The organism is Cellulomonas sp. RIT-PI-Y, assembly GCF_025642745.1.
GTDB lineage: Bacteria > Actinomycetota > Actinomycetes > Actinomycetales > Cellulomonadaceae > Cellulomonas.
This window is the reverse complement of sequence record NZ_JANZKP010000023.1, coordinates 1-52,180: the sequence shown is the minus strand read 5'-3', so window position 1 is coordinate 52,180 and position 52,180 is coordinate 1. Positions and strand designations below refer to the sequence as shown.

Below are 52,180 nucleotides of genomic sequence, written 5' to 3'. Positions count from 1 at the left end.
GGGTCGTGGAGCATCTCGATATCGAAGCGGATCCAGCCGCGCGCCGGGTGGCGCATGGTCTTGATCGCCGACCTCCACGAGCCGACCTCGCCGCGTTCCCAGTGGTCGCGGAAGACCGCGCTGCGGGCGACGACCTCGTCGCGGATCGCCCGCGCGTTCGACGACTATGCCGAGTACGCGCTGGACACCGAGGACTACGCCGCGGACTGGATCGACCGGATCAAGCCCGAGCTGCTGGAGTCGACCACCACCACCGACGGCGTGGTCGCCGCGTTGCCGATCCTCACCGCGGGCAGCACGGCTGATCTGATCTGATGGCGGCGGAGGGGGCGTGCGCTCCCGCCGCCGCCATCGCTCTTCCTGGAGGCACATCCCATGCTGCACACCTGGCGCTGGTTCGGTCCCGCCGACCCGATCACCCTGGCCGAGGTCCGGCAGACCGGCGCGACCGGCATCGTCACCGCCCTGCACCACCTGCCCAACGGCGCGGTGTGGACCGTCGAGGAGATCCGCGCCCGTCAGGCCGAGATCGAGGCCGCCGGACTGGTCTGGTCCGTGGTGGAGAGCGTCCCCGTGCACGAGGACATCAAGACCGGTGGGCCGCGTGCCGCCGAGGCGGTCGAGCACTACCAGCAGTCGCTGCGCAATCTGGCGGCCTGCGGACTCGACGTCGTCTGCTACAACTTCATGCCGGTCCTGGACTGGACCCGCACCGACCTGGCGTACCCGATGCCGGACGGCGCCCTGGCCCTGCGGTTCGACGCTACCGCGCTGGCGGCCTTCGACCTGTTCGACCTGGCCCGGCCCGGCGCGGCCGACGACTGGACCCCCGAGCAGACCGCCCGTGCCGCCGGGCTCTGGGACACGCTGGACGCCGACGCCCGCGACCGGCTGCGTGCCACCGTCCTGGCCGGCCTGCCCGGCGCGGAGGAGCACTACGACCTGGACCGGTTCCGTGCCGCGCTCGCGACCTACGACGACGTGCCCGCCGACCGCCTGCGCGGACACCTGGACGACTTCCTGCGCGCGATCGTCCCGGTCGCCGAGCAGGTCGGCGTGCGGATGGCGATCCACCCCGACGACCCGCCCCGGCCGATGTTCGGCCTGCCGCGGGTGGTCTCCACCGCCGACGACGCCCAGCGGGTGCTGGACGCCGCACCGTCCGAGGCCAACGGCCTGACCATGTGCGTCGGCTCGTACGGCTCCCGCGCGGACAACGACGTGGTGGCGATGACCCGCCGGTTCGCCGACCGGATCCACTTCGCCCACCTGCGCAGCGTGCTGCTGGACGACGACGGGGCGTCCTTCACCGAGGCGCCGCACCTGGCCGGGGACGCGGACATGGTCGCCGTGATCGACGCGCTGCTCGCCGAGGAGGACCGGCGCGGCGCGGCGATCCCGATGCGCCCGGACCACGGCCACGTGCTGCTGGACGACGCCTCCCGGGTGACGAACCCCGGGTACTCGCTGTACGGGCGGCTGCGCGGGCTCGCCGAGCTGCGCGGCGTCGAGCTCGCGGTCCGCCGCCTGCGCGGGGCCTGACCGCGCGCGCCTCGCGGCCGGCACCCCTGGTCGAGAGTGCACGAAGGCAGGCCTCCGCGCACCGGAAGCCTGCCTTCGTGCACTCTCACCGGACCCGACGGTCCGGGCGGATGCTCAGTCCGCGTCGAGGTCGCGGGCGAGCATGGCGACCAGCTCGTCCAGCACGGCGTCCGCGCCGTCCGCGTCCGAGCTGAGCTCCACGGTCTCCCCGTGCTTGACGCCCAGGCCCATCACCATCAGCAGGCTCGCGGCGTCCACCGGGGTGCCGCCCTCCTTGGCGATGGTCACCGGGATGCCGTGACCCTGCACCGCACGGGCGAACAGGGACGCGGGGCGGGCGTGCAGCCCCACCGAGGACGCGACGGTGACCTGACGAGTGGCCATGAGGGGATTCCTTCCAGACGGACGAGTGCCAGAGCTCGAGTGTGCCTGATCCGTGTGCGCCGCACCGGGCGCGCCGCACCAGGGCCGCCCGGACGGACCACGCCCGGACCCGACACGCCGGACCCGGGATCCGGATTCCGGGCCTGCACCCGCACGGTCATGGGCCTCAGGGACAAAGGTCCCGACTTACCCCTCATGTTGTGTTGCGAGTCTTGCCCGGACACAACATCTAGTGGCGGTCGCAGGCACCGCGCGAAAGGGATGACCCGGGATGACCGCTATGGAGATCGACCGTCCGCAGGTGGCCGAGGACGCCACGCTGATCGTGCGGAAGCGCGACGGTCGGGCCCTCCCCTACGACGGCTCCCGGATCCAGGCCGCCCTGCGCAAGGCGTTCGTCGAGGTGCACGGTGAGGTCTCCGCCCTGCACGAGCTGATGCTGACCGACCTGGTCGCGCAGGCCCACGCCGAGCTGGCCGCCCGCTTCACCGGCGAGGTGAAGATCTACGAGATCCAGAACGTCGTCGAGCACATCCTGGTGGAGTCGCACGAGTACGAGGTCGCGCAGCGGTACATCGACTACCGGGTGCAGCGCGACCTGGCACGCAGCCGCGCGCTGGACGTGAACCACTCGGTCGGCCAGCTGATCGGCAAGGACCAGACGGTCGTCAACGAGAACGCCAACAAGGACAGCGACGTCTTCAACACCCAGCGCGACCTGACCGCGGGCGCGGTCGGCAAGGCGATCGGGCTGCGGATGCTCCCGCCGCACGTGGCGAACGCGCACGCGAAGGGCGACCTGCACTACCACGACCTGGACTACCACCCCTACGCGCCGATGACGAACTGCTGCCTGATCGACTTCCGCACCATGCTGGCCGACGGCTTCCGGATCGGGAACGCCCAGGTCGACCCGCCGCGCTCGATCCAGACCGCCACCGCGCAGATCTCCCAGATCATCGCGAACGTGTCCTCCAGCCAGTACGGCGGGTGCTCGGTGAACCGGATCGACGAGCTGCTGGCGCCCTACGCCGAGCGGAATTTCGCGAAGCACCTCGCGGACGCCGAGCGCTGGATCACCGGCGACGACCGGCGCGAGGCCTACGCCCGGGAGAAGACCAGCAAGGACATCTACGACGCGATGCAGTCGCTGGAGTACGAGATCAACACCCTGTTCACCTCGAACGGGCAGACCCCGTTCACCTCGGTGGGCTTCGGACTCGGCACCGGCTGGTTCGAGCGGGAGATCCAGCGCGCCATCCTGCAGATCCGGATCCTCGGCCTGGGCAAGGAGCGTCGCACCGCGATCTTCCCGAAGCTGATCTTCACGCTGCGCCGCGGGGTCAACCTGGAGCAGGCCGATCCCAACTACGACCTCAAGCAGCTCGCGGTCGAGTGCGCCACCAAGCGGATGTACCCCGACATCCTCAGCTACGACAAGATCGTGGAGATCACCGGATCGTTCAAGGTGCCGATGGGCTGCCGCTCGTTCCTGCAGGGATGGCAGGACGCGAACGGCGACGACGTCGTCGAGGGCCGGATGAACCTGGGCGTGGTCACGCTCAACATCCCCCGGATCGCGCTGGAGACCCGTGGCGACCAGGACCGGTTCTGGTCCCTGCTGGAGCAGCGGCTGGAGACCGTGCACGACGCCCTGCTGTTCCGGGTCGAGCGGTGCAAGGAGGCCGTGCCCGCCAACGCGCCGATCCTCTACGTGCACGGCGCGTTCGGCCAGCGGCTCGCCCCGGACGACGAGGTCGACTCGCTGTTCCGCGACGGCCGGGCCACCGTGTCGCTCGGGTACATCGGCCTGTACGAGGCGGCCGCGGCGTTCTTCGGCGGCGCATGGGAGTCCGACCCGGAGGCCAAGGAGTTCACGCTCCGGATCCTGCGCACCCTGCACGCCCGCGCCCAGGACTGGACCGCCCGGCACGGCTACCAGTTCAGCGTCTACTCCACCCCGTCCGAGTCGCTGACCGACCGGTTCTGCCGCCTGGACAAGAAGAAGTTCGGCTCGGTGCCCGACATCACCGACAAGGACTACTACACGAACTCCTTCCACTACGACGTCCGCAAGGCGCCGACCCCGTTCGAGAAGCTCGACTTCGAGGCGGACTACCCGGCCTACGCCTCCGGCGGGTTCATCCACTACTGCGAGTACCCAGTGCTGCAGCAGAACCCGAAGGCGTTGGAGGCGGTCTGGGACTACGCCTACGACCGGGTCGGCTACCTCGGCACCAACACCCCGATCGACCACTGCCTGGAGTGCGACTTCTCCGGCGACTTCACCCCGACCGAACGCGGCTTCGCCTGCCCGTCCTGCGGCAATACCGACCCGCGGACCTGTGACGTGGTCAAGCGCACCTGCGGCTACCTGGGCAACCCGCAGCAGCGCCCGATGGTGCACGGCCGCCACGTGGAGATCTCCTCCCGGGTCAAGCACCTGGAGGGCAGCACCGGGTCGGTCCCGAGCGCGTCATGACCCGGGATCCGCGCCCGGACTGGACCGCCGCGCGGCTCAGCGGGCGCCGGGTCGCCGACTACAAGCCGTTCGTGATGGTCGACGGCGAGGGGGTGCGCTGCTCGCTGTACGTGAGCGGCTGCCCCTTCGCCTGCGCCGGCTGCTTCAACGAGGCCGCCTGGTCGTTCCGCTACGGCACGGTCTACGACGAGGCGCTCGCCGACCGGATCGTCACCGACCTGCGGCACTCCGCGGTCCAGGGCCTGTCCCTGCTCGGCGGTGAGCCGTTCCTCAACACCCAGGTCTGCCTGGACGTCGTTCACCGGCTGCGCGCCGAGCACGGCCGGGCCAAGGACGTGTGGTGCTGGACCGGCTACACCCTGGAGGAACTGCTGACCGGGAGCGCGGACAAGCGGGAGCTGCTCGGCGAGCTGGACGTGCTGGTCGACGGGCGATTCGAGCTGGCGCAGCGGGATCTGAGTCTGGCGTTCCGGGGCAGCCGGAACCAACGGGTGCTGGACGTGCCGGCGTCGCTCGCCGCGGGACGGGCGGTCACGTGGACCGGTGGGCTGCGGACCGCGCAGGACGCGGAGCAGGTGGACCGGCGGGCGCTGCTCTAGCGGTCCGGCTCGTCGGCCGTCCGGTCGACGAGCTCGATCGCGGACAGCAGGCCGGCGATCTCGAGGATCACCAGGGCCAGGTCCGGCGGGTTCCGGACGACGAGCGGGGACGCGGTGGGCGGCCGCCGCAGCAGCAGGTTCGCGAGCAGGGCGACCACCGAGGAGTCGATGAACGTCACCTCGGTGAGGTCGACGACGTCCACGGCGTTCAGGTCGTCCGCGGTCAGGGCGTCGCCACCCGCCCTGACCACCGGCAGGTCGACCTCGCCCGCCATCCAGAGGACGTCGGGCGTCAGCGGGTCGATCCAGACCCGGCCGGCACCGGGTGGGCCGACCGGGTCGTGGGCCGCGGAAGAGTGCACCCGCCAGTATCGGCACGTGCGGGGGATCGGCGCGAGCACCCGCCGGGTGTCCCCACCCAGGTGGCGGGGCCACGGCCGGTTCTCACGACCCGATCACCCGTTCGCGCTCGACCCGAATGTGAGCCGCATGACATCGCCAGGAGCGGGTGATCATCGCCGCCGATCCTTGGTCCGGCCGCTGCCGTGCCGATAAGGACCCAATGCTCCCTGGTCCGCGTTCCGCACAGACGAGACGGGGCCGCGTCCTCGCGGCCGCGGTCTCGCTGCTGCTGCTCGTCCTGGTGGCGCTCGCGGGTGGGCTGCCCGCCGCGGCGTGGCTGTCCGGTGCGCTCGTCGCGGCGACGTCCGCGCATCTGCTCCGCAACCGCTCCCGCGACGACGAGTCCCCGGTGTGGCTCTGGTCGAGCCGCGGGGCCTGGTCCGTCGCCGCAGGGCTCGCCGCCGAGGCGGTTCTCCGTGCGGCCGATCCGGCGGGGACCGCTACCGGGCTGCGCGGCTGGGGCGTGACCGTCGCGGCGGTCGCCGCCTGCGCCTGCCTCTACCAGGGCATGGTCCGATGGAACCGGTCCGGGACCGAACTGTCGGACCCCGGTGACTGGCTGAACGGGATCAGCGCGTTCCTGGCGGCCCTGGCGCTCGCGGCCCTGACGCTCGCCTGGACCTCGGGGACGGGCCTGACCGGGCAGGACTTCTCGCACCTGATCCGGTTGTCGGCGGTGACCGTCCTGGCGGGCAGTTGCCTGACGGTGACGGCGATCGCGGATCTGCGCACCGACCCCCGTGCCCTGGTGCTGACCGCGGCCGCGCTGCTCACCGGCGGCGGCGAGGCGGTCGTGCTGGCCCTGACCGCCGAGGCCCCGGCCGGCGGACCGGCGGATCTGATCGTGCTGGGCGTCTGGACGCTGCTGGCGCTCGCCGCGGCACTGGCCGGGCGGATGCCGCGCGGTGAACGCACCGCCGCGTACGCCTCGTCCCGGGCGACGACCGCCGGATCCGTCGTGGTCATCGCGGCGTCGATCGGCATCCTGGCCGCGAACTCCGCGCTGCGCGACGGGTCCGTCCCGGTGAGCGTCCTGGCCGCCGCCGCCGGGCTCTCGGCCTGCGTCCGGGTCCTCCGGCTCGTCCACGACCTGTCGCAGCTGGCGGCCTCGCGGATCGAGGCCCGCACCGACTCGTTGACCGGCGTGCCGAACCGACGGGCGCTCATCGAGCGGCTGGACGCGCTGTCGGAGACCGAGGACGGCGCCGCCCTGCTGGTGATCGACCTGGACCGGTTCAAGGACGTGAACGACCGGTACGGGCACGCGGTCGGTGACGCTCTGATCCAGGACATGGCCGAGCGTCTGGCCGGGACCTTGAACGGACGGGGCCTCCTGGCAAGACTGGGCGGCGACGAGTTCGCCGTCGTCCTGAGCGACCCCGACCCGGACCGCGCCGTGACCATCGCGCGGGAGCTCTGCGAGGCCGCGGCCGTTCCGAGCGAGACCGGCGGCCGGGTCCTGCGGGTCTCGGCGAGCATCGGCGTCGCGAGCACGATGCTGGGCGAGCAGCGCGACGGCGAACTGCTGCGCGGTGCCGACGCCGCGATGTACATCGCCAAACGGTCGGGCAGCGGCGTGTGCGTCTACGACCGGGCCACCGACGCCCAGGCGCGCACCCGGCACGAGCTCGCCGAGGAGCTCCGGGCCATGCTGACCGGCTCCACCGCCGAGCACGGTCACCTCACGGTGCACTTCCAGCCGCAGCTCGACGCCGCGACGGGCCGGGTGCTGGCCGCCGAGGCCCTGGTGCGGTGGGACCACCCCCGTCGCGGGCTGCTCGGACCGTACGCGTTCCTCGACCTGGCCGAGGAGCACGGTCTGATGACGCCGCTGACCTGGCACGTGCTGGACCAGGCGACCGGGCAGGCGGCGCTCTGGCGGGCCGCCGGACTCGATCTCCCGGTGGCGGTCAACCTCTCGACCTCCTGCCTGGAGTACCCGGGCCTGCTCCAGGCGTTGGAGGGTGCCCTGGACCGCGCCGGGCTGCCGCCCAGCCGGCTCGTCGTGGAGATCACCGAGACCACCCTGATGCACGACCCCCGGCTCGCGGTCGAGGTCACCCGGCAGATCGCCGGCCTCGGCATCGCGGTCAGCATCGACGACTACGGGACCGGCTACTCCTCGCTCGCCTACCTCAACGACCTCCCGGCGGAGGAGCTGAAGCTCGATCGGTCGTTCACCGGCAAGCTCACCTCGGACCCGCGCACCCGGGCCATCGTCTCCGGGACCATCGAGCTCGCGCACCACCTCGGGCTCCGCCTGGTCGCGGAGGGGGTCGAGGACGAGGCCACGCTCGACCTCCTGCGGCGCCTGGGCTGCGACCGGACGCAGGGGTTCCTGCACGCCCGGCCGATGCCTGCGCCGGACTTCGCCGAGTGGATGCGGTCCGCACGGACCGTGGTGGCGGACGCCTGACCGGCAGGTTTCACCCGCGGGTCAGGACGTTGGCCCTCTCGGAAAGCACGTCGCCCCACCGTTGGATGGGGTATGGAACGGGATCCCGACCCAGCAGGCCGGATCGACCTCGGCAGCGACGAGCCGTGGGTGCTGCGCGTGACCGGAACGGCCGATGACCGGGTCGTGCGCGCCTTCGCCGGCGCGCTGGCACCCGGGGGCGATCTGCGGGACGCGGTCCGGCACCTCGCACCGGTGCGCACGCTGGACCTGCGGGAGGCCGACGAGCTGGGCGACCTGGCGCTCGACCTGGTCGGCGTCCTGATGTGCCACCTCACGCCCGGCTACTCGCGGCTGACGGTCCTGGGGGCCGTCCCGGCGGTCCGACGGCGACTGGTCGAGCGCGGTCTCGACGCCCTGATCACGTTCTCCGCGGGTCCCGGGACGTAGGGGAGCTCCACCGTCGGGTCGACGCCCGGCCCGCCGGATCGGCCCGGCCGCCACGCCGATCGCCCGCCGCCCGGTTCGCGCGAGGAACCGGGACCCGTCCTCGGGCGTTGTCCGCACATGACCCACCCCGCCCCCGAGGGCCTCGCCGCCGAGCTGGACGCCGCCGAGCGCTCCCCGCTCCTGCGCCGGATGCACGCCCTGCGCGAGCGCCTGCACCGCCGGCGCAGCACCCGCCTGGTCTACCGCGCCCTGGTGACCACCGTGGGCGGCGCGATCGTGGCCACCGGCATCGTGCTGCTGGTGCTCCCCGGCCCGGGGTGGCTGCTGATCTTCCTGGGCCTGGGGGTGCTCGGCACCGAGTTCCCGGCGATCCGCCGGGTGACCGACCGGTTCAAGGCCTGGGTGCTCCGGCTCTGGCACCGGTGGCGCGCACGTCGGTCCCGGTAGCCCCGCTCACCCCGCCAGGGTCAGCGGCCGGTCGATCGTGCGCAGCACCCGGTCCAACTGATCACGGGTGCCGGTGAGCCGGTGCGCCTCGACGCATCCGCCCCGGGCGATGGCGGCGTGCAGGTCCCCGGACACCGTCCGCACGTCGAGCCGACCGGTGCGACCCCAGCGGGCCCGGGCGGTCACCGCGTCGCGCAGTCCGGTCAGGAACGCGCGGTTGCGGGCCGGATGCCCGGCGACCAGGAGGGCGTCGGGGTCGACCAGCCGGCAGAACACCGCGACCGCCTGCCCGAGGTGGCGACCGGCGGCGAGCTGCACGGCGGGGTCGTGCGGGGTGCGACGGGCGATCCCGAGCACGTCGTCCAGACGGTGGCGGCGGGCGACCCCGAGCGTGGTCTCCTGACTGGGCAGCACCAGGGAGCCGATCCCGCCCGCCAGGCCCGCGGCCCCGGTGACGACCCGTCCGTCCAGCAGGGTGGCGGCCCGGACGGTGTCCTCGGCGTCGACGCAGAGCACGGTCCCGGACACCGCCTCGGAACTGAGCGCGAGTTCGGCCCACGGACGCACGTGCACCTGGGCGTGCAGCTCGGCGGCCAGGGCGCCAGCGGCGACCGGATGCTCACCGGTGTCCGAGAGCAGGACGGTCAGCACCGGGGCGCCGGGCAGGAACTCCGCGGCGGCCCGGGTCAGGCCGGGGGCGAGCAGGTCGGCGCGGACGGCGCAGCGACCCCGCACCCGGCCGGTCAGGTCCGCGACGGCGAGTCGGGCGCGCTCGCCGTCGCTCTGCACCACGGCGAGCGCCCCGGCCGCCGCGTTGAGCCGGAACCGGTCACGAGGGCGTCCGGTGACCGCCGGGTCCTTGCCCGCGTCGACGATCAGGCAGTGCCGGCTGAGCAGGTCGAGATGTTTGGTGACCGTGTTCCGGGCCCGGCCGGTGATCCGCTGCAGGTCGGCCCGGGTGTGCGGACGGCCGTCCCAGAAGACCGCCAGGGTCTCGGTGGCGTCGGCGTAGAACGGTGTCATCGGGCGTTCGCGGACCTTCCACTCGTGGTGGCCGGTTCGCACGCCCGTGGGCGAGTCGGCTGCTGCTCCCCGCAGTCAAGACCCCTCCCGACCTGCAGGGACGGGACCTTCGGCCCCGGACACGACCGCACCCCCCGACCTGGTGCGCCGAGGGGTGCGGTCGTGCGGGTGGTTCAGGCGGCGACGGCGACCTGCTGGTCGGCGACGGCCTCCTCGGGCAGCTTGCGGGTGCTCTTGAGCGCCACGACGATCGCCGCCGACACCAGCGTGCCGATCAGGACCGCGAGGATGAACCCGCCGAAGTTGGAGATCAGCGGGAGCACCCAGATGCCGCCGTGCGGTGCCTGCAGCCCGGAGCCGAAGGCCATCACCAGCGCGCCGGTGACCCCGGAGCCGACGACGGAGGACACGATCACGCGCCACGGGTCGGCGGCGGCGAACGGGATGGCCCCCTCGGAGATGAAGCTCAGGCCGAGCAGCACCGCGGCCTTGCCGTTCTCCTGCTCCTGCGGGGTGAACAGGCGCTTGCGGACGAAGGTGGCCGTGGCCAGGGCCAGCGGGGCGACCATCCCGGCGGCCATCACCGCGGCCATGATCCGGTACTGCACCGCGTCCGCTCCCAGGCCGCTGGTGGCCAGGCCGGTGACCGCGAAGGTGTAGGCCACCTTGTTCACCGGCCCGCCCAGGTCGAAGCCCATCATCGCGCCGAGCAGCACGCCCATCAGGATCAGGTTGGAGCCGGAGAGGCCGTTCAGCCAGGAGGTGAGCGCGTCCATCAGCGCGGCGATCGGGCGCCCGATCAGGACGAACATCAGGAAGCCGGTGATCAGCGACGACAGCAGCGGGGTGACCACGACCGGCATCACACCGCGCACGCCCTTGGGCACCCGCCAGTTGCTGATCCACAGCGCGAGGAAGCCGGCGACGAACCCGGTGACCAGACCGCCCAGGAACCCGGCGCCGATCGCGACCGAGATCGAGCCGCCGACGAACCCGGGCACCAGGCCGGGGCGGTTGGCGATGCCGTAGGCGATGAACCCGGAGAGCACCGGCACCAGGAACGCGAACGCCGCGGAGCCGGTCTGGAACAGCAGCGCCGCCCAGTCCTGGCCGGAGGCGATCGAGAAGTTCTGGATCAGGTCCTGCACGGTCACCTGGGTGACCTCGACCGCGCCGGTCTGGCCCCAGGCCGCCTGCGCGACCATGAAGCCGAGCGCGATCAGGATCCCGCCCGCGGCGACGAACGGGATCATGTAGCTGACTCCGGTCATCAGCCACTGCCGGATCCGGGTGCCGACGGAGGCGTTCGGGTCGACCTTGGTGGTGGGACCGGCGGCAGCCGCAGCCGGTGCGGACCCGGTGACCGCACCGGACTCGACCGCGGCGATCGCCTGGCCGAGCACCCCGGGTGCGTCGTGCACGGCCTTCTTCACGCCGACGTCGACGGTGGGCTTCCCGGCGAACCGGTCCCGGTTCTGCACCTCCAGGTCGGCGGCGAAGATGACCCCGTCGGCGGCCGCGATCACGGCCGGGTCGATCGGGGTGGATCCGGCGGCGCCCTGGGTCTCCACGACGACCTCGTGCCCGGCGGCCTTGCCCGCCTGCTCGAGGGCCTCCGCGGCCATGTAGGTGTGCGCGATGCCGGTGGGGCACGAGGTGACGGCGACGAACTTCACGACGGGACGACCTCTCGGGTGATGATCTCGGCCACGGTGGTGGCGTCGGGGGCGTCGAGCAGCGACTGCCGGAACGACGCGTGCACCAGGCGGCGGGCCAGGGCGGCGAGGATCTGCAGGTGGTCCGCGTCGCCACCGGCGGGCGCGGCGATCAGGAACACCAGGCGGGCGGGGCCGTCCTCGGCGCCCCAGTCCACGCCGTCGCGCAGCTTGCCGATGGCCAGGCTGGGCGCGGTGACGTGCTCGGAGCGGGCGTGCGGCAGACCGACGCCGCCCGGCATGCCGGTGGGCATCTGCGCCTCGCGGGCCCGGACGTCGGCGGCGAAGCCCTCGGCGTCGGTGACCCGGCCGGCGGCGTGCAGCACGGCGATCAGCTGGGCGGTCGCGTCCTCGCGGTCGCCGGCGACCAGGTCGGTGAGGACCAGGTCCGGGATGGTGAGCGGCTGGCTCATGTCACAGCTCCTTGAGGGTGGTGGCGGGGTCGGGGTCGACCACGACGGCGACCTCGGACGGGTGGATGTCGGCAGGCCCGGGCACTGCGCTGCCCGGGAGCAGGACCGCGGCGCGGCCCCAGGCGACGGACCGGGCCAGCCGGACCGCGGGATCGGGATCGGCGGCGGCCAGATAGCCCGCGAGGGTGCAGTCCCCGGCGCCGACGGTGGAGAGCGGGACCAGTGCCGGGCCGCCTGCCCACCAGCTGCGGTCGGCGTGCACCAGCAGCGCGCCGTGGCTGCCGAGCGAGACCAGCACCGCGCCGATGCCCCCGGCGATCAGCTCCCGAGCGGCGCCCTGGACGTCTCCCACGGTGCTCAGCTCGGTCCCGACCAGCTCGGCGAGCTCCTCGTCGTTCGGCTTCACCAGGGCGAGACCGCCGTGCGCGACCGCGGTGTCCAGCGGTGCGCCCGAGGTGTCGGCGACCACCGGGACCCCGGCGCGCACCCCCAGGTCGATCGCACGGGTCAGCAGGGAGTCGGCCTGTCCGACCGGCAGCGAGCCGGCGATCACCAGGGCACGGGCGTCCGGCAGCAGCTCGGCCTCCACGGCGGCCAGCAGCGTGTCGACCTCCGCGGCGGACAGCGGCGCTCCCGGGCTGTTGACCTTGGTGGTCCGCCCGTTGGCCTCGGCGAGCGTGAGGTTCGACCGGGTGTCCCCCGCGACCCGGACCGGGTGCGCCGCCACGCCCTGTTCGCCCAGCAGGTCGACGATGCGGGCGCCGTCCGGGCCGCCGACCGGCAGCACCGCACGGGAGGAGACACCGTGGGCGGCCAGCGCCCGGGTGACGTTCAGGCCCTTGCCGCCCGGGTGCAGGTGCTCGGCGGCCGCGCGGTTCACCCCGCCCAGCTCCAGCCGCGGCAGGTCCAGCGCCCGGTCCAGGCTTGGGTTGGGGGTCAGCGTGACGATCATGCCCGCACCACCCGGGTGCCGGCGGACTCGAACTCCTCCGCCAGCTCCGGTGGGACGCCGGTGTCGGTGACGAGCGCGTCGACCGCGGACAGCGGGGCGACGTGCGCGAAGTCCTCGCGGCCGAGCTTGGTGTGGTCGGCCAGCACCACGGTGCGCCGACCGGCGTGCACCAGGGCGGCCTTCACCGCGGCTTCGGCCAGGTCCGGGGTGGTCAGCCCGTGTTCGACGCTGAGTCCGTTGGTGCCGAGGAAGGTGACGTCGACCCGGATCTCGGCCAGCTCGCGCAGTGCCCAGCTGCCCACCGCGGCCAGCGTGCGGCCACGGACGGTGCCGCCGACCAGGTGCAGCGTGATGTGGGACCGGGTGGCCAGCACGGTGGCGACCGGCAGGGCATGGGTGACGACGGTGAGCTCGCGGTCGCTGGGCAGCAGCTCGGCCAGCCGGACCGTGGTGGTCCCGGCGTCCAGCAGCACGGAGCCGCCGTCCGGGAGCTCGTCCAGCGCGGCCTTGGCGATCCGCTCCTTCTCCGCGGAGAGCAGCCCCTCGCGCTGGGCCAGACCGGGCTCGAACCCCAGCCGCTCGACCGGGATCGCGCCGCCGTGCACCCGGCGCACCAGGCCGTGCCGTTCCAGGACGGTCAGGTCGCGCCGGACCGTCTCGGTGGTGACGTCGAGGTCGGCGGCGAGTGAGGTGACGTCCACGCGTCCGTCCCGCCGTGCCACGGCGAGGATCTGCTGCTGGCGCTCCGTTGCGTACACGTCGACTCCATCGTGAGGTGCTGCCGGTCCGTCCCGACCGGACGAGTGTGCGGCGCACGCGGCACAGAAGTCAACCCAAAACAACAAATTCGGGGGCGAAACCACATCGGCCTCCCCGGGCGAGGTGCCCGGGGAGGCCGATCAGCAGACGGGGTCAGCGCAGACCGGCGGCCTTCGCCCACGCCACCGCTTCCGTGCGGCTGGTGGCTCCCACCTTGCGGTAGACCGCCCGCACCTGGGTCTTGACCGTGTTCCGGCTGACGAACAGCCGGCGCGCGATCTCCTCCAGGGTGTCGCCCTTGCTCAGCTCCGCCAGCACGACCCGCTCCCGGGTGCTCAGAGGATCGCCGAACATCGCGGGGCGCCGGGCCGTGTCGGCGTCGAGGGTGGTGGTCATCAGGGGGCTCCTCCGTACGGGTGACCGATCCGCGGCATCCTGCCGCGTCAGGGGTTCGGACCCACCCGGCTCCGGGATGGGTGGCTCACCCGGACGGCCCAACGCCGAGCCCGGCGCCACCACCTCACCTCAGCTGCGCACGGCGTAGACGAACGTCGAGGTCGCGGCCCGCAGCTGCGCGGACATCCGGGCCAGCTCCGCCACCGCGTCACCGATCTGCTGCACGTTCCGGGTGGAGTCCTCCGCCGCACCGGCCACCGCGGTGATCGTGGTCGCGATCTCCCCGGATCCGGTCGCGGCCTCGGCGACCGAGCGGGACATCTCCGTGGTGGTCGCCGTCTGCTCCTCCACCGCGCTCGCGATCGTCAGCTGGTAGTCGTTGATGTCGGAGACGATCCGGGCGATCTCGGCGATGGCGGTGACCGCCGCGGCAGTCTCGGACTGGATCGCCTCCACCCGGCGGGCGATGTCCTCGGTCGCGGTCGCGGTCTCCTGCGCCAGCTCCTTGACCTCACCGGCCACCACCGCGAAGCCCTTGCCCGCCTCCCCCGCACGCGCCGCCTCGATCGTCGCGTTCAATGCCAGCAGGTTGGTCTGCTCCGCGATGCTGGTGATCACCTTCACCACGTTGCCGATCTCCTGGCTGGAGGTGCCCAGGCGGGTGACCTGCTCGTTCGTGGCGCTGGCGACCTCGGTGGCCTGTGCGGCGACCTTGGCGGCCTGCGCGGCGTTCTGCGCGATCTCCCGGATGCTGGCGCCCATCTCCTCGGCGCCGGCCGCCACGGTCTGGATGTTCCGGGAGACCTGCTCCGACGACGACGCCACCACCCCGGCCTGACCGGAGGTGCGCTCGGCGCCCGCCGCCACCTCTCCGCTGGACGCGGTGAGCTGCTCCGCCGACGCCGCCACGGCACCGGCGGTGTCGACGACCGTGGCGATCGTCGCGCGCAGCGCCTCCTGCGCCCGCTCCAACGACCGGGCCATGGTGCCCAGCTCGTCCTGCCCGCGGACGTCCGGCGTGGCGGTGAGGTCACCGCGCTCCAACGCGGACAGCGAGGCGACCATCCCGCGCACGTCCCGGCGCAGGGAGCGGATCACCACGGTGCAGGCGGCGCCGGAGATCACCAGCGCCGTGACCAGCGCGGCCCAGAGCACCAGGATGCTCTGCCGCTGCAGCACCGCACCCTGGCGCTCGGTCTCGTCGGCGACCTGCGCCAGCGCACTGGCCTCCGCCTCCAGCGCGTCGTTGGCGCTGCCGGCCACGTCGCGCAGGTCCCCGCTCACCAGAGCGGTCGCCTGGGCCTCCTCACCGGAGGACACCAGGTCCAGCACCTGCCGCGCGCCGTCCAGGTAGGCGGACAGCTGGTCGTCGATCGCGGCGAACGAGTCGTCGCTGCTGGCGTGGTCCCGGTACCCGTCCAGGTCACCCTGCAGGTCGTCGATCCACTGGTCCAGATCGGCGACCGCGGTCTCCTGATCGGCCGCGGGGGTGCTGGGCAGCGAATTGAGCCGGGCCCGCACGCTGCCGAAGTCCCGCGTGGTGTCCACGAGCTCGACCAGCGGCTCGGCGGCCCGGTCGTACATGTGGCGCTGCTGGTCGGCGAGCAGGCCGAGACGCGCGCTCGCCATCACGCTCAGTCCGACCGCCACCAGGCCCAGGAAGCCCAGGCACGCCGCCACCTTGGTCGCGATCGATTTCTGCAGAAAGCCTCGCACGTTCACATCCCTCGTTCCGGCCCCCTGCGGGGGAACCATCGACCGCAGGGGGCCGGGACGAAGGGATCGGGGTGCGTTTCACCCGGTCAGGAGGTCAGAGCGTCGCGCCGTTCTCCGCGATGACCTGCTGGTACCAGTCGAAGGACGCCTTCGGGGTGCGGCTCAGGGTGCCGTTGCCCTCGTTGTCCTGGTCGACGTAGATCAGCCCGTAGCGCTTGGACATCTGCGAGGTCGAGGCCGCGATGATGTCCAGGCCGCCCCAGGCCGTGTAGCCCAGCACCCGCACGCCGTCGTCGATCGCCTCGCCGATCTGCGCGATGTGGGTGCGCAGGTACTCGATCCGGTACGGGTCGTCGACCCGGCCGTCCGGGCCGACCTCGTCCTGGGCGCCCAGACCGTTCTCCACCACGAACAGCGGGACCTGGTACCGGTCCCACATGTCGCGCAGCGCGATCCGCAACCCGACCGGGTCGTGGTGCACGCCCCAGTCGGTGACCTCCAGGTGCGGATTGCGGATGCTGGAGAAGATGTTGCCGCCGGTGATCCCGTACTGGGACGGGTCCGCCGCCGACACCAAGGACATGTAGTAGCTGAACGACAGGAAGTCGACCGTGCCGGCGGCCAGCTCCTCGGCGTCACCGGGTGCCATGTCGACCGTGATGCCCTGCTCCGCCCACAGCCGGCCGGTGAACGTCGGGTACGCGCCGCGCACCTGGACGTCGGTGTGCAGCAGGTTGAGATCGTTCGCCTCCAGAGCCGCCAGCACGTCACCGGGGGCACTGGTCGCCGGGTAGTGCAGCATCCGGGCCAGCATGCAGCCGACCTGGGCCTGCGGGTCGATGTCCTTGATGATCCGGACCGCCCGGGCGCTGGCCACGTACTGGTGGTGCACCGCCTGCCAGGCCTTCTGGACGGTGTTCTCGCCCTCGCGGGTCACGACGCCACCACCGGTGTACGGCTCCAGCAGGGTGGTGTTGATCTCGTTGAACGTCAGCCAGTAGGTGACCAGCGGGTGCAGCTCGCGCACGACGGTGTCGACGTAGCGGGTGTACAGGTCGATCACCGAGCGATCGGCCCAGCCGTCCCGGCCGTCGGCGACCAGCGCGAGCGGCATCTCGTAGTGCGACAGGGTGACGATCGGCTCGATCCCGCGCTCGCGCAGCCGGGTGAAGAGGTCCCGGTAGAAGTCGAGGCCGGCCTGATTCGGCTCCGCGTCGTCCCCGTTCGGGAAGATCCGGGTCCAGGCGATCGACAGCCGCAACGCGGTGATGCCGAGCTCCGCGAACAGGTCGACGTCCTCGCGGTACCGGTGGTAGAAGTCCACGCCGTAACGCTTCGGGTAGCCGGAACCGCCCTCGACCGTGCGGGCGGTGGCGATCTCCTCGTCCGAGGCCCGCATCAGGGCCTCGAGCGCGGTGTAGTTCCGGGCGTTCGGGTCCCGGAACGGCACCACGTCGGCGGTGGACAGGCCCTTGCCGTCGGCGTCGAACCCGCCCTCGACCTGGTTCGCCGCGAAGGCGACGCCCCAGAGGAAGCCGTCGGGAAAACTCATCGGGTGGCCTCCAGGGCGTGCTCGAGGGACTCGATCGCCAGGAGGCGGTCACCGGCGCGGACGGTGCCGCTCACGACCGGCTCCACCCCGGCGAACGCGGGGGTGTTGGTCACCACGATCACGGTGGTGACGTCGTGGGTGGCCGAGACGGCGGGCAGGTCGACGGTCAGCATCGGGTCGCCGGTGCGCACCCGGTCGCCGTCCTTGACGTGCGCGGTGAAGCCCTTGCCGCCGAGCTCCACGGTGTCGATGCCGACGTGCACCAGCAGTTCGATGCCGTCGTCGCTGATCAGACCGACCACGTGCTTGGTCGGGAACACGGTCACCACCGTGCCGGTGAACGGCGCGACGATCTCACCGTCGGAGGGCCGCACCGCGATGCCCTTGCCCAGGGTGGCGCCGGAGAACGCCGGATCGTTCACCCGGTCCAACGGGACCACGGTGCCGTTGGCCGGGGACTTCACCGTCGCCAGGTCGTCCTCGGCCGCGCGGGCGGTCCCGGTGCTCGCCGGCTCCACGACACCGCCGGTCAGCGGCGACTCGTCGAAGCCGATGACGCAGACCGCGATCAGGGAGCCCACGAACGCCGCGCCCATCGCCAGCGCGGACCAGCCGAAGGTGGCACCGGCCAGACCGGGCAGACCCGGCAGGCCACTGTTGCCGACCAGGGCGTAGGCCTGCGCGTTGAAGCCGAGCGAGATCGCGCCGCCGATGGCACCACCGACCATGCTGCCCAGGAACACCTTGCGCATCGGGACCAGCAGACCGAACAGACCCGGCTCGGTGACACCCATCAGCGCGGTCAGTCCGGTGGACAGCGACAGCGCGCGGACCTTGCCGGACCGGGCGCGGATCGCGACGCCGAACAGCGCACCGGCGACCGACATCACCTGGACGTAGGTCAGCGGCAGGAACGGGTCGCTGCCCAGGGTGGCCAGGTTGCCGAGGATGAACGGCACCAGGGCCGCGTGCATCCCGGTCATGATGATCAGGGACAGCAGCGCACCGAGCAGGATCCCGGAGAACACGCCGCCGTGGGTCAGCAGCCAGTTCAGGCCGCCGGAGATCTGCTCGCCGATGATCGAGCCGAGCGGGCCGAGGGCGACCAGGGTCACGGGGCCGACCACCAGCAGGCTGAGCAGCGGGACCACGCTCAGGTGCAGGGCCTGCGGCATGATCCGCTTCAGCCCGCGCTCCACCCAGGACAGCGCCCACACCGCCAGCAGCGACGGGATCACGGTGTACGAGTAGGTGGTCGCGGTGACCGGCACGCCGAGGAAGTGCACCGGGTCGCCCGCGCTCAGCAGGGTCACCAGACCCGGGTAGACCAGCGCGGCGGACAGCGCACCGGCGACGAAGACGTTGGTCTTGAACGTCCGGGCCGCGGAGATCGCCAGCAGGATCGGCAGGAAGTAGAAGAAGCCGTCACCCAGGGCGTACAGCAGCTGGTAGTTCTGGGTCTCGGTGGACATCCAGCCCAGCCAGACCGCGAGCGCCAGCAGCCCCTTGATCAGACCGGCGCCGGCGATCGCGGGGACCAGCGGCGGGAAGGTCTGGGACAGGAAGCCGAAGAACCGGTCGACGACGTTGCCGCCCTGCTTCACGGGCGCGTCGTCGCTGTCGGCGCCGTCGGCCGTCACGACCTTGCGGTTCAGCCCCGGGTGGCCGGTGGTGACCGCGTCGAAGACCTTGGGCACGTCGTTGCCGATGATCACCTGGAACTGCTCGCCGCTCTGGTTGATCGCCTGGACGGCGGGCACCGCGCGCACGGCGGCCTCGTCGACCTGCGACCGGTCGGCCAGGGTGAACCGCAGTCGGGTGATGCAGTGGTAGAGCGAGGTGATGTTCTCCTCGCCACCGACCGCCGCGACGATCGCGGCAGCGTCCTTCTCGTACGTCACAGGATGCTCCTGAAGGTCCCGGCGTGTGCCGGGTGGGAGGGATCAGAGCAGGTTGGACAGGTGCAGACCCAGATACGTCTGCTCCTGCAGCGTCATCACGTGACCGTGACGTTCCTCCACGACCCGGGCGACCACGTCGACACAGGCGAACGCCCTCGGCTGCTGCTCCCGCAGGAACGCGTGCAGCTTCGGGTCACCGCCGTCGGCCACCTGGCCCTCGACCACCCGCTGTGCCAGGAAGCGCAGGTGGGTCGCGAACCGCAGATAGGCGTGCCGCTCGTCGTCGTCCGCGATCCCCAGCTCACGGCGCACCACGCTCAGGACGTCCTTCATGAACGCCATCAGCCGGTCGGTCTTCTCCGACGGCCCGCCCACGGTCGCGTTCACGAAGTGCAACGCGATGTTGACGGCCTCGTCGTCGGTGAACTCGACCCCCAACTGCTTGTTGAGGATCATCACCGCCGACCGCGCGAAGAGGTACTCGTCGCGGTGGATCGTCCGTACCTCCACGGCGAGCGGGTTGGCGAGGGAGATCCCCTCCCGCACCCGCTGCACCGCGTAGACCAGGTGATCGGCCAGCGCGGGGAAGATGCCGTCCCCGAACTCGTGGCCGAGCGACCTGCGGGCGACCGTGACGATGTCCGCCGTGACCTGGATGATCTCCGGTGGGATCGTCGCCATGATGGAGGCGAAGTGCTGCCCGGCAGCGTCGTCGCGGAGCCGGAACACCGACTCCACCCGGGTCTCGTCGATGACGTCCCCCGGCTTCCCACGGAAGCCGATGGCCTTGCCGACGACGATGACCTCGCGGCCCGCGGCATCCACCGCGCCCACGACGTTGTTGTTGAGGATGCGACGCACTCTCACGGGACACTCCGTTGCAGACCTGCTCTACCGGGGCCCTCGTTGGCCTCGGCGGTGGTGTTGCCTGCTCGGAGCAGTGACAAGCCGAGGGGAAGGTAACACCGGGTTCGCGGGGGCGGCAAACATCTTCACCCGGTGGGCGGGAGGCCGGTCACCGCCACGCGCACACCCACCCCACCCCTCACTCCGCGCCCCGCATCCCCTCATCACGCCCGCCGCATCACCCAGTCCCGTCGGCCAGGAGCACTCAAGACGGGTCGGGTCCCACTCAGGCGCACCCCACCGCCGTACAGACTCACCGCTGCGAGAAGGCCGGCACGTGGACGTGGCATGCCCTCGTCGCGATCGCCGTCACGCGCGTCCGCCCCCAGGAGTCCGTCATGTCTGCCCCAGCCCGCCTCGGCGCGCGGTCGATCACCGCGTTCCTCGCCCTCCTCGCCCTGATCGGGCTCTCGATCCGGCCTGCCGCCGCGGACGACGTGGTCTCGTTCACCGACCCGGACCTCCAGACCTGTGTGAACACGACGCTCGGGGTGGGCGACGGGTCGGCGGCGATCACCACGACGCAGGCCACCAGAGTCACCACGCTGGTCTGCGCCTCGGTGGGCGACCTGGGCGGAGCCGAGGCGCTGACCGGTCTGCGCAAGCTCACCCTCACGCAGGCACAGGAGCTGTCCTCGGTCGCCCCGCTGGCCGGGCTGCCCCGGCTCGAGAACCTGACGATCGTCAACGGCGCTGTCACCGACCTCACGCCTCTCCAGGAGCTGCCGGCGCTGACCTCCCTCACCCTCAACACCCCGGACGCGAAGCTCGCCGATCTGTCCGTGGTCGGCACGCTCACCGGCCTCACCTCGCTCGCGCTGCACGCCGCCGGGGACTTCAGCGGGAACGCGCTCGCACCGCTGTCGGCGCTCACGTCGCTGCAGGATCTGTATCTGACCAGCAATTCGATCGACGACGTCGAGCCGCTGCGGGCCCTGACCGCGCTGAAGCACCTCGAGTTGCCGAGCAACAAGATCGCCGACGTCGAGCCGCTGTCCGGGCTCCCGGTGCTGGAGTACCTCAGTCTGAGCACCAACGCGGTGAGCGACCCCAACCCGCTCGGCTCGCTCAGCACGCTGCTCCAGCTCCAGCTGGACCACAACACCATCGAGGACGCCTCCGGACTGGCCGCGCTCCCCGGCCTGACCTACCTCCAGATCAGCTACAACAAGCTGGCCGACCTGGAGTTCGTCCGCGACTGGGACTCGCTCGTCACCCTCACCGCCGTGGTCAACGAGGTCTCCGACCTCAGCCCGCTGCTCGGCCTGCCCTCGCTGACCTACGCCGGGCTCTCCAGCAACCGGATCGTCGACGCGAGCGCGCTCGAGGGGACGCCGGAGGCCGCCTACATCTGGGTCAGCAACCAGCAGGTCACGCTGGACGACATCGCGGTCGGCGCCCGGCAGGCCAACCCGCTGATCGGCATCGACGGCGAGGTCGTCCTGCCGACCTCGACCACCGCGACGATCGATGCGGCCGACAACAGCTGGACCTTCGCCACCGCGCAGCGCAACACGCTGACCTGGAACGTGCCGATCGGCACCACCGGTCGGGCGTTCAGCGGCACGCTCACCCAGGTGTCGGTGGAGCAGGTGGAGGACGTGGCGCTCACCCTGACCGGGAGCGCCGTGCTGGCGGCGGGCGCCACCGGCGTCGCGGGTGACGACGTCGAGTACACCTTCCTCCTCACCAACACCGGCGACGTCACGCTCTCGGACGTCACCCTCGGCACGACCCTGGTCGACCTCGGCGGCCTGACCTTCGACTGGCCGGGCGCGGAGGGTGTGCTCGCGCCCGGTGAGCGGGTGACGGTCACCGCGCGCCACCCGCTCACCGCCGACGAGGTCACGGCCGGGTCGGTGGTGAACACCGCCTCGGCGACCGGGACCTCGCCGCTGGGCGCCGAGGCGACCGCCGACGCCGTCGTGACCCTGGCGCTGCCGGAGATCGCGCCGGATCCGGATCCGGACCCGACACCGGACCCCGAGCCCGCGCCGGACCCCGATCCGATCCCGGACCCGACTCCGAACCCCGAGCCCACTCCTGAGCCGACGCCGACCGCACCCGTGACGCCTTCCGCCGACCCGACCCCGGGGCCGACAGCCGCCGCGACCGCCACGAAGGCCGCGGGTACTCCGACGGCGACCGGCGTGCTGGCCCGGACCGGGCTCACCACGCTCCCCGCCGCCCTGCTGAGCGTCGTCCTGCTGGGCGCCGGTGCCGTCGCCCTGTGGAGCGCCCGGCGCGCACGTCAGCGCCGCTGACCGGCCATCGCGGGTGCGGCGGCACCGGGCACCGCCGACCGCACCCGCCATCGACGGCCCGCCGGGACCCCGCCGCATCCGCGGTCCCGGCGGGTCCCGGACCCGCGCCAGGTCGCGTCGGGCCCCGGACCCCTCTCCCCCGCGCGGAGTACCCTCCTCCCGGCAGGGGCATCGGCGCGAGGACGGGAGGCACCCGGCGATGGCTGGCTCCCAGACCGCGCTGCGCGAGGCCAACCGCGCCACGGTCGTGGACACGATCCGGCGCTACGGCGGCCTGACGCAGGTCGAGCTCGCCTCGGCCACCGGCCTGTCCGCCGCGACCGTCTCGAACATCGTCCGCGAGCTGCAGGCGGCGGGCGACGTGGACGTGAAGGCCACCGTCTACAACGGCCGCCGGGCGATGCTGGTCACGATGGTGCACCGCACCGGGGTGGCCGCCGGCATCCACATCGGCATCCGGCACATGACGATCTCGCTGGCCGACTCCGGGCACCAGGTGCTGGTCGAGCAGGCGCTGCCGCTGCCGCACGAGCACCGCTCGGACACCAGCCTGGACCGCGCCGCCCTCCTGGTCGTGGAACTGCTGGAACGCGTCGGCTCCTCGCTGGACGAGCTGCTCGGGATCGGGATCGGCGTGCCCGCCCCGGTGGACGCGGCGACCGGCACGGTGTCGGTGCCCGGCATCCTGCGCGGCTGGGACGACGCCCCGGTGGCGCAGGTGATGTCCAAGCGCCTGGGCGTGCCGGTGTTCGTCGACAACGACGCGAACCTGGGCGCGCTGGCGGAGAGCCGGCTGGGCGCCTCCCGGCCCTACCAGGACTCGGTCTACGTCCGGGTGTCGCACGGCACCGGAGCCGGGGTGTCCCTGGCGGGCCGGCTGCACCGCGGCTTCGCCGGGACCGCGGGCGAGATCGGCCACGTGCAGGTCGACGCGGGCGGCATGGTCTGCCTGTGCGGCAGTCGCGGCTGCCTGAACACCGTGGTCGGCGCCCCGGCGTTGATCGAGGTGCTGCGGGCCAGCCGTGGGGCGCTGACCCTGCGGGACATCGTGTCCCTGGCGGTCGACGGCGACCCGGGCTGCCGCCAGGTGGTCGAGGACGCGGGCGCGACCATCGGCGCCGTGGTGGCCGGACTCGCCATCGCGGTGAACCCGCAGTGCGTGGTGGTCGGCGGCGAGCTGGCGGAGACCGGCGAGCTGCTGATCGGCCCGATGCGCGAGGCGATCCGACGGCGGGTGCCGTTGAACCACCTCGCTCCGCTGGAGGTGATGGGCGCCGAGCTCGGTCCCCGGGCCGAGGTGATGGGGGCGGTCCTGCTCGCCCTGGAGAACACCCGCGCGACGACGCGCTGGATCAGCCGTTCGGACGGAGACTGAACCCGTGGCACTCGACGTGGAGACGATGATGACTCCCGACCCGAAGGCAGCGGCCGACCGGTCGCCGGTGCTCGCCATGCACCGGGTCACCAAGCGGTTCGGCGCGGTCGAGGCGCTGACCGAGGTCGACCTGGAGCTGCGCCCGCACGAGGTGGTGGCCCTGGTCGGGGACAACGGCGCGGGCAAGTCGACGCTGGCCAAGATCATCTCCGGGGTGCTGCAGCCGGACACCGGGGTGGTGGAGATCGGCGGCGAGCAGGTCGCGATCCCGAACCCGGCCGCAGGGCACGCGCTCGGCATCTCCACCGTGTTCCAGGACCTGGCGCTGTGCGAGAACCTCAGCGTGGCGGCGAACATCTTCCTCGGCCGGGAGATCCGGGCGTCCAAGCACAGCCCGATGGACATCGACGGCATGGAGCTGATCGCCACCCAGATCCTGCGCGACCTGACCATCACCGTGCCCTCGGTGCGCGTGCCGGTGCGCGAGCTGTCCGGCGGTCAGCGCCAGGCGGTCGCCATCGCCCGGACCCTGACCACCCGCCCGCGGATCCTGGTGCTGGACGAGCCGACCGCGGCGCTGTCGGTGGTGCAGACCGCTGAGGTGCTGACCCTGATCGAGCGGTTGCGGTCGATGGGGCTGGCGGTGCTGATCATCAGCCACAACCTGGCGGACCTGCGCGCGGTGGCGGACCGGATCGAGGTGCTGCGGCACGGCCGGAACAACGGCTCCTTCGATGCCGGCACCGCCGCTCCCGAGGAGATCATCGGGGCGATCGCCGGGGCGCGACTCCCCTCCCGCCCGCGCTGGGCCTGAGGTTGCCTTCACTAGTTGTCGGCAAATTCCCGGCCTTGCAGGTTGCGAAACGATCACAACGGCCTGATTTTGCCTTCAGAGGTTGACGCGTAGCTCTCCGCGTCCCTACTGTCCTGCCGTTCGACGACGAACGAGCCGGTCGCGCGATGAGGCGCAGAGAGCAGGAACGATGACGGACACCCCCGTCGTCCTCGACATGAGGTCGATCACCAAGGTCTTCCCCGGAGTGCGGGCGCTGGACCAGGTGCGCATGACCGTCCGCGCGGGCGAGATCCACGCCATCTGCGGCGAGAACGGCGCCGGCAAGTCGACGCTGATGAAGATCCTGTCCGGCGTCTACCCGCACGGCAGCTACGAGGGCGAGATCGTCTACCAGGGCGAGGAGGTCCGGTTCAAGGACATCAAGTCCAGCGAACGGGCCGGCATCGTGATCATCCACCAGGAACTCGCGCTGATCCCCGAGCTGTCCATCGCGGAGAACATCTTCCTCGGCAACGAGACCACCGGCCCGTTCGGCATCGACTGGGACACCACCCGGGAGCGCGCGGTCGAGCTGCTGGCCCGGGTCGGCCTGCGCACCGACCCGAACGAGCAGGTCAAGAACATCGGCGTCGGCCAGCAGCAGCTGGTCGAGATCGCCCGGGCTCTGTCCAAGGACGTGAAGCTGCTCATCCTGGACGAGCCGACCTCGGCGCTGAACGAGGAGGACTCCGAGCACCTGCTCGACCTGCTGCGCGGCCTGCGGGCCAAGGGGCTGACCAGCATCATGATCAGCCACAAGCTCAACGAGATCGCCGCCATCGCCGACTCGATCACCATCATCCGGGACGGTCGCACGGTCGAGACCCTGGACGCCTCCGCGGGCGAGGTCGACGAGGACCGGATCATCCGCGGCATGGTCGGCCGGTCGCTGGACAACCGGTTCCCGGACCACACCCCGCAGATCGGCGAGACGTTCTTCGAGGTCACGGACTGGACGGTCGAGCACCCGCAGGTCGCCGGCCGGATGGTCTGCAAAGGCTCCACCTTCCACGTCCGGCGCGGGGAGATCGTCGGCTTCGCCGGGATCATGGGCGCCGGGCGCACTGAGCTGGCCCGGTCGCTGTTCGGCCGCTCCTACGGGCGGTTCCGCGGCGGTCAGATCCTGATCGACGGCAAGCCGGTGCAGCTGACCACCGTGCAGCAGGCGATCGACCACAAGATCGCCTACGTCCCGGAGGACCGGAAGATCCAGGGCCTCAACCTGCTGGACAGCATCCTGGACACCATCGTGTCGGCCGACCTGCGCCGGATCACCAAGCACCGGGTGCTGGACACCGACACCGCGTTCCTGGCCTCCGAGCACTACCGCAAGTCGCTGAACATCAAGGCCCCGTCGGTCCGGGTGGGGGTGGCCAAGCTGTCCGGCGGCAACCAGCAGAAGGCGCTGCTGGGCAAGTGGATGTTCCCGGAGCCGGACCTGCTGATCCTGGACGAGCCGACCCGCGGCGTCGACGTCGGCGCCAAGTACGAGATCTACGGCCTGGTGCAACGGCTCGCCGACGCGGGCAAGGGCGTGGTCGTCATCTCCTCCGAGCTGCCGGAGCTGCTCGGACTCTGCGACCGGATCTACACCATCTTCGAGGGCCGGATCACCGGCGAACTCGACCGTTCCCAGGCGAACCAGGAAGACCTGATGCGCCTGATGACCGGCACCAGCCCGGCCATCACCCACTGAGAAGGACGACCCAGACGATGACGTCACTCAAGCAGTTGTTCGGCGGCGGGGCCCGTCAGTTCGGCATGGTATTCGCGCTGATCGCGCTCGTGCTCATCTTCCAGTTCGCCACCGGCGGCAAGGTGCTCACCTCGACCAACGCGCAGAACATCATCAACGGCAATTCCTACGTGCTGATCCTGGCGATCGGCATGGTGCTGGTGATCATCGCCGGACACATCGACCTGTCCGTCGGGTCGGTGGCCGCGGTGGTCGGCATCATCGTCGCGCTGGCGATCCGGGACTGGGGCATCCCCTGGTGGCTCGGCATCGTGCTCGGGCTGGCGGTCGGAGCGCTGATCGGCGCCTGGCAGGGATTCTGGGTGGCCTACATCGGCATCCCGGGCTTCATCACCACCCTGGCCGGGATGATGTTCTTCCGCGGGGCGAACCAGTACATCGGCAAGTCCAACACCGTCCCGGTGCCCAAGGAGATCCAGTTCCTCGGCGCCGGCTACCTGCCCGAGTGGGGCCCGAACACCGGGCTGAACAACTCCACCCTGCTGCTCGGCATCCTGGCGATCGCCGCCCTGGTCTACGGGGAGCTGCGCCGCCGCCGCTCCGCCCGCCGGTTGGGCGCTGCACCCATCCCGACCTGGGTCTCCGTGGTCCGGATGGTCGCGATCGGCGCCGTGATCGCCGGGGCGACCTACCTGTTCGGCAGCGGCCGCTACGGCACGTCCTTCCCGATCTCCGGCGTGATCCTGGTCGTGCTGGTGCTGCTCTACGGCTTCATCTCCAACCGCACCATCACCGGCCGGCACGTGTACGCGGTCGGCGGCAACCGGATCGCCGCGTCGCTGTCCGGCGTCAACATCCGCCGCACCAACTTCTTCGTGATGATGAACATGTCGATGCTGGCCGCGCTGGCCGGGATCATCTTCATCGGCCGCTCCACCGCCTCGGGGCCCTTCGACGGCACCAACTGGGAGCTGGACGCGATCGCCGCGGTGTTCATCGGCGGTGCGGCGGTCTCCGGCGGCGTCGGCACCGTGGTCGGGTCGCTGATCGGTGGCCTGGTGATGGCCGTGCTGAACAACGGCCTGCAGCTGATGGGCGTCGGCTCGGACAGCACCCAGATGATCAAGGGCCTGGTGCTGCTCGCCGCGGTCGCCTTCGACGTCTACAACAAGATCCAGGGCCGCCCCTCGATCGTCGGACTGTTGCTCAAGGGGGTCCGGCGCGGACCGGTGAATCCCGAGGGCGACGACAGCGGCGCCGGCACCGGCGCGAATCCCGTGTCCCAGGCCGAGACGCTCGCCCGCAACTGACTCCCGACTCCCGTACCGGACTCCCGGCACGGCGCTCGACCGCATCCAACGACGGGTGCCCAACCAGGAAGAGTGACACCACCCATGAAAAAGCTGACTGCGGCGTTGATCGCCGCCGGGGCCGCCGGGGCGCTCCTGCTCTCCGGCTGTTCCTCCTCCGACCGCGGCGAGTCCAGCGGTGGGTCCTCCGGCTCCGCGACCGAGGCCAGCGGGTTCGCCGCGGACGCCACCATCGGCGTGGCCCTGCCGCAGAAGACCTCGGAGAACTGGGTGCTCGCGGAGCAGCTGTTCAACGACGGACTGAAGGAGGCCGGGTTCAACCCGATCGTCCAGTTCGCCAACAGCGGCGTGACCGAGCAGCAGAACCAGATCCAGGCCATGACCGAGCAGGGCGCCAGCGTGATCGTGGTCGGCGCCATCGACGGTTCGCAGCTGGGCTCGCAGCTGGAGGACGCCGAGGAGAACGGCGCCCACGTCATCGCCTACGACCGCCTGGTCAAGAACACCGACGCCGTCGACATGTACGTGGCCTTCGACAACTACCAGGTCGGTGTCCTGCAGGGTCAGTCCCTGCTGGAGGGCCTGGCCGCCCGCAAGGGTGACGGCCCCTACAACATCGAGCTGATCGCCGGTTCCCCCGACGACGCCAACTCCACCCCGTTCTTCGAGGGCGCGATGAGCGTCCTGCAGCCGAAGATCGACGACGGCACCCTGGTCGTCGTCTCGGGTCAGACCTCCTTCGAGCAGGTCGCCACCCAGGGCTGGAAGGCCGAGAACGCGCAGAAGCGGATGGACACCATCCTGGCCGGCTCCTACGCCGACACCGAGCTCGACGGCATCCTGTCGCCGAACGACACCCTCGGCCGCGCCGCGCTGACCTCGGTCGCCCAGGCCGGCAAGGACACCCCGGTGGTCACCGGCCAGGACTCCGAGGTCGAGTCCGTGAAGTCGATCATGGCCGGGGAGCAGTACTCCACCATCTACAAGGACACCCGCGAGCTGGTCGCCCAGACCATCAAGGAGATCCAGCTCCTGCAGAAGGGTGAGGACCCGGAGATCAACGACACCGACTCCTACGACAACGGGGTCAAGGTCGTCCCGTCCTACCTGCTCACGCCGGTGATCGTGACCAAGGAGAACGCGGCCGAGGTCTACGCGAACGACAGCACGCTGGCGCCGCTGACCAAGTGAGGTGAGAGTGCGACGGGGCCCCCGTCCGGCAGCGGCCGGGCGGGGGCCCGGTCGTCGGTCACACCGCCCGCACCACGTTCACCGACCCCGCCGCCAGCCGCAGGGTGTGCGTGCGGGCCGCGGCGCCGTCCAGCATCGTCGCGACCCGCCGGACCGCGTCCGGCTGCTCCGCGGTGTTGTGCCGGGTCGGCTCGTCCGAGGCCAGGGTCTCGATCCGCTCCAGCCGCATCGGCGTGACGAACTCCAGCTCCACCTCCACCGGCTCGGTCATCGACGGGTTGGTCAGGTTCACCAGGACGGCACCGTCCTCCGCCACGGAGGCGAAGACGTGCGCGCCGCTGGCCGGGTCGACCCGTTCGGTGGCCAGCGCGGTCGCCCCCCGGTGCGCCTTGTACATCAGGAAGACGTCGTAGTTCGGGGTCAGGATCGTGGCGTCGCCGTCGGTGAGGATCAGCGAGTTGAGCACGTTCACGGTCTGGGCGTTGCAGGCGATGCTGACCTTGTCCGCGTGCCGCTGCAGGATGTCCAGGCTCAGCGCGGTGGTGATCGCGTCGCGCATGGTCACCTGCTGACGCAGCGCGGGCCGGACGAAGAACGCGTCCCGGTGCCAGTTGCCCCACTCGCCGACGATCAGGTCGAGGTGCTCCAGCCGGGTGTCCAGACTGGACTCGGGCTGCGGGACGTTCGCCAGCCCCTCCTGGATCAGCCCCCACTGCTCGACGATGACCTCCTCCAGCTCCAGGCTGCTCGCGATCACCCGGTCCCAGCCCGCCTGGTCGAACCGGGTCGGGGTGTCGTCCTCGTGGTCGATGTTCCAGTTGTAGAAGTGCAGGTCGTATCCGGCGATCGGCGGCTGGCGGAAGGAGGTCAGCGAGCGCAGGAACTCCCGGGTCCACGCCACCCGCTCGCGCGGCTTGTTGCCGTCGGGGCCGCTGGCGATCGGGTAGGCCGCCGGGGTCTCGAACACGCTGCCGGTGAACCGGGGCATCGCGCTGGCGAACGCCCGGTAGGCGTCGGTGTAGCTCGCCGGGGTCATGGTGCCGCCGCCTCCCCAGGGCTCGTTGCCGATCCCCCAGAACCGGACGCCGTAGGGCGCGGGGTGCCCGTTGGCCGCGCGCTGCTCGGCCAGGTCGGTGCCGGAGTCGCGGTTCACGTACTCCATCCAGTCCCGGGCCTCGGCGGGGGTGCCGGTCATCATGTTGACGTTGATCCACGGCTCGGCGCCGATCGCCTCGCACAGCCGCAGGTACTCGTCGGTGCCGAAGGCGTGGTCGTCCAGCTCGTAGGTGCCGAAGTTCTCGTTGAAGGTGGTCGGCCGGGTGGCCCGGTCACCGATGCCGTCCCGCCAGTGGTAGGTGTCGGCGTAGCAGCCGCCGGGCCAGCGCAGCACCGGCGGGGCGAGCTCGATCAACGCGTCGAGCACGCCCTGCCGGATGCCGCCGGTGTGCGGCACGTCCGCGTCCGGGCCGACCCAGATCCCGCCGTCGATGCACTCCCCCAGGTACTCGATGAACTGACCGTGCAGAGCCGGGTTGATCCGGCCGATGGTCGCGGTCGGGTCGATGCGCAGGGGCATGGCGGGCCTTTCGTGGGGAACAGGGCGGGTCAGCGGACCGAGCGGATCCGCAGGATGAAGAAGCAGGCGACGACGACCAGCGCGATGGCCAGCGGGAACACCACGCCGTAGGAGCCGGTGACGGTGACCACCACCGAGGTGACGATCGGGCCGACCATCTGACCGAGGGTGGTCGCCATGTTGAGGATGCCGAGGTCCTTGCCGGCCTCCTCGGCGTTCGGCAGCACGTCGACGTTGAGCGCCTGGTCCACCGAGCCGTACATCCCGTAGCCGAAGCCGCCGATCGCGGCGAACAGCACCATCCCCCACGCGCTGTGCGTGATCCAGGGCAGGGCGTAGCCGATCGCCAGCAGGGCGCTGGCGGCCACCACCGGCAGCTTGCGACGACCGATCCTGTCCGAGATCGGCCCCGCGGCCAGCGACGCCACCACGGAGACCACCAGCAGGACGATCGACATGGTCGCGATGGTCCGGGCAGAGTCCTCGACCGACTGTCCGATGTAGTCCTGCAGGATGTACAGCTGGTAGTTCAGGATCATGTAGTAGCTGAAGATCAGCAGCGACCGGCCGACGAACGCGTGCCAGAAGTCCGGGGCGTTGCGCGGCGGCCGGAACGAGGCCAGCACCGAGCGCAGGCTGGTGTCGAGCACCGGGAGATCCCTCGCGGAGGGCTCCTTCGGCCAGAGCACCACCATCGCGATGCCCGCGAGCGCCATCACCACACCCGACACCACGAAGCCGGGCAGCTGCATGGTGATGAACTGCGCGCCGACCAGGGTGCCGATCGCGTTGCCGCCCAGGGTGCCCGCGGACAGGAACGCCGACATGGTGCCGCGCATCCCCTCCGGCAGCCGGTCGGCCAGCGAGGCGATCGCCGGGGCGATCATCATGTTCAGGCCCACCATGGCCAGGCAGTACGCGACGCCGATCAGCCAGGCGTTCGGCAGCACGCCGATCAGGAACAGGCTCACGCCGCCGAGCACACCGCCGGAGGCGATCCACGGGGTGCGGCGGCCGAAGACCGACCGGGTGCGGTCGGACAGGTTGCCCACGATCAGGTTGGAGACCAGCGACACCAGCGCGGTCGCCGAGTTCAGCAGACCGGAGATCGCGACCTTGTCGTCCGGGGCGATCTCGGTCAGCCGTTGCGGGAGCAGCACCGCGGCGATCACCGACAGCGCGAGCATCCAGCAGAACGAGAACAGGAAGAACGCCGCTGAGAAGCGGATCGTCTGCACGCGAGGCAGCCCGGGCGGTGCCGGCGTCGCCACCTGCTGGGACATGGGCGGATCTCCTTCGATCGTGAGGCCTGCGCGACGGCGCGCTACCTGTTACCTGAGAGGTATAAGGTAAAGCTCGTCCCGGCGTCAAGCGCCACAATGTCCCGGTGACCTCCACCCCGATCAACGCGCGCACCCGGATGGCCGTCGAGGACCGCCGCCGCCAGATCGCCGAGAAGGGCGCCGAACTGGTCGCCCGCTACGGCTCCTACGGGGTGTCCATGCAGACCGTCGCCGACGCGGTCGGCCTCACCCTCCCCGGCCTGAACCACCACGTGAAGAGCCGGGACGAGCTGCTCTCCCTGATCATCGAGACCTTCTACGACGACTTCACCGACCAGGAGTCGATGACCGACCAGCTGCGCGGGCTCGCGGACGCCGGACCCGACGGCCGCTTGAGCCTGCCCGACTGCCTGCGGCACATCGTCGAGGCCAACGCGGGCCGCCCCGAGCTGGTCGGGCTGTTCATCCGACTGGCCGTCGAGGCACACGACCCCGCGCACCCGGCCCACCCGTACTACCGCGACCGGCACCAGCGCCTGCTGTCGGTGATGCGCGCGCTGCCCTGGCGCCTGCCCGCGCGGTTCGACGACCCCGCCGCCTTCGAGGACCTGCTGCGCACCGCATTCTGCGCGATGGACGGCACCGAGGTGCAGGGACTCACCGACCCGGCCGAGTCGATGGCGGACCTGTGGGCGCGGGCGGAGCGGACCCTGTTCGGCGGGCCGGAGTGGGACGGGCTGCGCTGACCCGTCAGCCCCAGACCGCCACCGTCCGGCGCACCGGGACCCCCGGGTCGCCGGTGGCGAACAGCTCGGGACGTGAGCGCCGGACCGCCTCGATGTCGGCGAACACCGCGCGCAGGTGGTCGCGGAGCAGGTCCACCGCCTGATCGATCCGGCCGGCCACGACCGCGTCCAGGATCGCCGCGTGCTGCTCGCGGAACGGCTCGGCCGTCGTCTGCTCGCGGAGGCCCAGTCGTCGGGCGCGATCCAGATGCCCCTTGGCCGAGACCACGGTCGGCCACACCCGGTCGTGCCCGGCGAGCCGCATCAGGCCCAGGTGGAACTCCTCGTCCAGGCGGAAGAACTCCTCCAGATCGGTGAGCGCGTCCTCCTGCCGGCGCAGGTTGTCCCGCAGCTCGGCGACCAGGACGGGGTCGGGGTCGGTCGGCACGTCCCGGAGCGACCCGAGCTCGACCGACTCCCGCAGGAACTGGGCGTCACGGACCCGGTCGATCTCCACCCGGGCCACGAACGAGCCGACCTTGGGGAACACGTGCACCAGGCCTTCGCGGGCCAGCAGGATCAGCCCCTCGCGGACCGGGGTGCGCGAGACGCCGAGCTCCGCGGCGAGCTCGTTCTCGGACAACGGCGCCCCGGGGGCGAGCTCGAGGGTCAGGACGCGGGAGCGGATCGAGGCGTACACCGCCTCACGACTGCTCCGGACCGATGCCACGACTGCATGGTACTGGCCCGGCGCCCGTCCCCGGCCCGGTCGGCGTTGACACCCGACGAGGGTCGATGCTTCCATACAAGCTATGCATACAAGGTGTGCAGACAACGACGTCGACCGAACGGGGCAGCCATGACCACGATCGAACGGGCCGAGGTGTTCGTCGCCGGGCCGGGACGGAACTTCGTCACCCTGCGGATCACCACCTCGGACGGGGTCACCGGCCTGGGCGACGCCACCCTGAACGGGCGCGAGCTGGCGGTGGCCTCCTACCTGCGCGACCACGTGGTGCCGCTGCTGATCGGCCGGGACCCGGCGCGGATCGAGGACCTGTGGCAGTACCTCTACCGGGGTGTCTACTGGCGCCGCGGGCCGGTCACCATGACGGCGATCGCCGCGGTCGACACCGCCCTGTGGGACATCAAGGGCAAGGTCGCCGGACTCCCGGTCCACCAGCTGCTCGGCGGCCGCTCCCGGGACGGGGTCACGGTGTACTGCCACGCCAGCGGCACGGACATCCCGTCGCTGCTGGACGACGTGGCCCGGTTCCGGGAGGCCGGCTACCGCGCGGTCCGCGCCCAGGCCGCGGTGCCCGACGTCGGGGGCACCTACGGGGTCCGCAAGGGCACCGGGATCTACGAGCCCGCGAACGCCGCACTGCCGGAGGAGCAGCTCTGGGACACCGAGGCGTACCTGCGCTTCGCCCCGACCTACCTGACCGCCGTGCGCGAGGAGTTCGGCTTCGACTTCCACCTGCTGCACGACGTGCACCACCGGCTGACCCCGATCGAGGCGGCCCGGTTCGGCAAGAGCGTCGAGGACGCCCAGCTGTTCTGGATGGAGGACCCGACCCCCGCCGAGAACCAGGAGGCGTTCCGCCTGATCCGTCAGCACACCACCACCCCGATCGCGGTCGGTGAGGTGCTGACGAGCATCTGGGACGTCCAGCACCTGATCACCGAGCAGCTGATCGACTACGTCCGGACCACCGTGGTGCACGCCGGGGGGATCACCCACCTGCGCCGGATCTTCGACCTGGCCGCGCTCTACCAGGTCCGGACCGGCTCGCACGGCGCGACCGACCTGTCCCCGATCACCCTGGCCGCGGCGGTGCAGGTGGACCTCACGGTGCCCAACTTCGGCATCCAGGAGTACATGGAGCACGCCGAGGTCACCCGGGAGGTGTTCCCCTCCGGGGTCACGCTCAGCGACGGGCTCCTGGACGTCGACGACACCCCCGGTCTGGGCGTGGAGTACGACGAGAAGGCGGCCGCCCGGTACCCGTACGACCCCAAGTACCTGCCGGTCGCCCGGCGCCGCGACGGCTCGGTCCACGACTGGTGAGCCCGGAACCCGGATCGGAGCCGACCATGACCACCGCCCTGCCCCGCCTGGGCCGCGCCACCCTCGACCGACTCGACCCGGCGCAGCGTCCGCTCGTGGACCCGCGATCGCTGCGGCCCCGTCTGGTCCACCTCGGGCTCGGCGCGTTCCACCGCGCGCACCAGGCGGTCTACACCGAGCGGGCCGCCGCCTCCACCGGCGAGCCGTGGGGCATCGCGGCCGTGGAGCCGTTCGCCGACTCCGCGGTGACGGCGATGCGCGACCAGGACTGCCTGTACTCGGTCACCGACCGCGCCCCCGGTGCCCTGACCACCCGGGTGGTCGGCTCGATCGTCGAGGCGCTGGCCCTGCGTCCGGACGCGGCGCGGGTCGACGCCCTGATCGCCGATCCCGGGGTCGGCGTGGTGACGCTCACCGTCACCGAGAAGGGCTACCACCGGCGGGCGGGCACCGGCGGGCTCGACACCGCTGCGCTCCCGGTCGCCGAGGACCTGCGCGCCACCGGCGCCGACGGACCGCTCGGCACCGCGCTGGGCCGGCTCGCCGCGGGCATCCGGACCCGGTTCCACGGTGAGGGTGCGCCCCTGACCGTCGTGTCCTGCGACAACATGGCCGGGAACGGTCCCGCACTGGCCCGGGTGGTCCGTGAGTTCGTCGCCGCCTCGGGCTGGCCGGACCGGGACGCGCTGCTGTCCTGGATCGACGGATCGGTGTCCTTCCCGGCCACCATCGTCGACCGGATCGTGCCCGCCACCACCCCGGAGGACCGTGAGCTCGCCTCGCACGCCCTCGGGCTGCGGGACGACATGCCGGTGCTGGGCGAGCCCTACCGGCAGTGGGTCCTGGAGGACTCCTTCGTGTCGGAGCGGCCGCACTGGGAGGCGGGCGGCGCGCTGTTCGTCCCCGACGTCGCGCCGTACCAGCTGATGAAGCTGCGCCTGCTGAACGGGTCGCACTCGGCGATGGCCTACCTCGGCCTCGCCGCCGGGTGCCGCACGGTCGCGGACGTCCTGGCGACGCCGTGGGGCGAGGGCCTGGTGCGCGCGTTCGGCGCCGAGGTCACCCCGGCGCTGCCGGAGGCCGGCCTGGACGCCGCCGCCTACGTGGACGACCTGGTGGAACGCTTCCGGAACCCCGCCATGCACCATCTGCTGCGCCAGATCGGCTCCGACGGCTCGCTCAAGATCCCCGAGCGCTGGCTCGGCGCGCTGCGTGAGCTGCGGGCGGCCGGACGGCCGACCCCGGTCCTGGAGACCGCGCTCGCCGGGTGGGTCGTGGCGACCCGGCCCGGCGCCGACGGCACACCGCTGTACGGCACCACCGATCCGATCGGCGCCGGCCTGGCGGACTGCTGGACCGGAGCCGACGACCGGAACCCGCCGGTCGCCGCCCTGCTGCGACGGGTCGGTGCGGACGACCTCGCCGAGACCGCCGACCTGACCACCGCCGTCGCCGACCGTGTTCCCGCGGTCCTCGCGGGCGGTGCCGCCTTCGCCTGACCCGGGTGCGCCACCGCGCCCCGTCCGGCCCGTGGACGACCTCGTCGTCCCGGCCCCCGGGCGAGAATTCCCTCCGATCGGCACGCAAAGGAGCACCGATGACATCGAGCGAGGCACGCACCGAACCGGGCAAGGCCCGGCGGTCCACCTCCGACCTGACCCGGGCGGCCGTCTCCGGCTGGCTCGGGACCGCACTGGAGTTCCTGGACTTCCAGCTCTACTCCCTGGCGGCGGCCCTGGTGTTCACGCCGCTGTTCTTCCCCGACACCGCCCCCGGCATCGGGATCATCCTGGCGATGGCGACCTACGGCGTCGGCTACGGCGCCCGCCTGCTCGGCGCCTTCGTCTTCGGGCGGATCGGCGACCGGGTCGGCCGCAAGGGGGTGCTGTTCTTCACCATCGCCCTGATGGGCGTCGCCACCACGCTGATCGGCGCGCTGCCCACCTATGCGCAGGTCGGCGTCCTCGCCCCGATCCTCCTGGTCACGCTGCGGCTGATCCAGGGTTTCGGTGCCGGTGCCGAGATCGCCGGCGCGACCACCATGCTGGCCGAGTACGCACCGCGGACCCGGCGCGGCCTGATCGGCTCGCTGGTGGCGCTCGGCACGAACTCGGCGACCCTGGTCGCCACCGGTCTGTGGGCGCTGCTGGTGGCGCTGCTCAGCGAGGACCAGCTGCTGAGCTGGGGCTGGCGCATCCCGTTCCTCGCCTCGTTCCTGGTGCTGTTCCTGGCGCTGTGGATCCGGTCCCACCTCAAGGAGTCCCCGGTCTTCGAGGACCGGCCGGACGTGGTCGACGGCAAGGCCCTGACCGCCGACGAGCTCAAGGCCCGTGCCGCACAGAACGACGACGCCGCGCAGGCGCTGCTCGGTCAGCGCAAGGGGCGCGCGTTCTTCGTCGCCCTGATGCTCCGCTTCGGCCAGGCCGGGAACTCGGGGCTCATCCAGACCTTCCTGGTCGCCTACCTGGTGACCGAGCTCGGCCGGTCCAAGACCGTCCCGACCAACGCGATCCTGATCTCCTCGGCGGTCGGCTTCCTGACCGTCCCGCTGGTCGGCTGGCTCTCCGACAGGTACGGGCGCCGTCCGCTGTACCTGGCGTTCCTGGCGGCGTCCGCGCTGCTGGCCATCCCGGGCATGGCCCTGATCGGCGCGCCGGCCTCGGTCGGGATCATCCTGGGCATCATCGTGCTGCACAACGTCAGCGTGCTGGCCCTGTTCTCCCTGGAGTCGGTCACGATGGCGGAGCTGTTCGGCGCGCGCACCCGGTTCACCCAGCTCGCGGTCGCCAAGGAGGTGGGCGGCATCCTGTCCACCGCGATCGGGCCGATCATCGCGGCCTCGCTCACCGCGCTGTTCCACTCCTGGTGGCCGCTGGCGATCATGCTGGTGGTCTACTCGGGCATCGGCCTGGTCGGCGCCTTCCTGATGCCCGAGGTCCGCGGTCGCGACCTGACCCGGCTGGAGGACGCGCTGTGAGGGCCGTCGTCGTCCACGGTGCCGACGACCTCCGGGTCGACGAGCTGCCCGACCCCACCGCCGGCCCCGGCGAGGTGCTGGTCGCGATGGAGTGGGGCGGGATCTGCGGCTCCGACCTCGCCTACTGGCGGCACGGCCGCTCCGGCACCGCGGTGCTGCGGCAGCCGATGGTGCTCGGTCACGAGGTGGCGGGCCGGATCACCGCGCTCGGCGCAGGGGTCACGGGACTGGAGATCGGCACGGCGGTCACCTTCCAGCCCGCCCAGCTGGTCGGCGACGGCCGGATGCCGGAGCGGCTGGCGGGACGCACCAACCTCTACCCCCGGGTCCGGTACTTCGGTTCCGCCGCCTTCGACCCGCACACCGACGGCGGGTTCAGCGAACTGCGCGCGGTGCCGGCCGGCCAGGTGCGGGTTCTGCCGGACGGTGTCGACACCCGCCGCGCCGCACTCGCCGAGCCGCTGGCCGTGGCGATCCACGCGGTGGGCCGGGTGCCCGACCTCCAGGGCCGCGCCGTGCTGGTGAACGGCGCCGGGCCGATCGGCTCCCTGGTGGTCGCCGCCGCCCGGCGGGCCGGAGCGTCCGAGGTGATCGCCGCCGACGTCTCCCCCGCGGCCCTGGCCGTGGCACGCGCGATGGGCGCCGACCGCACGGTCGACCTCCGGACCGAGGCGCTGCCGGAGGACGTCACGGTGGTGGTCGAGGCATCCGGCGTCCCGGCCGCGCTGGGCGCCGTGCTGCACGCCACCGCGAAGGGCGGCACGGTGGTCCAGGTCGGCAACCTGCCCGGCACCGAGATCACCGCCGTGCTGGGCGACCTCATCACCCGCGAGCTGACCTGGATCGGCTCCTACCGGTTCGCGGAGGAGGTGGACGAGGCACTCACCGCGCTGGCCGACGGCCTGGACGTCGACCCGCTGATGACCCACGTCTTCGACCTGGCGGACGCCGAGACCGCGATGCGCACCGCGGCCGACCGGTCCACCGGCAGCAGCAAGGTGATGCTCCGGCTGTCCGGCACCGCCTGACCCCGGAGCACGACGACGGCCCGGCTCCCCCGAGGGGCGCCGGGCCGTCGTCGTCCGCGCTCAGCCCAGCGTCGCGGTGTCGATGACGAACCGGTACCGCACGTCCGAGCGCAGCACGCGCTCGTAGGCGTCATTGATCCCGGCCGCGTCGATCAGCTCGATCTCGGTCGCGATGCCGTGCTCGGCGCAGAAGTCGAGCATCTCCTGGGTCTCCGCGATCGACCCGATGCTGGACCCGGCGAAGGTCCGCCGGTTGCCGAACAGCGTGAACACCTGGATCGGCAGCGGCTCCGGCGGGGCGCCCACGTTCACCATGGTCCCGTCCAGTCGCAGCAGCCGCAGGTAGGCGCCCAGGTCGAGCGGCGCGCTCACAGTGTTCACGATCAGGTCGAAGGTGTTCGCCAGCGCCTCGAAGGTCGCCGGGTCACTGGTCGCGTAGTAGCCGGACGCCCCGAACCGGCGGCCGTCGGCCTCCTTGGACAGCGACTGGGACAGCACGGTGACCTCGGCGCCCATCGCGACCGCGAGCTTGACCGCCAGGTGCCCGAGGCCGCCCATCCCGACCACTGCGACCCGCTTGCCCGGCCCGGCGTTCCAGTGCGCCAGCGGCGAGTACGTGGTGATCCCGGCGCACAGCAGCGGCGCGGCCGCCTCGTAGGGGATCGCCTCCGGCACCCGGAGCACGAAGTCCTGGTCGACGACCACGTGGGTGGAGTACCCGCCCTGGGTCACGGTGCCGTCCCGGTCGACCGAGGCGTAGGTCTGCGTGTTGCCGCGCAGGCAGTAGTTCTCCATCCCGGCCCGGCAGTTCTCGCACTCGCGGCAGGAGTTGACCATGCAGCCGACGCCGACCCGGTCGCCGACCGCGTGCCGGGAGACCTCGGCGCCGACCTCGACCACCTCGCCGACGATCTCGTGGCCGACCACCTGCGGGTACGCGATCGGGCCCCAGTCGCCGCGGACGGTGTGGATGTCGGAGTGGCAGATCCCGGCGTAGCGGATGGCGATCAGCACGTCGGTCGGTCCGACGTCGCGGCGCTGGATCGTGGTGGGGACCAGCGGGTCGGTCGGGGACGTCGCGGCATAGGCGTTGACGGTGAGCACAGGGCCTCCAGAGAAGTGGGTTGCACGGTCACGGTAAGCAGATCGACCCCGGGGAGGGAGGGTGTGGCGGAACCCCCCAGCCGACGCCCTAGTGCCGCGGCCGGTCCCGCCGCGACTCCCGCAACCGGCGGCCGCGACGCACGTCCTCCTCGCGCTTGGCCTGCTTCTTGTCACTGGCCCGGGTGTCCCGGGGCGGGAGCTGGATCGTGCGCTCGGCCTCGATCCCGCCCTGCAGCTCGCGCCCGCGCTCGACCTCCGCGTCCAGCTCCGCGCCGAACAGCAGAGCGAGATTCGTGATCCACAGCCACAGCAGCAGGATGATCACGCCCGCCAGCGACCCGTAGGTGCTGCCGTACGACCCGAAGTTCGCGACGTAGAGCCCGAAGCCGACCGAGGCCACGATCCACACCACCACGGCGAGCAGGGCGCCGACGCTCATCCAGCGGAACTTCGGCTGCCGCACGTTCGGGGTGAAGTAGTAGAGGATCGCGACGGCCAGCACCACCAGCGCCAGCACCACCGGCCACTTGGCGATGTCCCAGACCGTCACCGCGACCGCGCTGAGCCCGATCGCCTCACCCACCTGCTCGGCGATGTCCCCCGACAGCACCACGGCGACCACGATCACCACCGCGAACAGCACCAGCACCAGGGTCACCACCAGGAGCACCGGGCGCAGCTTCCAGATCGGCCGTCCCTCGTCGATCTCGTACACCCGGTTGATCCCGCGGCTGAACGCGGTCACGTAACCGGAGGCGGACCACAGCGCGACCACCAGCGAGACGACGAAGGTCAGCCCGGCGCCGGGCGAGTTGGAGATGTTGTCCAGGATCGGCTTCAGGGTGTCCTGCGCGGTGTCCTGCCCCACGATCCCGGCCGCCGTCGACACCAGGTCCTCGACCAGCTGCTGCCCGTCCCCCACCAGTCCGAGGATCGACACCACCGCCAGCAGGCCCGGCGCGATCGCCAGCACCGCGTAGTACGTCAGCGCGGCGGCGAGGTCCGTGCACTGGTCGTGGCCGAACTCCCGCACCGTGGTGCGCAGCACGTAGCCCCAGGAGCGCTTGGTCAGGTCGCCGGGGGAATCCGGCTTGCGCGGGTCATCCGGTTCCGGGGCGTCGGCCCGGGCGGTGCTGGTCTCGTCGTCGTCGGTCACAGGGACTCCTCTGCCGTGCGGAGTGGGCTGCCGCCAGGGTCGCCCGGACCCGACGGCAGCGCCACACGAGCCCGCGTCATGCCGGCAGCACCACGACCTTCCCCGGGATCCGTCCCGCCGCGGCCTCCGCGTGCAGCGCCGGCAGCTCGTCCAGCGTGATCCGCCGGGTCACCTCGACCCGCAGCGCGCCCTGGTCCACCAGCGACACCAGCTCCGCCAGCCGCTCCCGGTTCGGCAGCACGAACACCGTCGCCGCCCGCACTCCCCGCTCGGCGTCGTCCGGCGTCGTCATCCAGGCCGTGGTGCTGACCACCGCTCCGCCGTCCCGCACCAGCGTCACCAGCCCGGCGAACTCCGCGGGGTCGATCGGCGCGAGGTTGAGCAGCACGTCGACCTGCTCGTCGACCGCGTCCAGCACCTCGGTCGTGGTGCGGTCGATGATCCGGTCGGCACCGGCCGCCCGGACCGCATCCGCGCTCCGCGGGCTCGCGGTCGCGATCACCTGCGCCCCGGCACGCTTGGCCAGGGCGATCGCGTACTTCCCGACCACCCCGCCCGCGCCGACGATCAGCACCCGCTGACCGGACCGCAGCCCGCCGTCGTCCACCAGCGCCTGCCACGCGGTCAGCGCCACCGACGGCAGCGCGGCCGCGTCGGCCAGCGGGATCGTCGTGGGGGCCGGGACGACCGCGTCCGCCGGGGCGATCACGTACTCCGCGGCGCCGCCGTCCGCCTCCATCGGCAGGAACCCGATCACCGCGGTCCCGACCGGCAGCCCCTCGACGCCGTCGCCCACCGCGTCGACCACCCCCGACACGTCGTAGCCCGGCACGTGCGGGAGCTGGACCGGGATCGGCAGGAAGCCGGCCCGCATCCCGTCGTCCGCCGCGCTGAACGCCGACGCGGCCACCCGCAGCCGCACCTGCCCGGCATCCGGCTCGGGCCGCTCGACCTCGACGATCTCCAGCACCTCGGGACCGCCGAACTTCTGGAACCTGACTGCTCGCATCGTTCTGCTCCTCACTAGTTGCTTCGGATTCGAAGCGAATACCGAGAAGCTAGCACCGCTACGAATTCGAAGCAAGGGGGTAGTCTGAGGACATGGACGAGGCACACCCGCGGCTCACATCGACCCAGCTCGAGGCGTACTTCGCCCTCACCGAGGTCAGCAGCCTGCTGCGCCACGCGGTCGAGAAGCAGCTCCGCGACGTCGGCGGGCTCAGCTACGTGCAGTTCCAGCTGCTCGCCCGGCTCGGCGACGCCCCCGGCGGGCAGCAGCGGATGACCGACCTGGCGGACGGCGTGGTCTACAGCCGCAGCGGGCTGACCTATCAGGCGCAGGTGCTCGAGGACCGCGGACTGGTCACCCGGGCACCCTCACCGGAGGACGAGCGCAGCGTCGTGGTCAGCCTCACCGACGCGGGGCGTGACGTGCTGGCGGCGGTGTTCCCGGGACACGTCGCGGCCGTGCGGGAGCTGTTGTTCGCGGGGCTGTCGGACGGGGACGTCGACCAGCTGGCCCGGGTGCTGGGTCTTGCGCGGGACCATCTGCGGGAGGCGCCGCCGCGGTCGGCGCGGGCGCGGCGGCGGGGTGGTGCGCGGAACTCCTGAGAGCCGTCCCGCCGGGGCCGCTCAGCCCACCGCGCTCCGGCAGCCGAGCAGAGGGTTGACTCCCCCCGCCGAGTCGATCGCGTAGACGCACACCTGATGACGACCGGCGGACACCGTCGCGGTCCCGGAGTACCCGTGCGCGGCACCCTTGCCGTACACCCGATCCACATCCGGCCGCGACCCGCTCGCGGTCAGGGCGGTCACGGCCTTTCCGTCCACGTAGACGTGCACCGCGATCGGGTCCCGGGTGTCCGGGTCCAGCGCCCAGCCGGACACGGTGAGCCTCGTCCCCGACACCGACGCCGCGTCGACGCTCCCGATCGGCAACGCATTCGTCACCACCACTCTCCGGCACCCCAGCGACGGGTTCGGCCCGCCGGCCGAGTCGATCGCGTACACGCACACCGTGTGATCGCCGACCGCCAGCGTCGACGACCAGCTGTACCCGTGGGCGGCACCCTTGCCGTACACCCGATCCACATCCGGCCGCGACCCGCTCGCGCTCAGGGCGGTCACGGCCTTGCCGTCCACGTAGACGTGCACCTGGATCGACGCGGTCGTGTCCGGGTCCAACGCCCACCCCGACACCGACAGCCTCGTCCCCGACACCGACACACCATCAACAGCCCCGATCGGCAACGCATTCGTCACGGACACCGTCCGGCAACCCAACGAGGGGTTCGGGCCGCCCGCGGAATCGATCCCGTAGACGCACACGGTGTGCGAGCCGTAGGCCACCGTCGACGACCAGCTGTACCCGTGCGCGGCGCCCTTGCCGTACGCCCGGTCCACATCCGGCCGCGACCCGTTCGCCGTCACCGCGCTCGCGAGTTTGCCGTCGACATACACATGCACCTGGATCGACGCGGTCGTGTCCGGGTCCAGCGCCCAGCCCGTCACGGTCAGCTTCGTCCCTGTCGCCGACAGCGAATCGATGCTCCCGATCGGCAACGCGTTCGGCGGCACGACGGTGTAGGAGATCGTCACCGCGTTCGAGGTCGAGTACCCCGAGCGCGCGGTCAGGGTGTAGCGCACCGTCCCCGTCCTGGTCCCCACCGGGAACGACCAGGTCCCGGCCGACGTCACGGCGACCTCGAACGACTCACCGGCGGACGATCGCACCACCAGCGCGGTCCCCGCCGGGGCGGTACCGGTCACCAGTGACCCCGACGCCACGGTGGCGTTCGCGGCCGGACTCGTCACCACCGGCTCCGGCACGTTCACCGCCACGGTGTACCCACCGGTGCGGGCCAGTGCGGTCTGCAGGTCCGCCGCCCACATGATCGGTTGCCCACCGGAGGTGGTGCCGCCCGACACCAGGCCGACCGCTGTGCCGCCCTGCAGCACCGCACCGCCGGAGTCGCCCTGGATGGCCCGGGCATTGGTCTGGAACCCATACACCAGATGACCGTCCACATTGGCCCACCCGAACGAGGCGACAATGCCCTCGGTCAGCCCGGTCGTCCGGCCCGACTTGACCACCTGAGCTCCGACCAGGGCCGTGCCCACCCCGTTCACCGGGCGACTCGACGCCGAGAGATCCGACGGCGTGCGCCAGTTCGTCACGACCGGCGGCAGCACCAGGTCGGTGTTCGTGACGTCGATGACCGACACGTCCGTCGAATACCGGTCCGTGGTGCCGTAGCTGTTGCCCACCCCGCCGAACTGCGAGAACCCGAAGGTCCCCAGCGGCGCCTGCACCTGCGCGTTGCTGCCACCGCCCGCCGTGTCACCGGCCGGAACCGTCAGCATCGTCTGGCTCAGCGACCCACCGTCGGTGCAGTGCCCCGCCGAGATGACCGCGGGGCGCCCCGCGGGCGAGAACCCGTTGAACCCGACCGAGCACAGGAACCCCGTCCCGTCACCGGCCAGCGCCACATACCCCGCGCCGCCGACCAGGTTCGTCGACGCCAGCGCATCGAACGGGGCGTCCAGCACTCGGACCTCGACGTTGTCGTGCTCCGCGACGAACTCCTCCGCCGGTTCCGCCAGCTCCTCGACCGGCCCGGTGACCGCGAGCACCACAGTGCCCGTGTCGTCCGCCGTCACGGCCTGGACGCCGTCGAGCTCGAGCAGTTCGACGGCCTGGGCGTCGAACGCACTGCCCGACGCCGGTGCGAGCGACCCGTCGTCGTCCGCGTAGGCAGCGGGTCCGCCCAGACCGCCCAGCAAGGCGAGGACCATCGACGTCGCGGTCGCGGCCGCCACCCGGCGCCTGGAACTGACGGGGAAGTTCGCGTACGCGCGGAGGACAGCAGACAGCACTTCAGGGCACCACCCGGGATCGGGAGCCGACAGGTCGAGGTTGCGGCAGCGGCTATGACGCGAACTGATGCGCATCATGCCATCACGGCGGCGGTCCCCGGCGGGGGCGACACGGGCCGATCACCCGGCGCCACGAACGCAGACAACCCCCGCCCGGAGGCCCGGACGGGGGTTGCTGTACTGGTCCTGCTCTGTGCGCCTGGAGGGACTCGAACCCCCAACCTTCTGATCCGTAGTCAGATGCTCTATCCATTGAGCTACAGGCGCGCCACCCCGGAGGGCCGCGGATGAGACTACAGGTTCAGGCCCTCCAACCCAAACTCGATGTCACGTCGCGCGGGTCACAACGACTACCTGCCCACCCGGCACCAGACCCGCCGACCGCCGGTCGGCGGCCACTCGATGCCCCACTCGCCGCCCAGTCGTGCGGCGAGCTCGGTGCGGTGGCTGACCTGCCGCATCCGACTCGGATCACGGACCCCGACCAGCGCGCCCTCCGCGCGCAGGTCGAGCTCCAGCAGCAGACGCTCGTCGGTGTGGGTACAGGTGACGGCCTCGCGGATCAGCTCGGTCGCCACCAGTCGGATCCGGGGTCGCTGCTGTGCCGGGACGCCCTCCAACGCCAGACAACGGTCGACCCACTGGCGTCCGGACGCGGCGGCACGAGGGCCGGCGGCGATCTCGATCGCACGGCGCGGGTGGCGGACGGTGGCCCGCTCGGTGGCGGGCAGCAGCGGGACGACGACGGCAGCAGCGGACATCAGATCGGTCCGATCAGGCGGCAGCCTGGCGGTCACGCCAGAGCGTGCGGGCCACGACGACGACCAGTCCGGTCACCGCGACGGCGGTCACGAGCTTCACCATGTTGCGCTCCGATTCCTCCGGTGACGCCCGGGTGGCGTCGACGGGATCGAGTCTTCCGGGATCGGGGAGCGGACGGATCAGCCTGGAGGATCGTTCTGGGGTCGTCCTTCAGGAGTACGTGACGGGCGACCGGCTGCACCGGACGGCGGATACGCCTCACCCCGCCGCACCAGAGCGGTCCCGGGAAGCGCCGAGGTCAAGCGGCCTCCACCGGCCGTCCACGGCGGGCGAACGCCCACCAGGCCAGGACGACGGCCGTGACGTGCACGGCGGGTGAGTCGGCCCCGCGGACGGCCCAGCGCACCGGGGAGCTCTGGTCGTCGGCGAAGGGATCGAGCTGCCCGGACGGGCCGGTGGCCAGCAGCACCACGACCAGGACCGTGCCCGCGACGACGGCGGGCTGCAGCACCCGGCGATCGGCGAGCGCCACCACGGCGCCGGCCACCAGCGCGATCAGCAGGTAGGCCAGCCACGGGACCGCCGGGTCCTGGACGTGGGAGGGCGCGTTGCCCAGGTCGAGGGCCAGGCCGCCCCGGCTCATCGAGGCGCGGATGGTGAGGTAGCCGATCAGCACCAGGAACAGCGCGGCGACGACGACGGACAGCACGGTGCGCAGGATCGTGTGGATGATTCCCCCTGAATCGGTCGTCCACCCCACCTGCCAGCCGCCCGTGCGGCAGTCAACGACCGTACGGGCTGACCGCCCCCGCCCGTGCCGCGGTGTCCAGCACCCGGTGCGCGCCGGAGCCTTCCGGCACCACCAGCTCGACCTCCGCCGCCCCAGCCCGCAGGCCCGCGACCACCACCCCGGCGAACCGCGGGTGCGCGTCCACCCGGATCGCGTCGATCGCCTCGAAGGGCACGATCAGCCGCCCCGAGGAGTGCACCGGCTGCCGCCCGCCGATCAGCCAGGTGTGCCGGCCGATCACCTCCAGCACGCCCTCGTCCTCGGCCAGCACGGCGGCATGCAGGGTGAGGGGCGACAGACCGCCGCGGACCCGGCGACGGGAGTGTCCGACCCAGGGCCGGAACGCGGTGCGGTGCCGGGCCAGGTCCCGGACGTCGCCGAGCAGCCCCTGGTCCTCCCGCCCGAGGTCGAGGCTCCGCGGGTCCGCCCCTGCCCGTCCGGCGGCGACGAGTGCCGCACCCGCTCTGCTGGGTCCCGCACCGGCCACCCCGGCCGGCAGGGCGTCGATCAGGCGCTCCACCCGCTCCCGGCCGGAGCCGTTGTACCGGAGGGTCACGGCGACGGCGTCCCGGGTGGTGACGGTCAGGCTGCCGTCCAGCAGGTTCACGGCGTCCCGGACCGACGCGATCCGGTCCAGCGGCAGCTCCCGGGCGGTGAATCCCGCCGGCTCCTCACGGGACAGCACCAGGAGCCGGCGGTCGTCCAGCACCAGCAGGTGGTCGTAGAGATCCATGTCGGGGGTGGCGTCCCGGCGCGGGATGTCCCGCGGGACCTTGAGCACCAGGCGGGCGGCACCCGGGTCGAGCGGATAGGCGCGGAACAACCGGGGCACGTCCTCGGCGGACGTGACCCGGTCGATCCAGGGACCGAAGCGGTCGAACTCGGACGTCGTCGTCACGGCGCCAGGGTACGGCCCGGTCAGTGCGGGTCGCGGGCGTTCAGCGTCGCCACCACCTGGTCGTACTCGCCCCGCACCTCGGCGTACCGCAGGAACTTGACCCGCTCGACCTGGATCTCCCGCGCGTCCGGGTCCGCCTCGATCAGGGCCATCACCTCGGCGATGAACTCGTCCAGCGGCTGGGCGTTCGGGTCGTCCTGGTGACCGGGCATCAGGTCGGTCGCGACCGACGGCGGCTCCAGCTCCAGCACCCGCACCGAGGTGTCGGCCAGCTGCAGCCGGATCGACTCGCTGAGCATGTGGATCGCGGCCTTGGTGGCGTTGTAGGTCGGCGTGACGCGCAGCGGGGTGAACGCCAGACCGGAGGACACCGTGACGATGGTGGCGTCCGGGCGGGTCAGCAGGTGCTCGATGAACGCCCCGATCAGCCGGATCGGGCCGAGCACGTTGGTGGTGACGGTCTGCTCGGCGGTGTCGAGGAAGCCGGACGGACGGGTCCAGTCCTCGGCCCGCATGATCCCGGCCATCGGGATCAGCACGTTGAGGTCGGGGTGCTCGGCGATCACCCGGGCAGCGGCCTGCTCGATGGACGCCGGGTCGGCGGTGTCGACCGCGACCGCGTGCACACCGGGGTGCTCGGCCACGATCCGGTCCAGCAGCTCGGTGCGGCGACCGCCGACGATGACGGTGTTGCCCCGTTCGTGCAGGGCGACGGCGAACGCGAGGCCGATGCCGCTGGTCGCGCCGGGGATGAAGATGGTGTTTCCGGTGATCTGCATGCCCACCACCCTGCGCCTCGATCGCGGGGCCCACCAGAGAGCGGTTGTCGGGGGATCGGCGATCCCTGGCTGAGCGCGCGGTCGACTGCCGATACTGCGGGGGTGGACCGCGACGCACTGGCCGATTTCCTGCTCCGGCACCGGGAGACGCTCCGCCCCGGCGACGTGGGGCTGAGCCCGGGTGCCCGCCGCCGCACGCCCGGGCTGCGCCGCGAGGAGGTCGCCCAGCTCGCGGTGATGTCCACCGACTACTACACCCGGCTGGAGCAACGCCGCGGCCCACAGCCGAGCACGGTCATGCTGGCCTCGATCGCTCGCGCGCTGCGGCTGACCGCGGAGGAGCGCGACTACCTGTTCCGGGTCGCCGGGCACAGCGCCCCGGACCGGGCGATCAGCACCGATTACGTGGCCCCGGCGCTGCTGCGAGTGTTGGACCGGCTGGCGGACACCCCGGCGTTCATCGTCGACGGGCTGGGGCGGCACCTGGTGCAGAACGGCCCGGCCCGGGCGCTGTTCGGCGACGTGGACCACCTGACCGGATGGGAGCAGAGCGCCACCTATCGCTGGTTCGTGCATCCGGAACAGGAGCGCTGGCGCTACCCGGCCGACGACCAGGACCGGCAGGGCCGTGCGCTGGTCGCCTCGCTGCGGGCCGCGCACGGTGCCGACGGCGCGCACTCCCCCGCCGGTGAGCTGGTCCGCGAGCTGTCGATCCGCAGCGAGGAGTTCGCCGGACTGTGGGCGGAGCACGAGGTGGGTCGCCGGTTCGAGGACCACAAGGTGCTGAACCACGCCGAGCTCGGGGCGATCGAGGTCGACTGCCAGGCGTTGTTCACCGAGGACGGGTCGCAGGCCCTGGTGGTGCTGACCGCGCCGCCGCGCAGTGCGGCGGAGGGGAAGCTGCAGCTGCTCGCGGTGCTGGGCACGCAGGAGCTGGCGGACCGCTGACCATGCCCTGACACGGAATCACCCCGCCCCAGGATCCCGGGACGGGGTGTTCAGAGCGGAGACGGTGGGATTTGAACCCACGGAAGGGTTGCCCCTTCACGACCTTAGCAGGGTCGCGCACTAGACCTGGCTATGCGACGTCTCCAAGACGGCCCAGCGTACCTGGCACCCCCGCCCACCGGCAAAGTGCTGCCGATCAGCGCTCGAACGCCCACTCCCGGTCGCTGATCATCCGGGCCACCGCGAGCCCGATGCACAGCGAGATCACCACCAGCCCGGCCTGCACGCCGTAGGCCAGCGCCTGAGTGGTGTCGCCGTTCGACAGCTGGAAGATCGCCCGGTAGGCCGCGGCGCCGGGGACCATGATCACCACGGCGGGCACCGACACCGTGATCCGGGGGATGCCCATCCGGGGCGCCACGATCGCGGCCAGCACACCGACCAGCAGGGCGGCGACGGCGGCCGCCGCCTGGGCCGGCATGTCCGCGTCGACCAGCAGCAGGCGCACCGTGTTGGCGATCATCCCGACCCCGGCGGCGGCCACCGCCATCCGCCCGGGGCTGTTGAACATCAGCGCGAAGCCGAGCACGCCGAGGAAGCTCGCCGCCAGCCGGAGCACGGTCAGCAGCACCGGGTCGAAGGCGGGCGGCACGGCGGGGTCCGGCGACAGCCCGGCCACCATGGACACGCCCCACACCGCGAGCGCCGCCGAGGTCAGCACCACCAGGGCGTAGGACAGGCGGGCCACCCCGGCGGAGAAGTCGAGCTTGGCCAGGTCCAGTCCGCCGGTGACCAGGGGGAAGCCGGGGATCAGGAACAGCACCGCGGAGATGTACCCGGTCGCGTGCCGGGCCTCGGTCGCGCCGAGCTCGTGCACCACGGAGACCACCCCGAGGTAGGCCAGGCAGGCGAGGGCCGCGGCGACCATCGTGATGCCGAACTGGTTCAGCCCGCGGTGCAGCAGCAGGCGCCGGGTCAGCTGTCCCAGCCAGGCGCCGACGAACACCGCCCCCATCTCCACCGGCCCGCCGTTGTTCAGGAAGGCGAACGCGGCGCAGGCGATCGCGGCCCACAGCGCGTTGACCGCCGGGCGGTAGAGCAGCGGCTTGCCCTCGATCCGGTCCAGCTCGGCGGAGACCTCGTCCACGGTGACCCGGCGGCCGGACTGCGCCAGCGATCCGGCCAGTCGCTCCAGCTCGGACAGCCGGTCCGCGTTGATGCCGACGCTGCGCACCTCGGTGACCTCGGTCCGGAACGAGTGGCCCCGGTGCGAGGTGGTGGTGATCTCGGTCAGGGTGACGTGCGCGTGGTGCCGGTCGATGCCGAGCGCACGCGCCACCCGGGCCATCGACGACTTCACCCGGTAGGACCCGGTCCCGGCGGACAGGCTGAGTCGTCCGACGCGCAGGGCGACGCCGGACTGACGGATCAGCTCGAACTCGTCATCGGTGGGCTGGGTCGGCACCGCACCATGATGGCGGACCCGATCCGGGACCTGCCCGAATTGAACGTTTGATCCGATTTCCTGGGCAGTTCACTGCCCGGTCACAGCAACCCGATGGGGTGAGCGCGAGCGGGTGAACCGCCCGCCCCCTTCGACCGGGAAGAAGCCATGACTCGACGTACGCCCTGGTTCGTCACGACCGGGATCAGCACGCTCGCCATCGCCATGACCTCCGCCGCCCCGTCCTTCGCGGACGAGACCCCCGCCGACGGCCCGAAGAACGTCATCGTCCTGATCGGCGACGGCATGGGCTACAACCACATGGACGCCGCCAGCCTCTACCAGTACGGCAGCACCTACGCCCAGGTCGCGGTCGATCCGGCGTCCGGCACGATCCGCCACCTGCCGAGCACCGCCTCGCAGGTGTTCCAGGACTTCCCGGTGCAGGTCGGCATGTCGACCTACTCCGCCTCCGGCCGCGCGGGCTACGACCCCCAGGCCGCCTGGGGCGACTTCGAGTGGATCGCCACCGGCGCCACCGACTCCGCCGCCGCCTCCACGGCGATGGCCACCGGCGTGAAGACCGACAACGGTGTGCTGGGGATCGACCCCGCGGGCACCAGCGTGAAGAACGTCGCCGAGCGCGCCGCCGAGCTCGGCAAGTCCACCGGCGTGGTCACCTCGGTACAGTTCTCGCACGCCACCCCGGCCGGCTTCGGCGCGCACAACGCCAGCCGCAACGACCTGCACGGGATCTCGGACGAGATGATCTCCGGCCCGCTGGACGTCATCATCGGCGCCGGTCACCCGCTGTACGACGACGACCACCAGCCGCTGGCCACCCCGCGCTACGACTACCTGTCGGAGGGGTCGTTCCAGAAGCTGCAGGACGGGCAGACCCCGTTCGCCCTGGTCGAGGACACCGCCGACTTCCAGGCGCTGGCCGCCGGCGAGGACGTCCCGGAGCAGGTCTTCGGCCTGGTCCAGGTCGGCTCCACCCTGCAGCAGGCCCGCTCCGGCGACGTCGAGGGCGCGCTGCCGTTCGAGGTCGCTCCGAACGACGTGCCGGACCTCACCACCCTGACCCAGGGCGCGCTGAACGTGCTGGAGCAGAACGACGAGGGCCTGTTCCTCATGGTCGAGGGCGGCGCGATCGACTGGACCGGTCACGCCAACCAGACCACCCGGAACGTCGAGGAGACCGTCGACTTCAACCGGGCGGTCGAGTCCGTCGTCGACTGGGTCGAGACCGAGTCCTCCTGGGACGAGACGCTCGTGATCGTCACCGCCGACCACGAGACCGGCTACCTGGACGGGTCCGAGTCCGACCCGACCTGGACCCCGATCACCGGCGCCCAGGGCCAGCTGCCCACCGAAGGCTGGTTCTCCGGCAACCACACCAACCAGCTGGTCCCGCTGTTCGCGAAGGGCGCCGGCGCCGAGGCCTACACCGCCGCGGCCACCGGCACCGACCCGGTGCGCGGGTCCTACCTGGACAACACCGACATCGCCAACGTGCTGTTCGACGCCTGGGGTCGCGAGGACGCCCCGGAGGCCGGTGAGATCCCGCTGACCGCCACCGTCCCGCAGGCCGGCGAGGTCGAGGGCTCGCTCACCCTGTCGGTCGCGGACTTCGGCGAGGGCGTGGCCCTGGGCGGTGGCGCGAACCTGGGCGACCGGCTGCGGTTCACCGGCACCCTGCCGACCGTCTCGGTCACCGACTCCCGGTCCAACGCCCAGGCCGGTACGGGCGGCTGGACCGTCTCCGGTCAGGCCGCGGACCTGTCGACCGGGTCGCAGATCCTGCGCGCCCGTCACCTGGGCTGGACCCCGGGCCTGCTCACCACCAAGCCGGGTGTCACCCCGGGCTCCGCGGTGCAGGCCGCGCTCGGTGGCGGCGAGGGCCTCGGCTCCCCCGCCACCCTGGCGACCGCGACCTCCGACGGTCGCCTCGGCACCACCGACCTGACCGCCGACCTCTCCCTGGAGGTCCCGGTCGACACCCGCGCCGGCGAGTACGCCGGCCACCTGACGGTGTCGCTCTTCCCGGTCGACTGA

The 52,180-nt window shown here is 71.9% G+C and carries 45 protein-coding genes and 2 tRNA genes; 21 read left to right on the top strand and 26 right to left on the bottom strand.

Translation table 11 applies throughout. The annotated features are described in order from the left end of the window. Both OGL89_RS09270 and uxuA read left to right on the top strand, forming a co-directional pair. On the top strand, positions 1-315 hold a 315-nt coding region (locus OGL89_RS09270; RefSeq protein ID WP_263119713.1), incomplete at its 5' end, for a hypothetical protein. A gap of 60 nt (positions 316-375) precedes the next feature. After that, positions 376-1,542 (top strand): mannonate dehydratase, encoded by a 1,167-nt coding sequence (gene uxuA / locus OGL89_RS09265; protein ID WP_263119712.1) that lies wholly within the window; start codon positions 376-378, stop codon positions 1,540-1,542. Between the two features lie 114 nt (positions 1,543-1,656). Here uxuA and OGL89_RS09260 read toward each other — a convergent pair whose 3' ends face one another. Then, the gene (locus tag OGL89_RS09260) at positions 1,657-1,926 is read right to left on the bottom strand and encodes an HPr family phosphocarrier protein (RefSeq protein ID WP_263119710.1); all 270 of its coding nucleotides are present in this window, start codon (positions 1,924-1,926) and stop codon (positions 1,657-1,659) included. A gap of 271 nt (positions 1,927-2,197) precedes the next feature. On the opposite strand from OGL89_RS09260, the gene nrdD reads away from it, so the two are divergent. Together nrdD and nrdG are read left to right on the top strand one after the other, a co-directional pair. Beyond that, on the top strand, positions 2,198-4,408 hold the full coding sequence (gene nrdD, locus OGL89_RS09255; protein ID WP_263119709.1) for an anaerobic ribonucleoside-triphosphate reductase: 2,211 nt from the start codon (positions 2,198-2,200) through the stop codon (positions 4,406-4,408). Further along, entirely contained in the window at positions 4,405-5,007 is a 603-nt protein-coding gene (nrdG, locus tag OGL89_RS09250; RefSeq protein ID WP_263119708.1) for an anaerobic ribonucleoside-triphosphate reductase activating protein, read from the top strand. The genes nrdD and nrdG overlap by 4 nt, the downstream gene beginning before the upstream one ends. Here nrdG and OGL89_RS09245 read toward each other — a convergent pair. After that, positions 5,004-5,369, bottom strand: a complete 366-nt coding sequence (locus OGL89_RS09245) for an STAS domain-containing protein (RefSeq protein WP_263119706.1) — start codon at positions 5,367-5,369, stop codon at positions 5,004-5,006. The two genes, nrdG and OGL89_RS09245, sit on opposite strands and share 4 nt — an antisense overlap. A gap of 200 nt (positions 5,370-5,569) precedes the next feature. Here OGL89_RS09245 and OGL89_RS09240 point away from each other — a divergent pair, with 200 nt between their 5' ends. The 3 genes from OGL89_RS09240 to OGL89_RS09230 all read left to right on the top strand — a co-directional run bounded on the left by OGL89_RS09240 (position 5,570) and on the right by OGL89_RS09230 (position 8,701). Next, complete coding sequence (locus OGL89_RS09240) at positions 5,570-7,825, top strand: EAL domain-containing protein (protein ID WP_263119705.1); 2,256 nt, start codon at positions 5,570-5,572, stop codon at positions 7,823-7,825. A gap of 72 nt (positions 7,826-7,897) precedes the next feature. After that, a complete protein-coding gene (locus OGL89_RS09235; RefSeq protein WP_263119704.1) occupies positions 7,898-8,254 on the top strand; it encodes a hypothetical protein in 357 nt (118 codons plus the stop codon). A 117-nt stretch (positions 8,255-8,371) separates the two neighbouring features. After that, complete coding sequence (locus OGL89_RS09230) at positions 8,372-8,701, top strand: PGPGW domain-containing protein (protein WP_263119703.1); 330 nt, start codon at positions 8,372-8,374, stop codon at positions 8,699-8,701. A gap of 6 nt (positions 8,702-8,707) precedes the next feature. Here the strand turns inward: OGL89_RS09230 and OGL89_RS09225 are convergent, their stop codons facing one another. From OGL89_RS09225 to OGL89_RS17180, 10 genes are all read right to left on the bottom strand, one after another. Further along, complete coding sequence (locus OGL89_RS09225; protein WP_263119702.1) at positions 8,708-9,724, bottom strand: hypothetical protein; 1,017 nt, start codon at positions 9,722-9,724, stop codon at positions 8,708-8,710. Between the two features lie 173 nt (positions 9,725-9,897). Beyond that, positions 9,898-11,400, bottom strand: a complete 1,503-nt coding sequence (locus tag OGL89_RS09220; RefSeq protein ID WP_263119701.1) for a fructose-specific PTS transporter subunit EIIC — start codon at positions 11,398-11,400, stop codon at positions 9,898-9,900. Further along, complete coding sequence (locus OGL89_RS09215; RefSeq protein WP_263119700.1) at positions 11,397-11,852, bottom strand: PTS sugar transporter subunit IIA; 456 nt, start codon at positions 11,850-11,852, stop codon at positions 11,397-11,399. The genes OGL89_RS09220 and OGL89_RS09215 overlap by 4 nt, the downstream gene beginning before the upstream one ends. Position 11,853: 1 nt before the next feature. Next, positions 11,854-12,804 carry a 1-phosphofructokinase family hexose kinase gene (locus OGL89_RS09210; RefSeq protein ID WP_263119699.1) on the bottom strand — a complete coding sequence of 317 codons (951 nt, stop codon included), beginning with the start codon at positions 12,802-12,804 and terminating at the stop codon, positions 11,854-11,856. After that, entirely contained in the window at positions 12,801-13,562 is a 762-nt protein-coding gene (locus OGL89_RS09205; protein ID WP_263119698.1) for a DeoR/GlpR family DNA-binding transcription regulator, read from the bottom strand. Before OGL89_RS09205 ends, OGL89_RS09210 begins: the two co-directional genes overlap by 4 nt. 154 nt (positions 13,563-13,716) lie before the next feature. After that, positions 13,717-13,959 (bottom strand): LuxR C-terminal-related transcriptional regulator, encoded by a 243-nt coding sequence (locus tag OGL89_RS09200; RefSeq protein ID WP_263119697.1) that lies wholly within the window; start codon positions 13,957-13,959, stop codon positions 13,717-13,719. 129 nt (positions 13,960-14,088) lie between these two features. After that, positions 14,089-15,675 carry a methyl-accepting chemotaxis protein gene (locus OGL89_RS09195; RefSeq protein ID WP_263119696.1) on the bottom strand — a complete coding sequence of 529 codons (1,587 nt, stop codon included), beginning with the start codon at positions 15,673-15,675 and terminating at the stop codon, positions 14,089-14,091. A gap of 94 nt (positions 15,676-15,769) precedes the next feature. Continuing rightward, complete coding sequence (locus OGL89_RS09190; protein WP_263119695.1) at positions 15,770-17,227, bottom strand: family 1 glycosylhydrolase; 1,458 nt, start codon at positions 17,225-17,227, stop codon at positions 15,770-15,772. Continuing rightward, positions 17,224-19,128 (bottom strand): beta-glucoside-specific PTS transporter subunit IIABC, encoded by a 1,905-nt coding sequence (locus OGL89_RS09185; RefSeq protein ID WP_263119693.1) that lies wholly within the window; start codon positions 19,126-19,128, stop codon positions 17,224-17,226. The genes OGL89_RS09190 and OGL89_RS09185 overlap by 4 nt, the downstream gene beginning before the upstream one ends. 42 nt (positions 19,129-19,170) lie before the next feature. Next, positions 19,171-19,995 carry a PRD domain-containing protein gene (locus tag OGL89_RS17180; RefSeq protein ID WP_263119692.1) on the bottom strand — a complete coding sequence of 275 codons (825 nt, stop codon included), beginning with the start codon at positions 19,993-19,995 and terminating at the stop codon, positions 19,171-19,173. A gap of 377 nt (positions 19,996-20,372) precedes the next feature. On the opposite strand from OGL89_RS17180, the gene OGL89_RS09175 reads away from it, so the two are divergent. The 6 genes from OGL89_RS09175 (at position 20,373) to OGL89_RS09150 (ending at position 28,705) form a co-directional block, all read left to right on the top strand. Next, positions 20,373-22,298: a leucine-rich repeat domain-containing protein gene (locus tag OGL89_RS09175; RefSeq protein ID WP_263119691.1), complete on the top strand. Its 1,926-nt coding sequence runs from the start codon at positions 20,373-20,375 to the stop codon at positions 22,296-22,298. Between the two features lie 199 nt (positions 22,299-22,497). Beyond that, entirely contained in the window at positions 22,498-23,673 is a 1,176-nt protein-coding gene (locus OGL89_RS09170; protein WP_263119690.1) for an ROK family transcriptional regulator, read from the top strand. A 28-nt stretch (positions 23,674-23,701) separates the two neighbouring features. After that, positions 23,702-24,487, top strand: coding sequence for an ATP-binding cassette domain-containing protein (locus OGL89_RS09165; protein WP_263119714.1), 786 nt, complete (start codon positions 23,702-23,704; stop codon positions 24,485-24,487). 169 nt (positions 24,488-24,656) lie between these two features. Beyond that, the gene (gene mmsA / locus OGL89_RS09160) at positions 24,657-26,204 is read left to right on the top strand and encodes a multiple monosaccharide ABC transporter ATP-binding protein (RefSeq protein WP_263119689.1); all 1,548 of its coding nucleotides are present in this window, start codon (positions 24,657-24,659) and stop codon (positions 26,202-26,204) included. 17 nt (positions 26,205-26,221) lie between these two features. Further along, positions 26,222-27,514, top strand: coding sequence for a multiple monosaccharide ABC transporter permease (mmsB, locus tag OGL89_RS09155; protein ID WP_263119688.1), 1,293 nt, complete (start codon positions 26,222-26,224; stop codon positions 27,512-27,514). An 84-nt stretch (positions 27,515-27,598) separates the two neighbouring features. Beyond that, a complete protein-coding gene (locus OGL89_RS09150; RefSeq protein ID WP_263119687.1) occupies positions 27,599-28,705 on the top strand; it encodes a sugar-binding protein in 1,107 nt (368 codons plus the stop codon). Positions 28,706-28,763: 58 nt separating this feature from the next. Here OGL89_RS09150 and OGL89_RS09145 read toward each other — a convergent pair whose 3' ends face one another. After that, positions 28,764-30,281 carry an alpha-L-arabinofuranosidase C-terminal domain-containing protein gene (locus OGL89_RS09145; RefSeq protein WP_263119685.1) on the bottom strand — a complete coding sequence of 506 codons (1,518 nt, stop codon included), beginning with the start codon at positions 30,279-30,281 and terminating at the stop codon, positions 28,764-28,766. A gap of 29 nt (positions 30,282-30,310) precedes the next feature. Further along, positions 30,311-31,564 carry an MFS transporter gene (locus tag OGL89_RS09140; RefSeq protein WP_263119684.1) on the bottom strand — a complete coding sequence of 418 codons (1,254 nt, stop codon included), beginning with the start codon at positions 31,562-31,564 and terminating at the stop codon, positions 30,311-30,313. 104 nt (positions 31,565-31,668) lie between these two features. Here OGL89_RS09140 and OGL89_RS09135 point away from each other — a divergent pair, with 104 nt between their 5' ends. Next, entirely contained in the window at positions 31,669-32,310 is a 642-nt protein-coding gene (locus tag OGL89_RS09135; RefSeq protein WP_263119683.1) for a TetR/AcrR family transcriptional regulator, read from the top strand. 4 nt (positions 32,311-32,314) lie between these two features. Here the strand turns inward: OGL89_RS09135 and OGL89_RS09130 are convergent, their stop codons facing one another. After that, positions 32,315-33,019 carry a GntR family transcriptional regulator gene (locus tag OGL89_RS09130; RefSeq protein ID WP_263119682.1) on the bottom strand — a complete coding sequence of 235 codons (705 nt, stop codon included), beginning with the start codon at positions 33,017-33,019 and terminating at the stop codon, positions 32,315-32,317. Positions 33,020-33,025: 6 nt separating this feature from the next. Between OGL89_RS09130 and manD the strand changes: the two genes are divergently transcribed. The 4 genes from manD to OGL89_RS09110 all read left to right on the top strand — a co-directional run bounded on the left by manD (position 33,026) and on the right by OGL89_RS09110 (position 38,365). Next, positions 33,026-34,360 carry a D-mannonate dehydratase ManD gene (manD, locus tag OGL89_RS09125; RefSeq protein WP_263119681.1) on the top strand — a complete coding sequence of 445 codons (1,335 nt, stop codon included), beginning with the start codon at positions 33,026-33,028 and terminating at the stop codon, positions 34,358-34,360. Positions 34,361-34,386: 26 nt separating this feature from the next. Further along, a complete protein-coding gene (locus tag OGL89_RS09120) occupies positions 34,387-35,859 on the top strand; it encodes a mannitol dehydrogenase family protein (protein ID WP_263119680.1) in 1,473 nt (490 codons plus the stop codon). 98 nt (positions 35,860-35,957) lie between these two features. After that, complete coding sequence (locus OGL89_RS09115; RefSeq protein WP_263119679.1) at positions 35,958-37,337, top strand: MFS transporter; 1,380 nt, start codon at positions 35,958-35,960, stop codon at positions 37,335-37,337. Then, positions 37,334-38,365: an L-idonate 5-dehydrogenase gene (locus tag OGL89_RS09110; protein ID WP_263119678.1), complete on the top strand. Its 1,032-nt coding sequence runs from the start codon at positions 37,334-37,336 to the stop codon at positions 38,363-38,365. Before OGL89_RS09115 ends, OGL89_RS09110 begins: the two co-directional genes overlap by 4 nt. 60 nt (positions 38,366-38,425) lie before the next feature. On the opposite strand, the gene OGL89_RS09105 is transcribed toward OGL89_RS09110, so the two are convergent. From OGL89_RS09105 to OGL89_RS09095, 3 genes are all read right to left on the bottom strand, one after another. Beyond that, entirely contained in the window at positions 38,426-39,469 is a 1,044-nt protein-coding gene (locus OGL89_RS09105) for an NAD(P)-dependent alcohol dehydrogenase (RefSeq protein ID WP_263119677.1), read from the bottom strand. Between the two features lie 88 nt (positions 39,470-39,557). Next, the gene (locus OGL89_RS09100; RefSeq protein ID WP_263119676.1) at positions 39,558-40,625 is read right to left on the bottom strand and encodes a YihY/virulence factor BrkB family protein; all 1,068 of its coding nucleotides are present in this window, start codon (positions 40,623-40,625) and stop codon (positions 39,558-39,560) included. Positions 40,626-40,701: 76 nt separating this feature from the next. Next, the gene (locus OGL89_RS09095) at positions 40,702-41,634 is read right to left on the bottom strand and encodes an NADP-dependent oxidoreductase (RefSeq protein ID WP_263119675.1); all 933 of its coding nucleotides are present in this window, start codon (positions 41,632-41,634) and stop codon (positions 40,702-40,704) included. A 92-nt stretch (positions 41,635-41,726) separates the two neighbouring features. Here OGL89_RS09095 and OGL89_RS09090 point away from each other — a divergent pair, with 92 nt between their 5' ends. After that, complete coding sequence (locus OGL89_RS09090) at positions 41,727-42,236, top strand: MarR family transcriptional regulator (protein WP_263119674.1); 510 nt, start codon at positions 41,727-41,729, stop codon at positions 42,234-42,236. Between the two features lie 21 nt (positions 42,237-42,257). On the opposite strand, the gene OGL89_RS09085 is transcribed toward OGL89_RS09090, so the two are convergent. From OGL89_RS09085 to OGL89_RS09060, 6 genes are all read right to left on the bottom strand, one after another. Continuing rightward, positions 42,258-44,420, bottom strand: a complete 2,163-nt coding sequence (locus OGL89_RS09085) for a hypothetical protein (protein ID WP_263119673.1) — start codon at positions 44,418-44,420, stop codon at positions 42,258-42,260. Between the two features lie 275 nt (positions 44,421-44,695). Next, positions 44,696-44,768 (bottom strand) — tRNA-Arg (locus OGL89_RS09080). A gap of 83 nt (positions 44,769-44,851) precedes the next feature. Continuing rightward, positions 44,852-45,262, bottom strand: a complete 411-nt coding sequence (locus OGL89_RS09075; protein ID WP_263119672.1) for a hypothetical protein — start codon at positions 45,260-45,262, stop codon at positions 44,852-44,854. Positions 45,263-45,561: 299 nt separating this feature from the next. Further along, positions 45,562-45,972: a hypothetical protein gene (locus tag OGL89_RS09070; RefSeq protein ID WP_263119671.1), complete on the bottom strand. Its 411-nt coding sequence runs from the start codon at positions 45,970-45,972 to the stop codon at positions 45,562-45,564. 73 nt (positions 45,973-46,045) lie between these two features. After that, a complete protein-coding gene (locus OGL89_RS09065) occupies positions 46,046-46,951 on the bottom strand; it encodes a hypothetical protein (protein ID WP_263119670.1) in 906 nt (301 codons plus the stop codon). A gap of 20 nt (positions 46,952-46,971) precedes the next feature. Further along, on the bottom strand, positions 46,972-47,730 hold the full coding sequence (locus OGL89_RS09060; RefSeq protein ID WP_263119669.1) for an SDR family oxidoreductase: 759 nt from the start codon (positions 47,728-47,730) through the stop codon (positions 46,972-46,974). A gap of 102 nt (positions 47,731-47,832) precedes the next feature. On the opposite strand from OGL89_RS09060, the gene OGL89_RS09055 reads away from it, so the two are divergent. Next, positions 47,833-48,678, top strand: a complete 846-nt coding sequence (locus OGL89_RS09055) for a helix-turn-helix transcriptional regulator (protein WP_263119668.1) — start codon at positions 47,833-47,835, stop codon at positions 48,676-48,678. A 56-nt stretch (positions 48,679-48,734) separates the two neighbouring features. On the opposite strand, the gene OGL89_RS09050 is transcribed toward OGL89_RS09055, so the two are convergent. Next, positions 48,735-48,823 (bottom strand) — tRNA-Ser (locus tag OGL89_RS09050). Positions 48,824-48,874: 51 nt separating this feature from the next. After that, on the bottom strand, positions 48,875-50,143 hold the full coding sequence (locus OGL89_RS09045; protein WP_263119667.1) for a threonine/serine exporter family protein: 1,269 nt from the start codon (positions 50,141-50,143) through the stop codon (positions 48,875-48,877). 147 nt (positions 50,144-50,290) lie between these two features. Between OGL89_RS09045 and OGL89_RS09040 the strand changes: the two genes are divergently transcribed. Further along, positions 50,291-52,180 carry an alkaline phosphatase gene (locus OGL89_RS09040; RefSeq protein WP_263119666.1) on the top strand — a complete coding sequence of 630 codons (1,890 nt, stop codon included), beginning with the start codon at positions 50,291-50,293 and terminating at the stop codon, positions 52,178-52,180.

Excerpts from the sequence above, each read along its gene's own strand:
- manD (WP_263119681.1), top strand. The coding sequence starts at position 33,026 with ATGGTACTGGCCCGGCGCCCGTCCCCGGCCCGGTCGGCGTTGACACCC.
- OGL89_RS09145 (WP_263119685.1), bottom strand. The coding sequence starts at position 30,281 with ATGCCCCTGCGCATCGACCCGACCGCGACCATCGGCCGGATCAACCCG.
- OGL89_RS09165 (WP_263119714.1), top strand. The coding sequence starts at position 23,702 with ATGACTCCCGACCCGAAGGCAGCGGCCGACCGGTCGCCGGTGCTCGCC.
- OGL89_RS09075 (WP_263119672.1), bottom strand. The coding sequence starts at position 45,262 with ATGTCCGCTGCTGCCGTCGTCGTCCCGCTGCTGCCCGCCACCGAGCGG.
- OGL89_RS09260 (WP_263119710.1), bottom strand. The coding sequence starts at position 1,926 with ATGGCCACTCGTCAGGTCACCGTCGCGTCCTCGGTGGGGCTGCACGCC.
- OGL89_RS09060 (WP_263119669.1), bottom strand. The coding sequence starts at position 47,730 with ATGCAGATCACCGGAAACACCATCTTCATCCCCGGCGCGACCAGCGGC.
- OGL89_RS09175 (WP_263119691.1), top strand. The coding sequence starts at position 20,373 with ATGTCTGCCCCAGCCCGCCTCGGCGCGCGGTCGATCACCGCGTTCCTC.
- OGL89_RS09190 (WP_263119695.1), bottom strand. The coding sequence starts at position 17,227 with ATGAGTTTTCCCGACGGCTTCCTCTGGGGCGTCGCCTTCGCGGCGAAC.
- OGL89_RS09240 (WP_263119705.1), top strand. The coding sequence starts at position 5,570 with ATGCTCCCTGGTCCGCGTTCCGCACAGACGAGACGGGGCCGCGTCCTC.
- OGL89_RS09225 (WP_263119702.1), bottom strand. The coding sequence starts at position 9,724 with ATGACACCGTTCTACGCCGACGCCACCGAGACCCTGGCGGTCTTCTGG.
- OGL89_RS09230 (WP_263119703.1), top strand. The coding sequence starts at position 8,372 with ATGACCCACCCCGCCCCCGAGGGCCTCGCCGCCGAGCTGGACGCCGCC.
- OGL89_RS09090 (WP_263119674.1), top strand. The coding sequence starts at position 41,727 with ATGGACGAGGCACACCCGCGGCTCACATCGACCCAGCTCGAGGCGTAC.
- uxuA (WP_263119712.1), top strand. The coding sequence starts at position 376 with ATGCTGCACACCTGGCGCTGGTTCGGTCCCGCCGACCCGATCACCCTG.
- OGL89_RS09200 (WP_263119697.1), bottom strand. The coding sequence starts at position 13,959 with ATGACCACCACCCTCGACGCCGACACGGCCCGGCGCCCCGCGATGTTC.
- OGL89_RS09140 (WP_263119684.1), bottom strand. The coding sequence starts at position 31,564 with ATGTCCCAGCAGGTGGCGACGCCGGCACCGCCCGGGCTGCCTCGCGTG.
- OGL89_RS09170 (WP_263119690.1), top strand. The coding sequence starts at position 22,498 with ATGGCTGGCTCCCAGACCGCGCTGCGCGAGGCCAACCGCGCCACGGTC.
- mmsA (WP_263119689.1), top strand. The coding sequence starts at position 24,657 with ATGACGGACACCCCCGTCGTCCTCGACATGAGGTCGATCACCAAGGTC.
- OGL89_RS09095 (WP_263119675.1), bottom strand. The coding sequence starts at position 41,634 with ATGCGAGCAGTCAGGTTCCAGAAGTTCGGCGGTCCCGAGGTGCTGGAG.
- nrdD (WP_263119709.1), top strand. The coding sequence starts at position 2,198 with ATGACCGCTATGGAGATCGACCGTCCGCAGGTGGCCGAGGACGCCACG.
- OGL89_RS09210 (WP_263119699.1), bottom strand. The coding sequence starts at position 12,804 with ATGATCGTCACGCTGACCCCCAACCCAAGCCTGGACCGGGCGCTGGAC.
- OGL89_RS09085 (WP_263119673.1), bottom strand. The coding sequence starts at position 44,420 with ATGGTCCTCGCCTTGCTGGGCGGTCTGGGCGGACCCGCTGCCTACGCG.
- OGL89_RS09120 (WP_263119680.1), top strand. The coding sequence starts at position 34,387 with ATGACCACCGCCCTGCCCCGCCTGGGCCGCGCCACCCTCGACCGACTC.
- OGL89_RS09215 (WP_263119700.1), bottom strand. The coding sequence starts at position 11,852 with ATGAGCCAGCCGCTCACCATCCCGGACCTGGTCCTCACCGACCTGGTC.
- OGL89_RS09150 (WP_263119687.1), top strand. The coding sequence starts at position 27,599 with ATGAAAAAGCTGACTGCGGCGTTGATCGCCGCCGGGGCCGCCGGGGCG.
- OGL89_RS09115 (WP_263119679.1), top strand. The coding sequence starts at position 35,958 with ATGACATCGAGCGAGGCACGCACCGAACCGGGCAAGGCCCGGCGGTCC.
- OGL89_RS09235 (WP_263119704.1), top strand. The coding sequence starts at position 7,898 with ATGGAACGGGATCCCGACCCAGCAGGCCGGATCGACCTCGGCAGCGAC.
- mmsB (WP_263119688.1), top strand. The coding sequence starts at position 26,222 with ATGACGTCACTCAAGCAGTTGTTCGGCGGCGGGGCCCGTCAGTTCGGC.
- OGL89_RS09040 (WP_263119666.1), top strand. The coding sequence starts at position 50,291 with ATGACTCGACGTACGCCCTGGTTCGTCACGACCGGGATCAGCACGCTC.
- nrdG (WP_263119708.1), top strand. The coding sequence starts at position 4,405 with ATGACCCGGGATCCGCGCCCGGACTGGACCGCCGCGCGGCTCAGCGGG.